Source organism: Arthrobacter caoxuetaonis, assembly GCF_023921125.1.
Lineage (GTDB): Bacteria > Actinomycetota > Actinomycetes > Actinomycetales > Micrococcaceae > Arthrobacter_B > Arthrobacter_B caoxuetaonis.
Window position 1 is genome coordinate 3,478,285 of the sequence record NZ_CP099466.1, and the last position, 57,159, is coordinate 3,535,443.

At 65.9% G+C, this 57,159-nt stretch carries 55 protein-coding genes (1 of these 55 only partly in view); 15 read left to right on the top strand and 40 right to left on the bottom strand.

Annotated elements, in window-relative coordinates; translation table 11 throughout:
• The 6 genes from NF551_RS16140 to NF551_RS16165 all read right to left on the bottom strand — a co-directional run.
• Positions 1-457, bottom strand: partial view of an acyl-CoA synthetase gene (locus tag NF551_RS16140; RefSeq protein ID WP_227896106.1) — the start only. 1,112 nt of this gene lie to the left of the window's left edge; the window shows 457 of its 1,569 coding nt (coding positions 1-457); it begins with the start codon at positions 455-457; the stop codon falls past the left edge of the window.
• Between the two features lie 27 nt (positions 458-484).
• A complete protein-coding gene (locus NF551_RS16145) occupies positions 485-940 on the bottom strand; it encodes a MaoC family dehydratase (protein WP_227893939.1) in 456 nt (151 codons plus the stop codon).
• A gap of 35 nt (positions 941-975) precedes the next feature.
• The gene (locus NF551_RS16150) at positions 976-2,169 is read right to left on the bottom strand and encodes an acyl-CoA dehydrogenase family protein (RefSeq protein WP_227896107.1); all 1,194 of its coding nucleotides are present in this window, start codon (positions 2,167-2,169) and stop codon (positions 976-978) included.
• Positions 2,166-3,059 (bottom strand): amidohydrolase family protein, encoded by an 894-nt coding sequence (locus NF551_RS16155; RefSeq protein ID WP_227896108.1) that lies wholly within the window; start codon positions 3,057-3,059, stop codon positions 2,166-2,168. The genes NF551_RS16150 and NF551_RS16155 overlap by 4 nt, the downstream gene beginning before the upstream one ends.
• A gap of 2 nt (positions 3,060-3,061) precedes the next feature.
• On the bottom strand, positions 3,062-3,988 hold the full coding sequence (locus NF551_RS16160; RefSeq protein WP_252604970.1) for an SDR family NAD(P)-dependent oxidoreductase: 927 nt from the start codon (positions 3,986-3,988) through the stop codon (positions 3,062-3,064).
• Between the two features lie 160 nt (positions 3,989-4,148).
• Positions 4,149-5,627 (bottom strand): SulP family inorganic anion transporter, encoded by a 1,479-nt coding sequence (locus NF551_RS16165; protein WP_227896363.1) that lies wholly within the window; start codon positions 5,625-5,627, stop codon positions 4,149-4,151.
• Between the two features lie 183 nt (positions 5,628-5,810).
• On the opposite strand from NF551_RS16165, the gene NF551_RS16170 reads away from it, so the two are divergent.
• Complete coding sequence (locus NF551_RS16170) at positions 5,811-6,389, top strand: GNAT family N-acetyltransferase (protein WP_227896364.1); 579 nt, start codon at positions 5,811-5,813, stop codon at positions 6,387-6,389.
• Between the two features lie 146 nt (positions 6,390-6,535).
• On the top strand, positions 6,536-7,426 hold the full coding sequence (locus NF551_RS16175; protein WP_227896365.1) for a dihydrodipicolinate synthase family protein: 891 nt from the start codon (positions 6,536-6,538) through the stop codon (positions 7,424-7,426).
• A gap of 169 nt (positions 7,427-7,595) precedes the next feature.
• Here NF551_RS16175 and NF551_RS16180 read toward each other — a convergent pair whose 3' ends face one another.
• Positions 7,596-8,075 carry a CinA family protein gene (locus NF551_RS16180; RefSeq protein ID WP_227896366.1) on the bottom strand — a complete coding sequence of 160 codons (480 nt, stop codon included), beginning with the start codon at positions 8,073-8,075 and terminating at the stop codon, positions 7,596-7,598.
• A 170-nt stretch (positions 8,076-8,245) separates the two neighbouring features.
• Here NF551_RS16180 and NF551_RS16185 point away from each other — a divergent pair, with 170 nt between their 5' ends.
• The 4 genes from NF551_RS16185 to NF551_RS16200 are packed head-to-tail and all read left to right on the top strand — an operon-like array spanning position 8,246 to position 12,250.
• Complete coding sequence (locus NF551_RS16185; protein WP_252604971.1) at positions 8,246-9,310, top strand: glycosyltransferase family protein; 1,065 nt, start codon at positions 8,246-8,248, stop codon at positions 9,308-9,310.
• The gene (locus NF551_RS16190) at positions 9,307-10,374 is read left to right on the top strand and encodes a glycosyltransferase (RefSeq protein WP_227896368.1); all 1,068 of its coding nucleotides are present in this window, start codon (positions 9,307-9,309) and stop codon (positions 10,372-10,374) included. The genes NF551_RS16185 and NF551_RS16190 overlap by 4 nt, the downstream gene beginning before the upstream one ends.
• On the top strand, positions 10,371-11,405 hold the full coding sequence (locus NF551_RS16195; RefSeq protein WP_227896369.1) for a glycosyltransferase: 1,035 nt from the start codon (positions 10,371-10,373) through the stop codon (positions 11,403-11,405). The genes NF551_RS16190 and NF551_RS16195 overlap by 4 nt, the downstream gene beginning before the upstream one ends.
• Positions 11,402-12,250, top strand: coding sequence for a glycosyltransferase family 2 protein (locus tag NF551_RS16200; protein WP_227896370.1), 849 nt, complete (start codon positions 11,402-11,404; stop codon positions 12,248-12,250). The genes NF551_RS16195 and NF551_RS16200 overlap by 4 nt, the downstream gene beginning before the upstream one ends.
• Here NF551_RS16200 and NF551_RS16205 read toward each other — a convergent pair.
• Entirely contained in the window at positions 12,222-13,286 is a 1,065-nt protein-coding gene (locus NF551_RS16205) for a glycosyltransferase family 2 protein (protein ID WP_227896371.1), read from the bottom strand. The genes NF551_RS16200 and NF551_RS16205 overlap by 29 nt on opposite strands.
• 160 nt (positions 13,287-13,446) lie before the next feature.
• Here NF551_RS16205 and NF551_RS16210 point away from each other — a divergent pair, with 160 nt between their 5' ends.
• On the top strand, positions 13,447-14,328 hold the full coding sequence (locus NF551_RS16210; protein WP_227896372.1) for a manganese catalase: 882 nt from the start codon (positions 13,447-13,449) through the stop codon (positions 14,326-14,328).
• 213 nt (positions 14,329-14,541) lie between these two features.
• On the opposite strand, the gene NF551_RS16215 is transcribed toward NF551_RS16210, so the two are convergent.
• Positions 14,542-15,225, bottom strand: a complete 684-nt coding sequence (locus NF551_RS16215; protein WP_341482275.1) for a ScbR family autoregulator-binding transcription factor — start codon at positions 15,223-15,225, stop codon at positions 14,542-14,544.
• Positions 15,226-15,368: 143 nt separating this feature from the next.
• Between NF551_RS16215 and NF551_RS16220 the strand changes: the two genes are divergently transcribed.
• A complete protein-coding gene (locus tag NF551_RS16220) occupies positions 15,369-16,919 on the top strand; it encodes a long-chain-fatty-acid--CoA ligase (protein WP_227896373.1) in 1,551 nt (516 codons plus the stop codon).
• 33 nt (positions 16,920-16,952) lie between these two features.
• Here NF551_RS16220 and NF551_RS16225 read toward each other — a convergent pair whose 3' ends face one another.
• Both NF551_RS16225 and NF551_RS16230 read right to left on the bottom strand, forming a co-directional pair.
• Positions 16,953-17,879, bottom strand: coding sequence for a cytochrome b/b6 domain-containing protein (locus NF551_RS16225; RefSeq protein WP_227896374.1), 927 nt, complete (start codon positions 17,877-17,879; stop codon positions 16,953-16,955).
• A 155-nt stretch (positions 17,880-18,034) separates the two neighbouring features.
• Positions 18,035-19,051: an EamA family transporter gene (locus NF551_RS16230; RefSeq protein ID WP_227896375.1), complete on the bottom strand. Its 1,017-nt coding sequence runs from the start codon at positions 19,049-19,051 to the stop codon at positions 18,035-18,037.
• A 102-nt stretch (positions 19,052-19,153) separates the two neighbouring features.
• Between NF551_RS16230 and NF551_RS16235 the strand changes: the two genes are divergently transcribed.
• Both NF551_RS16235 and NF551_RS16240 read left to right on the top strand, forming a co-directional pair.
• Positions 19,154-19,729, top strand: a complete 576-nt coding sequence (locus NF551_RS16235) for a CGNR zinc finger domain-containing protein (RefSeq protein ID WP_227896446.1) — start codon at positions 19,154-19,156, stop codon at positions 19,727-19,729.
• A gap of 182 nt (positions 19,730-19,911) precedes the next feature.
• Positions 19,912-20,343, top strand: coding sequence for a hypothetical protein (locus NF551_RS16240; protein WP_227896376.1), 432 nt, complete (start codon positions 19,912-19,914; stop codon positions 20,341-20,343).
• Here NF551_RS16240 and NF551_RS16245 read toward each other — a convergent pair.
• From NF551_RS16245 to NF551_RS16265, 5 genes are all read right to left on the bottom strand, one after another.
• Positions 20,340-20,726, bottom strand: coding sequence for a hypothetical protein (locus NF551_RS16245; protein ID WP_227896377.1), 387 nt, complete (start codon positions 20,724-20,726; stop codon positions 20,340-20,342). The genes NF551_RS16240 and NF551_RS16245 overlap by 4 nt on opposite strands.
• 62 nt (positions 20,727-20,788) lie before the next feature.
• Entirely contained in the window at positions 20,789-21,379 is a 591-nt protein-coding gene (locus tag NF551_RS16250) for a DUF308 domain-containing protein (protein ID WP_227896378.1), read from the bottom strand.
• 52 nt (positions 21,380-21,431) lie between these two features.
• Positions 21,432-22,790 carry an MATE family efflux transporter gene (locus tag NF551_RS16255; RefSeq protein ID WP_227896379.1) on the bottom strand — a complete coding sequence of 453 codons (1,359 nt, stop codon included), beginning with the start codon at positions 22,788-22,790 and terminating at the stop codon, positions 21,432-21,434.
• A complete protein-coding gene (locus NF551_RS16260; RefSeq protein WP_227896380.1) occupies positions 22,787-24,040 on the bottom strand; it encodes an MFS transporter in 1,254 nt (417 codons plus the stop codon). Before NF551_RS16260 ends, NF551_RS16255 begins: the two co-directional genes overlap by 4 nt.
• Complete coding sequence (locus NF551_RS16265) at positions 24,033-24,962, bottom strand: DUF4031 domain-containing protein (protein ID WP_227896381.1); 930 nt, start codon at positions 24,960-24,962, stop codon at positions 24,033-24,035. The genes NF551_RS16260 and NF551_RS16265 overlap by 8 nt, the downstream gene beginning before the upstream one ends.
• Before the next feature lie 148 nt (positions 24,963-25,110).
• On the opposite strand from NF551_RS16265, the gene NF551_RS16270 reads away from it, so the two are divergent.
• Together NF551_RS16270 and NF551_RS16275 are read left to right on the top strand one after the other, a co-directional pair.
• A complete protein-coding gene (locus tag NF551_RS16270; protein WP_231704534.1) occupies positions 25,111-26,208 on the top strand; it encodes a WD40/YVTN/BNR-like repeat-containing protein in 1,098 nt (365 codons plus the stop codon).
• Positions 26,208-26,501: a MoaD/ThiS family protein gene (locus tag NF551_RS16275; protein ID WP_227896382.1), complete on the top strand. Its 294-nt coding sequence runs from the start codon at positions 26,208-26,210 to the stop codon at positions 26,499-26,501. The genes NF551_RS16270 and NF551_RS16275 overlap by 1 nt, the downstream gene beginning before the upstream one ends.
• A 71-nt stretch (positions 26,502-26,572) precedes the next feature.
• Here NF551_RS16275 and NF551_RS16280 read toward each other — a convergent pair whose 3' ends face one another.
• Complete coding sequence (locus tag NF551_RS16280; protein WP_227896383.1) at positions 26,573-27,289, bottom strand: LysM peptidoglycan-binding domain-containing protein; 717 nt, start codon at positions 27,287-27,289, stop codon at positions 26,573-26,575.
• A 417-nt stretch (positions 27,290-27,706) separates the two neighbouring features.
• On the opposite strand from NF551_RS16280, the gene NF551_RS16285 reads away from it, so the two are divergent.
• On the top strand, positions 27,707-29,698 hold the full coding sequence (locus tag NF551_RS16285; RefSeq protein WP_227896384.1) for an APC family permease: 1,992 nt from the start codon (positions 27,707-27,709) through the stop codon (positions 29,696-29,698).
• Here the strand turns inward: NF551_RS16285 and NF551_RS16290 are convergent.
• The 15 genes from NF551_RS16290 to NF551_RS16360 form a co-directional block, all read right to left on the bottom strand.
• Positions 29,695-30,315 (bottom strand): hypothetical protein, encoded by a 621-nt coding sequence (locus NF551_RS16290; protein ID WP_227896385.1) that lies wholly within the window; start codon positions 30,313-30,315, stop codon positions 29,695-29,697. The two genes, NF551_RS16285 and NF551_RS16290, sit on opposite strands and share 4 nt — an antisense overlap.
• A 41-nt stretch (positions 30,316-30,356) precedes the next feature.
• Positions 30,357-31,739, bottom strand: coding sequence for a replicative DNA helicase (gene dnaB / locus NF551_RS16295; RefSeq protein ID WP_227896386.1), 1,383 nt, complete (start codon positions 31,737-31,739; stop codon positions 30,357-30,359).
• Positions 31,740-32,291: 552 nt separating this feature from the next.
• A complete protein-coding gene (gene rplI / locus NF551_RS16300) occupies positions 32,292-32,741 on the bottom strand; it encodes a 50S ribosomal protein L9 (RefSeq protein ID WP_055242872.1) in 450 nt (149 codons plus the stop codon).
• Positions 32,742-32,759: 18 nt separating this feature from the next.
• Positions 32,760-32,999 (bottom strand): 30S ribosomal protein S18, encoded by a 240-nt coding sequence (gene rpsR / locus NF551_RS16305; RefSeq protein WP_007269381.1) that lies wholly within the window; start codon positions 32,997-32,999, stop codon positions 32,760-32,762.
• Positions 33,000-33,102: 103 nt separating this feature from the next.
• Entirely contained in the window at positions 33,103-33,660 is a 558-nt protein-coding gene (locus NF551_RS16310; RefSeq protein ID WP_227896387.1) for a single-stranded DNA-binding protein, read from the bottom strand.
• A gap of 67 nt (positions 33,661-33,727) precedes the next feature.
• On the bottom strand, positions 33,728-34,033 hold the full coding sequence (gene rpsF, locus NF551_RS16315) for a 30S ribosomal protein S6 (protein WP_066300367.1): 306 nt from the start codon (positions 34,031-34,033) through the stop codon (positions 33,728-33,730).
• A gap of 213 nt (positions 34,034-34,246) precedes the next feature.
• The gene (locus tag NF551_RS16320; RefSeq protein WP_252604972.1) at positions 34,247-35,524 is read right to left on the bottom strand and encodes a M18 family aminopeptidase; all 1,278 of its coding nucleotides are present in this window, start codon (positions 35,522-35,524) and stop codon (positions 34,247-34,249) included.
• Between the two features lie 141 nt (positions 35,525-35,665).
• Complete coding sequence (locus NF551_RS16325; protein ID WP_227896389.1) at positions 35,666-36,541, bottom strand: ABC transporter permease; 876 nt, start codon at positions 36,539-36,541, stop codon at positions 35,666-35,668.
• A complete protein-coding gene (locus NF551_RS16330) occupies positions 36,538-37,497 on the bottom strand; it encodes an ABC transporter ATP-binding protein (protein ID WP_227896390.1) in 960 nt (319 codons plus the stop codon). The genes NF551_RS16325 and NF551_RS16330 overlap by 4 nt, the downstream gene beginning before the upstream one ends.
• Positions 37,498-37,655: 158 nt before the next feature.
• Complete coding sequence (locus NF551_RS16335) at positions 37,656-38,510, bottom strand: ABC transporter permease subunit (RefSeq protein WP_227896391.1); 855 nt, start codon at positions 38,508-38,510, stop codon at positions 37,656-37,658.
• On the bottom strand, positions 38,507-39,454 hold the full coding sequence (locus tag NF551_RS16340) for an ABC transporter ATP-binding protein (protein ID WP_227896392.1): 948 nt from the start codon (positions 39,452-39,454) through the stop codon (positions 38,507-38,509). The genes NF551_RS16335 and NF551_RS16340 overlap by 4 nt, the downstream gene beginning before the upstream one ends.
• Positions 39,455-39,484: 30 nt before the next feature.
• Entirely contained in the window at positions 39,485-40,327 is an 843-nt protein-coding gene (locus NF551_RS16345) for an ABC transporter permease (RefSeq protein WP_227896393.1), read from the bottom strand.
• Positions 40,324-41,370, bottom strand: a complete 1,047-nt coding sequence (locus NF551_RS16350; RefSeq protein WP_227896394.1) for an ATP-binding cassette domain-containing protein — start codon at positions 41,368-41,370, stop codon at positions 40,324-40,326. Before NF551_RS16350 ends, NF551_RS16345 begins: the two co-directional genes overlap by 4 nt.
• A gap of 99 nt (positions 41,371-41,469) precedes the next feature.
• Positions 41,470-42,675, bottom strand: a complete 1,206-nt coding sequence (locus NF551_RS16355) for an MFS transporter (RefSeq protein ID WP_227896395.1) — start codon at positions 42,673-42,675, stop codon at positions 41,470-41,472.
• Between the two features lie 54 nt (positions 42,676-42,729).
• Positions 42,730-44,412: an ABC-F family ATP-binding cassette domain-containing protein gene (locus tag NF551_RS16360; RefSeq protein ID WP_227896396.1), complete on the bottom strand. Its 1,683-nt coding sequence runs from the start codon at positions 44,410-44,412 to the stop codon at positions 42,730-42,732.
• Between the two features lie 103 nt (positions 44,413-44,515).
• Between NF551_RS16360 and NF551_RS16365 the strand changes: the two genes are divergently transcribed.
• Positions 44,516-44,836, top strand: a complete 321-nt coding sequence (locus NF551_RS16365; RefSeq protein ID WP_227896397.1) for a putative quinol monooxygenase — start codon at positions 44,516-44,518, stop codon at positions 44,834-44,836.
• 17 nt (positions 44,837-44,853) lie between these two features.
• On the opposite strand, the gene NF551_RS16370 is transcribed toward NF551_RS16365, so the two are convergent.
• From NF551_RS16370 to NF551_RS16395, 6 genes are all read right to left on the bottom strand, one after another.
• A complete protein-coding gene (locus tag NF551_RS16370) occupies positions 44,854-45,129 on the bottom strand; it encodes a hypothetical protein (RefSeq protein WP_227896398.1) in 276 nt (91 codons plus the stop codon).
• Positions 45,130-45,197: 68 nt separating this feature from the next.
• On the bottom strand, positions 45,198-46,319 hold the full coding sequence (locus NF551_RS16375; protein ID WP_227896399.1) for a hypothetical protein: 1,122 nt from the start codon (positions 46,317-46,319) through the stop codon (positions 45,198-45,200).
• 115 nt (positions 46,320-46,434) lie between these two features.
• Positions 46,435-47,886, bottom strand: a complete 1,452-nt coding sequence (locus NF551_RS16380; protein WP_227896400.1) for a phytoene desaturase family protein — start codon at positions 47,884-47,886, stop codon at positions 46,435-46,437.
• The gene (locus tag NF551_RS16385) at positions 47,879-48,958 is read right to left on the bottom strand and encodes a lipid II:glycine glycyltransferase FemX (RefSeq protein WP_227896401.1); all 1,080 of its coding nucleotides are present in this window, start codon (positions 48,956-48,958) and stop codon (positions 47,879-47,881) included. The genes NF551_RS16380 and NF551_RS16385 overlap by 8 nt, the downstream gene beginning before the upstream one ends.
• On the bottom strand, positions 48,955-50,397 hold the full coding sequence (locus NF551_RS16390; RefSeq protein ID WP_227896402.1) for a glycosyltransferase family 87 protein: 1,443 nt from the start codon (positions 50,395-50,397) through the stop codon (positions 48,955-48,957). Before NF551_RS16390 ends, NF551_RS16385 begins: the two co-directional genes overlap by 4 nt.
• Before the next feature lie 104 nt (positions 50,398-50,501).
• Positions 50,502-51,800 carry a hypothetical protein gene (locus NF551_RS16395; RefSeq protein WP_227896403.1) on the bottom strand — a complete coding sequence of 433 codons (1,299 nt, stop codon included), beginning with the start codon at positions 51,798-51,800 and terminating at the stop codon, positions 50,502-50,504.
• A gap of 339 nt (positions 51,801-52,139) precedes the next feature.
• On the opposite strand from NF551_RS16395, the gene NF551_RS16400 reads away from it, so the two are divergent.
• Positions 52,140-53,225 carry an inositol-3-phosphate synthase gene (locus tag NF551_RS16400; RefSeq protein WP_227896404.1) on the top strand — a complete coding sequence of 362 codons (1,086 nt, stop codon included), beginning with the start codon at positions 52,140-52,142 and terminating at the stop codon, positions 53,223-53,225.
• 93 nt (positions 53,226-53,318) lie between these two features.
• On the opposite strand, the gene NF551_RS16405 is transcribed toward NF551_RS16400, so the two are convergent.
• Positions 53,319-54,986 carry a formate--tetrahydrofolate ligase gene (locus tag NF551_RS16405; protein WP_227896405.1) on the bottom strand — a complete coding sequence of 556 codons (1,668 nt, stop codon included), beginning with the start codon at positions 54,984-54,986 and terminating at the stop codon, positions 53,319-53,321.
• Between the two features lie 62 nt (positions 54,987-55,048).
• Positions 55,049-56,302 (bottom strand): D-inositol-3-phosphate glycosyltransferase, encoded by a 1,254-nt coding sequence (gene mshA, locus NF551_RS16410; protein WP_227896406.1) that lies wholly within the window; start codon positions 56,300-56,302, stop codon positions 55,049-55,051.
• Positions 56,303-57,159: the final 857 nt, after the last annotated feature.

Below are 57,159 nucleotides of genomic sequence, written 5' to 3' on the forward strand. Positions count from 1 at the left end.
CTGCCGCAGGAGCGCCGGACACTGTTTCCGTCCCGGCCGGGGACGCCGCCGGGCCCTCCTCCGGGGCCACCATCAGCCGGTGCGTTACCGGAGAATCCGTGCAGCCAAGGACCGCAAGTGAATCAAGTTCCGCCGCATGGATCAGCACGGTGCTCCCGGAATCCTGGAGCGCGAACCGAACTTCCGGCGGGGCCAGCCGGGTGTTCAGGGGCACGAACACCGCGCCCAGGGAGCCCGCCGCAAAGAGCGACTCAAGGAACGCCGGGTGGTTGTTGCCCAGGTAGGCGACCCGACTGCCCGGCGAAACGCCGCGGGCTGCCAGTGCGCTGGCCAGCCGTTCGATCCGCTCGGCCAGCTGGTCGTACGTCAGCTCAATTCCGGCCCCGGTCACGGCCGTGACACCGGCGGACTTCACCCGGCGGCGGTGGATCCAGGATCCCAGTCCCTCGTTTCGCATCTGCTCGCTCCCTTTCCGGGCGTCTGGCTAGGCGTAGAAACGGGCCAGGAATTCAGCGACGACGGCGGGACGCTCCTCGCCTTCGATCTCGATGGTGTTGGACGTCTTGATCTGCACGCCGCCCTTCACCTCGGTGACCTCTGCGATCACCGAGTGCAGCCGGACCTTGGAGCCCACCTTCACCGGGTTCGTGAACCGGACCCGGTCCAGGCCGTAGTTGACCTTGGTCTTCACGCCGTCCACGTCGAACAGGGCACTCCACAGCGGAATGATCAGGGACAGGGTCAGGAACCCGTGGGCGATGGGGGCTCCGAAGGGCCCGTCCTTGGCCTTTTCCGGATCGGTGTGGATCCACTGGTGGTCATCGGTCGCGTCGGCAAAGGTGTTGATCTGGTCCTGGGTGATCTCGATGTAATCGGTGTAGCCCAGGTCCTTGCCGACCAGTGAGGGAAGTTCTTCGAGGGTGACAACGGTAGCGCTCATGTTCTTTTTCCTTCGGTTTGCAGGGAATGAATGGGTTAGCGGAAGGCGCCGGTGCCGGCGATCGAGCGCCCGACAATCAGGGCGTTGATGTCGTGGGTGCCTTCGTAGGAATAGACAGCCTCAGCATCGGCATGGAAACGGGCGACGCCGGTGTCCAGGGTGATCCCGTTGCCTCCGACCACTTCGCGCGCCAGGGCGACGGTCTCCCGGAGCGAGGTGCAGGTGAACATCTTCGCCAGTGCGGAATCCTCGTCCCGGAAGATGCCTTCTTCCTGGCGCTGGGTCAGCCGGACGACCATGCCCAGTGACGCCGTCAGGTTGGCCAGCATGGTGGCGAGCTTCTGCTGCGTGAGCTGGAAAGAGGCCAGCGGGCGGCCGAACTGTTCCCGTTCCAAGGTGTAGCGCACGGCCGCCTCATATGCGCCCGCCTGCATGCCGGCGGCGATCCAGGCGACGTCGGAGCGCAGCCGGCGCATCAGCGCGGCCACGTCCTTGAACGAGTTGATGTTCGCCAGCCGCGCCGAGTCCGGAACCCGGACGGAGCGCAGTTCAATGTCGGCATTCTGCATCATTCGCAGGGAGGTCTTGCGCAGGATCTTGGTCAGGGTCACACCCGGCGCTTCGCGCGGCACGAGGAAGGCCTTGACCTGTCCGTCTGCCTCGTCCCGGGCGAAGACGGCAAGCACGTCCGCCGTAGCGGCGCCGCCGATCCAGCGCTTGGCGCCGTCGATGATCCACTCATCGCCTTCGCGCCGGGCCGAAGTTGCCAGTCCGCCGGCAATGTCCGAGCCGTGCTCCGGTTCGGTCAGCGCGAAGACGCCAGTGAGCTCGAAGGACCGGATTTTCGGGTCCAGTTCCGCGGCCTGCTCGGCGCTGCCGCCGTGCAGCACGGTGGAGCGGAACAGTCCGGACTGCGCGTTGTAGAACGTAGCCACGGAAGCATCCGTGCGGGCCAGCTCAAAGTTGCGGAAGCCGCCGTACAGGCCGGACGTGCGCCCCTGGCTGTCGGCGACGCCGTCGGGCGCCATCAGGTTCAGGTCCACGAGCGGCTGGCGAATTTGGTACGGGAACTCACCGGCTTCCCAGTAGTCCGCCAGCAGCGGGGCCACCTGGGAGTCCAGGACAGCGCGCAGCTTTCCCAGCACTTCCTGCTCGGCACCGCTGAGCAGGTCGGAGTAGCCGTACCGGTCCGCGGCGTACAGGGGTTCTGTAGTTCCTGCGGTGCTCATGAGCCCAGGCCCAGCAGCCGGACGGCGTTTTCCTTCAGGATCTTGGGCCGCACCTCGTCCTTCAACGGCAGGTCCTCGAAGGCACGCATCCACTTCTGCGGAGTGATCAGCGGGTAGTCGGTGCCGAAGAGCACCTTGTCCTGCAGGACGGAGTTGGAGAGCTTCACCAGCGACTCCGGGAAGTACTTGGGCGACCAGCCGGACAGGTCGATGAAGACGTTCGACTTGTGGGTGGCGATCGAGTTGGCTTCGTCCTGCCACGGCACCGACGGGTGCGCCATGATGATCTGGAACCCGGGGAAATCCGCGGCGACATCATCCAGCAGCAGCGGGTTCGAGTAGCCCAGCTTGATTCCGGACCCGCCGGGGGTGCCGGCGCCCATGCCGTTCTGCCCGGTATGGAAGACCGCAGGCAGGCCGAGCTGCTCCAGGGCTTCCCACAGCGGGTAATAGCGTTCGTCCGACGGATTGAAGCCCTGCAGGCTGGGGTGGAACTTGAACCCGCGGACCCCGTAGTCCTCGGCCAGCAGTTTCGCCCGGTCGATGGCTTCCGCACCGGTGAGCGGATCCACCGATCCAAACGGGATCAGCACGTCGTTGTTCCGGGCCGCGCCCTCGGCGATGTCTTCGATGCTGTTCGGCTCGTGCTTCAACCGCGTCCGGGCGTCCACCGTGAAGACTACTGCGGCCATGTTCAGCTCGCGGTAGGTCGCCGCGATGTCATCGAGCGACGGCGTCCGTTCCTCGGTCTTGAAGTACTTGCTGGAGGCGTCCATCAGGTCCTGCGGCAGCGAGACGTGTCCGTGCCCGTCAATTTCGATATGCACATGCATGTCGATCGCGGTGAGCGAGTCAACGTCCAGGCCCAGCTCGTAGCGGGTGGGTGCCATGGCTACTTCGCCGCCGCTTCGGGCTGGAGCTCGGCGGGCAGCGGCGGGAACTTCTCCCCCACACTCTGCTGCTGCCCGGCGAACGGGAACGCCGACGCGAGATCCGCATAGGACCAGCCGCCGTCACGGTACTCAGTGGCCACAGCCTCAGGATGGGACCACAGCTGCAAACGGTCCCCGCCCACACCAATCGCCTGACCCGTGATCCCGGCAGCTTCCTCCGACGCCAGGAACGCCACCAGCCCGGCAACATCCTCCGCCGTACCAAAACCCAGGTCCTTGCGGAAGAAATCAGGCATCGCCTCACCGCGCTCGTCCGCTTCCACGGCGGCAGCGAAATACGGGACCGTCTTCGTCATCGCCGTCGCAGCCACCGGAATCACCGCATTGGCAGTCACACCGGCCTTCTTCATCTCCATCGCCCAGGTCCGCACCATGCCCACGATCCCGGCCTTCGCCGCAGCGTAGTTGGTCTGTCCGAAGTTTCCGCGCTGCCCGGTCGGGGAACCGATCGTGATGATCCGGCCGGCCACGTTGTGTTCCTTGAAGTAGGCATAGGCCTCCCGCACACAGGTGAACGTCCCGCGCAGGTGCACGTTGATCACCAGGTCAAAGTCCTCATCGGTCATCTTCAGCAGCGACTTATCGCGCAGTACCCCGGCATTGGTCACCAGGATGTCCAGGCCGCCGAAGTTCTCCACCGCAGCATCCACCAGGGCCTTCGCCGTCTCGGTGGACCCCACCGGGGCAACAACAGCCACGGCACGCCCGCCGTCGGCCGTGATCACCGCGACTGCCTCCTCAGCCACAGAAGCATCGACGTCGTTCACCACCACAGCCGCACCCTGCCGGGCCAGCTCCCGGGCGTAAGCGAGGCCCAGCCCCCGCCCGCTGCCGGTAACAATCGCGACTTTGCCGTCCAGGGACATGATGACTCCTTCTTCCCGGCAGCACCGGGCTCCGTTGACCTGCTCTTTTGTTCCATCCTGACGGGAATGATTGAGAAAGTCAACGGTTGATTAAGGCACTCATTATGTCGCCGGCGCAGCGGGCTGGCTGCTGCCTTCGGGTGGGCTGGCTAAGCCAGAATTACGGCAGTTCGCCCGAAAGCCGGTCCTGCATGGAGAGCGAGGAGTCGTTCAGCCCGATGATCCGGACAGCTTTGCCCCGGCTGCGGTACTTCTCGGTGATCGCATCCAGCGCGGCGACAGTGGAGGCATCCCAGACGTGCGAAGCGCCCAGGTCGATCACAACGTCAGCCGGATCAAGGGCGTACTCGAACTGGGTGTAGAGGTCGTTGGAGGAGGCGAAGAACAGCTCACCGTGAACCACGTAAGTGACCTTGGCGCCGTCGCCGTCCACCATGCGCTGCACGGTGACGAAGTGCGCCACGCGGCGGGCGAAAAGCACCATCGCAGCCAACACGCCTGCTCCGACGCCGATGGCGAGGTTATGCGTGAGCACCGTGGCCAGGACGGTGATGAGCATGACGGCGGTCTCCGACTTGGGCATCCGGCGCAGGGTGGACGGGCGGATGCTGTGCCAGTCGAAGGCCGCATAAGCGACGAAGATCATCACGGCGACGAGCGCAGCCATCGGAATCAGGGCCACGATGTCGCCGAGGACCACCACCAGGATAAGCAGGAAAACGCCGGCCAGGAACGTCGAGATCCGGGTGCGGGCGCCCGAGGCCTTGACGTTCATCATGGTCTGGCCGACGACGGCGCAGCCGCCCATGCCGCCGAAGAATCCGGTAACGATGTTGGCGATGCCCTGCCCGGCGGCCTCCCGCGGCTTAGAGGACCGGGTGTCTGTGATGTCATCCACCAGCTTGGCGGTCAGCAGGGATTCGAGCAGTCCCACAAAGGCCATGGCCACGGCATAGGGAAGAATCCGTTCGAGGGTTTCCAGGCTCAGCGGAACGTCCGGGAACAGCAGCGCGGGCAGCGAATCGGGAAGTTCACCCTTGTCCCCCACAGTCGGGATGTTCCAGCCGGCTGCCACCGCAGCAATTGTGAGGACCACAATCGCGACCAGCGGCGCGGGCACCGCCGTCGTCAGCCGCGGCAGGCCAAAGACGATCACCAGTCCGGCGGCGACAACCGGGTAGACCAGCCACGGCACCCCGGTCAGCTCCGGCAGCTGGGAGGAAAACACCAGGATGGCGAGGGCGTTGACGAATCCCACCATGACGGAGCGCGGGATGAAGCGCATCAGCTTCGCAACGCCTGCGAGGGCCAGCAGGATCTGCAGGACACCGGCCAGGATTACCGTGGGCACGAGGTACTCGACGCCGTAGTTGGCCACCACGGGCGCGATCACGAGGGCGACGGCCCCGGTGGCAGCGGAGATCATCGCCGGCCTGCCGCCTACGAACGCAATGGTTACGGCCATGGTGAAGGAAGCGAACAGGCCCATGCGCGGGTCGACGCCAGCGATCACCGAGAACGCAATGGCTTCCGGAATGAGCGCCAGTGCGACGACGAGTCCGGCCAGCACTTCGGTCTTCAGCAGGCGCGGCGAGCGCAGCGTGGTGAGGACCGTCTGCCGGGGTGCGGGAGCAGGCATTGGGGCTGGTGCCGGCGTTGGTATCGGAGCAGGAAAAGACAAGGCGGTTCCGTTCAGGTGCGGGGAAGTCCGGCGGCCGGGGCGGATTGCCGGGGCCGTACATCGGATCCGGTTCCAGATTACCGCCGCGTGTTCTGAGTCCCTCTTCAGGCCCCGGCGGGCGGTCCGGCCAATAATGGGTCCATGCCCGATCCACTGCCGCCCTGGCCTCCCACCACCCCCGCCTTCGGCCGTGTTTTACTGCGCCAGGTGACTGGCGCAGATGCCGGCATGGCCCGGGCGCTGGCTTCGGATCCCTATGTGACCGCCACCGGCACTCTTCCGCTGCACGCCAGTGAGCAGGAAGCGCTGGCCTGGGTAAAGCGCCAGCGGGGACGTCACCGCGAAGGCAGAGGGTTCTCCTTCACCATTGAAGAGCAGGCATCCGGCCTTCCGGTTGGACATTGCGGCCTGTGGCTGCAGCATCTCACGGACGGATACGCGAGCGCGGGCTACGCCGTCGCCCCTGAATTCCGTGGCAGAGGTTTCGCCGCCGAGGCCCTGGCCGCGCTGACTGCCTTCGGCTGGTCCCTGGCCGGTCTCGAGCGGATCGAGCTGTTTATTGAGCCCTGGAATACCGCGTCGGTCCGAACCGCCGAGCGTGCCGGGTATGCCCCGGCGGGTGTGCGCCGGAATTATCCGCTGACCGGCGGCGAGCGGCGGGACATGCGGGTTTATGCCGCGCTGCGCCCTATGGGTCCAGCCGCCGATAAGGCACGGTAAGACCGTCAAAAGGCCCTGGCCACCCAGGTGCGGCCGCGTCACAAAGATTGCGGTCCACGACCGGAACGCCAAGGTCTGGGAACATAGCCGAATACTCATGCGCAGCGGAAAAGCGTGTTCCCTGCGGGCACCGGAAGGAACGTGGTTTGTTTACCGGACTCAGTGCTTTTCCCCTGACACCGATGCAGGACGACGCCGTGGACGAGGCAGCGTTTGCCTGCCTGGTGGAACGGCTGGCTGCCTCGGACGTGGATTCGATCGCGGTGCTGGGCAGCACCGGATCCTACGCCTATCTGAGCCCCGGTGAACGCCGGCGCGTTGTGCAGCTGGCCGCTGCGAACACCGGCTCGAAGCCGCTGATCGTGGGTGTCGGCGCCCTCCGCACCTCCGAGGTGCTGGCAAATGTGCGGGCCGCCGAAGATTCCGGGGCCGCAGGGATCCTGCTTGCCCCGGTGAGTTACCAGGCCCTTACGGACGGCGACGTTTATGGCCTGTTCCGCGACGTCACCGACGCCACGGACCTGCCGGTCATCATTTACGACAACCCCGGCACGACGCATTTCACCTTCAGCACTGAGCTGTACGGACAGATCGCGGCACTGCCCGGCATCGCCTCGATCAAGATCCCCCCGGTTACCGCCGCGGCCGCAGCAGGGCGGGTCAGCGCCGTCCGTGCGGTTATCCCGGACCACGTCACCATCGGAATCTCAGGCGATGCGGCTGCTGCGGATGGGCTGAACGCCGGCTGCGACGCCTGGTACTCCGCCGTGGCCGGCACCCTCCCCGAACCGGCGCTGGCGATCCTGCGCGCCGCCCGCGAGGGCAGGCCGCACGACGCCGCCGCTGAGTCTGCCCGGCTGGCGCCGCTTTGGGAGCTCTTTGCCGAACACGGCAGCCTGCGGGTCATCGCCGCCGTAGCTGAGCATCTGGGCTTCGCCCCGCGGAACTGCCTGCCCCGCCCGCTGCGCGGACTGGACGCTGAGGACCGCAGGCGGGTGGCCGGCGTCGTCGATGCCCTGGGCTTCACCGCCGGGTAGGCAGGGTAGGCAGGGCCAACGGTGGACTGCAGCGGGCACAGCCGATGCGGCACGGGAACGAATTAGTCAGCTGCGGGGCGAAGAGGCGCATCAGAGGGCTGCAAGACGCTTTCGGTGGACCGAACTGTAACCCTTACGGGCCCTGCCCCGTGCCCACCCGGGTGGCCGGTTATGCCCGGCGTGCCAGGTCGTACAGCTGCCGCAGGGCCGCAGCCTCGGTCTGCTCCAACACCTTGGCCGGATCGCCCTCGAAGGAATGCCGGGCATGGCCGGTTTCTCCCCGGAGGCTCCAGCCAATGTAGACGGTTCCCGCCGGCTGGCCCTCGAGCGGACCGGGACCGCCCGCACCGGTGGTGGAAATGGTCAGGTCGGCATCGAAGAGCTTTGCTGCACCAGCTGCCATCTCTTCGGCGCACCGGGCGCTCACGACCGGACCAGCACTGACGCCAAGCACTGCGTGTTTAATTTCCGTCATGTAGGCGACGATCCCCCCGCTCAACCACGAACCCGTGTCCCCGCCTTTTCCAAGCACGCCAGTGAGGTTTCCGCAGGTCAGGGACTCTGCGAGCGCGACCGTCAAACCTGCGCGGGTGACCTCTTCTGCGACGAGGTCCGGGAGTTGATTCAGAGGCTCAGTTCCGGCATCCATAAAGGCCTTTTGCCACCTTTCTGCGTTCTTATGCTATTGATTACTAACGGTACTTACTATTTCATCACGCGCGGCTCCGGTGCTTTGACGGCCCGCCGCCACAACACGAACGGGGGTCCGATGTGAGGGCGCGAGAATCCATCCGGGTCGCCAGTGTTCCTTCCGGTCACGTGTATATCCGCCACCTGGCTCCGCTTCCCGGTGCGGCCGGGGAACTTCCCGCCGTCGTCCGCCTCCCGGACCCGGACCCCGACTCTCCGGACCGCGCAGCCACGGAGAAGTGGTGGCCGCCGGTGATGCTCCATGCCGGCTGGATCGAGGAAAATGCCTCATCGTTCGACGTTTTCCACATCCACTTTGGGTTCGACGCCCAGGATCCGCGGGACCTCCAGGAAGCGGTCAGCGCCCTGAAGCGCCACGGCAAGCCGCTGGTGTACACGGTGCATGACCTGCGCAATCCCCACCACGAGTCGCCCGCAGCCCATGATGCCCACCTTGATGTCCTGATCCCTGCCGCTGACGAGCTCATCACCCTCACCGCGGGCGCAGCCGCGGAAATCGAACGCCGCTGGGGCCGGTTGGCCCGGGTTCTCCCGCATCCGCACGTCGTCGAACTTGAGACCATGGCCGGTTTTGCCCGTCCCCACAAAGCCAACGGGCCTTTCCGGGTAGGTGTACACGTTAAGAGCCTGCGGGCGAGTATGGAACCGCTGCCGGTCATCCGTGCCCTGCTGGAAGCCGCACGCGAGGACGGCTCCATGGTGGTGCAGGTCAACGGGCACTGCGATGTGCTGCAGCCCGACGGCGCCCGGTACAACGCCGAGCTGGCGCAGTTCCTGCGGGACCATTCGGGATCCGGCGAGCTGGAGGTGAAGATCCACGACTTCCTGCCCGACGACGAGCTGTGGGAATATCTCGCCGGCCTGGACCTGTCAGTACTGCCGTACCGCTTCGGCACGCACTCCGGCTGGCTTGAAGCCTGCCGGGACCTGGGCACAGCCGTTGCCGCTCCGGACTGCGGTTTCTACGCGGACCAGGGGCCGGTCTTCAGCTATTCCCACAATGAGGCCGGGCTGGACGCTGCGTCTCTGAAGGCCGCCGTCCTGGCAGCCCGCGGCGCCGGGCCTCCGAACCCGCTTACCGCAGCTGACCGCGCCCGGCAGCGGGACACAATCGCGCGGGCCCACGCAGAGCTGTACGCGTCACTGCTGGACCGCATCGGGGTGCTGCAGTGAGACTGTGCATCGTCGGGCCGTCCCGCTTTCCGATCAGTGAACCGTTTGCCGGCGGTCTCGAGGCACACACCCATGCGCTGGTCTCGGCGCTGCGCTCCCGGGGGCACGACATCACGCTCTTTGCGGCCGCCGGATCTGACCCGGACCTGCAGGTGGAGTTCCTTGAGGTGCCCGCGTTCGAAATGAGTGCAGCCGCCCGGAACGACGTCGGAGCACTGCCGGAACAGTGGATGGCAGAGCACCACGCCTACCTCTCGCTCATGCTCGACCTCGCCGAGCACGGACACCACAGGTACGACGCCGTCCTGAACACGAGCATCCATCACCTGCCCGTTGCGATGTCACGGATGCTGCACGTTCCGCTGGTGACTATCCTGCACACCCCTCCCGTGGGCTGGATCGAGTCGGCCATCCGGGTGCGCGGTGACCTGACCCGTTTCATCGCTGTCAGCAACCACACCCGCAACGCGTGGGCGCCGCTGGTCGAATCCACGGCCATCCTCAATGGCGTGGATACCCGCAAGTGGGAGCAGGGGCCAGGCGGCGGAGCGCCGATCTGGTTTGGACGCATCGTTCCCGAAAAGGGCACGGCCCTTGCCATACGCGCCGCGAAACTGGCGGGGATGCCGCTGGATCTCGCCGGACCGGTCTTCGACCGCGCCTACTTTGAATCCGAGATAGAGCCGCACCTGGACGGCAGCATCCGGTATCTGGGCCACCTCGACCACGTCCAGCTCCGCCGCGCCGTCCGGAACGCCTGCGCAGCACTGGTGACACCGCGCTGGGATGAGCCCTACGGATTGGTGGCCGCAGAAGCGCTGGCCGCCGGCACGCCGGTTGCCGCTTTCGAACGCGGAGCACTCCCGGAGATCCTGACGGAGGACTGCGGGCGCCTGGCCCCGCCGGACGACGTCGACGCCCTGGCTTCCGGCCTCCGCGAGGCAGCCGGACTGGACCGCGGGGCTGCCCGCCGCCGGGCCGAGGCGTTCTGCTCCCACGACCGGATGGTGGATGAATACGAGTCCCTGCTCCTGGCCGCGGGGAGCCAAACGGTGGCCGCATGATCGGGTATTACATCCACCACCAGGGCATGGGCCACCTGCGCAGGGCGCAGGCAATCGCTGCCGAACTTCCACCCGGGAGTGTCACCGGACTGTCCTCGCTGCCGTGCCCCGCGGACTGGGACGGACCCTGGATCCGGCTGGAGCGCGATGACCTCAGTCCCGGCCCGCAGGCGGTTGATGCGAACGGCCAGCTGCACTGGGTCCCGGTCCACGACGCCGGCCTTCGGGAGCGCATGGGCCAGCTCTCTGCCTGGATCCGCCGTGCAGAGCCGTCCGTGCTGGTTGCGGACGTCTCCGTGGAAGTGGCCGTGCTCGCCCGCCTGCACGGCGTGCCCGTTGTCTCCGTTGCACTGCCCGGAGTCCGCGAAGACCCCGCGCATACGCTCGGCTTCGGTGTCTCCGACGCCCTGATCGCCGCCTGGCCGCGCCAGGCCACGGGCATGCTGTACACCGGGGATCCCGAACTGGCTGCCCGGGTAACACCGGTCGGCGCGATTTCCGGCCACCCCGTGACGGAGGGCCGTCCGCCCGGACCGGTCACCCGTGTGGTTGTGCTCGGCGGCGCCGGCGGCGGAGGAATGAGCGACGCCGACATCCAGTCCGCGCGGGCGCAGACACCCGGCGTGGAATGGGACGCGGTAGGAACCAACCCCGGCAACCGGACCGCCGATCCCCTGCCCCGGCTTCGCGCCGCTTCCCTGGTGGTAACGCACGCCGGCCAGGGCGCCGTCGCCGATGTGGCGGCCGCAGGCATTCCTGCCGTGATTGTTCCGCAGGAACGGCCGCACGAGGAACAATTCACCACCGCGCGGGTCCTTGGCTCAATGGCGGGAATTCCGGCCATCGTGACCTCTGCCTTCGCCCGGCAGGACTGGGCAAAAGTGCTCGCAGAAGCCGCTGCCTTGGATGGCCGGAACTGGTTCCTGTGGAATGACGGACGCGGCGCAGCACGGGCTGCTGCCATCATCTCCGCCGTCGCGGAAGGCATGGAGGCGGACCATGTGACCCTGCCGGCAGGGACCCGCACGTGAAAACCAGCGTCATCACCCTGGCCCACGGACGGCATGCCCACCTGGCTGCCCAGCAGCAGGCACTGCTCAGGTCCACCCGGCTCCCAGACGACTACATCGTTGTGGCGATGGCGGACCCGGAGATTCCCGGCCGCTTCCCCGATCCGCTGCTCTCGGGAACGGTCATCGAGGTCCCCGCTTCCGGCTCTGCCCTTCCGCTCGCAGCTGCCCGGAACGCAGGAGCCCGGGCGGCTTTGGACCGGGGCGCCGGGCTCCTGGTCTTTTTGGACGTGGACTGCCTGCCCGCCCCGGAACTTCTTGCAGGCTACGCATCGGCTGCGAGGGACGAAGCCGCAGCCGGCCGGCTGCTCTGCGGACCGGTGACCTACCTGGATCCGCCGGGGCAGGCCGGCTACGACCTGGACGTGCTTGGCACTCTGGACGCGCCCCATCCGGCCCGGCCGGCACCAGGTCCCGGGGAGATCGTTCCCGACGAGAACCCGGACTTGTTCTGGTCGCTCTCTTTTGCGCTCACAGCCGCTGATTGGCACCGGATCGGCGGATTCTGCGAGGACTACACCGGCTACGGCGGAGAAGACACCGACTTTGCCCGGGTGGCACAGCGCCGAGGCATCGGGCTGGCCTGGATCGGGGCGGCGCGGGCCTATCACCAGTGGCATCCAACCCAGGATCCCCCCGTGCAGCATCTGGCCGACATTTTGCGAAACGCAAACCTCTTCCATGACCGCTGGGGCACCTGGCCCATGGGTGGCTGGCTGGAGGGATTCCGCAAGCTGGGCCTGATGCGGGGTGGGACGGACGAGGTTCCCTGCACGCTCACGCAGCCGGCGCCGCACCCAGCCTGACCGGGGCAGCGGGGTCCCCAGCGCCAGTACGGCCGGACCGGACAGCCTGCCGGCCGGCAAACCGTCGCCGCAGGACACGCCTGCTGTGTGCCGCCGTCGTAATCCGTGCCCCTGCATAGGGGATACCTCCGGCGAGCCGGAAGACCAGCGCCGCCCAGATGCTCACCGACCTCTCCAGCAGCCAGGCCGGAGCCCAGAGGGCGGACGACGGCGGGAACACCCGGGTGCCGCCGGCACGCCTCCTGCCCGCCTCGGCAATTCCGGCAGCCGTGGCTGCCGCGGCCAGCGGCAGCAACGGCCAGCGCCGGCGTCCGAGCAGCACTCCCGGCAGCAGGGATAGCTCCAGGGCCAGGCGTGCGGGCTGGGCGAAGTCGTCGTAAGCCTGGCGGACCCGCTGCCGAAGGAAGTGCCCGGCCGCGCAGGGTTTGCGGGGAATGAACAGCGACCGCGCCACGACTTCCCGGCCCCCCGCGGAGCGGACGGTCCGGATCAGCTCCAGATTCTCGAACAGGACGTCGCCGTCGTAGCCGTGCGTGGCCAGCAGCGCCGAACGCCGCACCCCCAGCGTTCCAGGATAGTCTGCGCCCAGCGCCCGGTTCAGCAGGCTTCGCGCGGTATCCCAGCGGGCGTGCCAGGGCAGGTCGGAGAAGTAGTTTTGCGGCCGCACCACGTCTGCGGACTGCAGGAGGTCCGCGACCCGGCGGAAGGAATCCGCGGTGTACCGCACGTCGTCGTCGGCAATCACCAGAGTCTTGGTGCGGGCGTGCCGAATTCCGGTCAGCACTCCGGAAACCTTGCCGTTCAGGCAGGCGTATTCCGGGCGCAGGTGCACAACGCCGGCGGGAAGGAGCCGCGAATGTTCTGCGAACACCTCCGGCGGCGACCCGTCAACTACCAGCACGGCGGACCAGGACAGCACCCGCTGAAGATACCCGGGCAGGTCGCCAAGTCCTCCGGCACGGCCACGTTTCAGCGGCAGGATGTATGTCGCTGACGGAGTTTCTGCGCTCCGTTCCAGACCCAGCTGCTCAGTCATGCAGGGATTATAAACATGAATAAATAAGCCTGCTTAGCACTTCACATCCCGGCTCAAACTGGTTAGGTTCTTGGGCATGGGTCCGTCGCTGCCGGTCCGAACCGAGCGGCCGGAGCGCCAATGGCGGTGGATCTTCCCCCAGTGTTTGGAGAGTGGAACCGTGTTTTTTCACAAACAGGAACTGCAGTTCAAAGCAACCCCGGACAACCCCGACGCCGTCTATGCCAGGAAGCTGCAGGAAGTGCTGGGCGGGCAGTACGGTGAGATCACAGTGGCCCTGCAGTACAGCTTCCAGGCGTGGAACACCCACATTCCGGGAAAGTACCGGGACCTGCTCTTTGGCATCGGCGCGGAAGAGTTCGGCCACGTCGAGATGCTCGCCACCATGATCGCCCAGCTCCTGGAAAAGGCCCCGCTGGGAATCACCGATGATGCCGTGCAGTCCGATCCGGCCATCGCCGCCGTCATCGGCGGCACCGACATGCAGCAGGCAATCGTTGCGGGTGCCGGAGCACGGCCTGTGGACAGCAACGGCAACCCCTGGCAGGGCAGCTACGTAACCGCCAGCGGCAACCTGCTCGCCGATTTCACGGCGAACGCCAACGCTGAAATGCAGGGACGCGTCCAGGTCGCCCGGCTCTACCATATGACCGATGACTCCGGTGTCCGTGACTTGCTTTCCTTCCTGCTGGCAAGGGACACCATGCACCAGAACCAGTGGCTCGCCGCTGCGCGCGAACTGCAGGAGGAGGGCGCGGAGTCACTGCCGGTGCCAAGCAACTTCCCGATCAACAAGGAAGAGCGCTCGGTCTCCTACCAGTACCTGAACTTCTCCGACGGGGCTGCCGCAGCAGAGGGCTCCTGGGCTTCCGGGCCGACGCCGGACGGCAAGGGAGAGTTCACCTACCACGACGGTCCCACCACCTCGGCACCGATGCCGCCGCCCACCCACCCGGATTCGCGGTTCTACGGCACCACGGAACTGCCGAACACGGTGGAAAAGGTTGCCGGTGCCGTCCAGGACAAGCTGCGCCGCGAGTAGGCACCTGAAAGAGATAAAGGGCGGGTGCCGGCCGAAGCCGGCACCCGCCCTCCCCTACTGCAAAAGCCGGCAGACGATCCTGCCGTGATTTTGCAGCGCATCAGCGCAGCAACGTCAGCGTTGCAGGATGCGGACTACCGGCTTCCTCACAGTACCCCCCACAGCCCAGAGCTTAAGGGGTGGAACGGTTTAAAACAAGGCGGATGACCGGTTTTATCCGCCGGTGGTTTTTCGGATCAGCTCACCGGAAGTGTCCCGCGCATCATCGGAGAGGACACCGGGCAGGACCATGGCCCACATCTCGTCCACCCGGCGCGAGAGGTCAGCCCGTTCCGTGAGAACGGCCGAGACGATGTGCACCCCGGTGAGGGAGGATACGACGAACCGCGCAAGGGAGTCCGGATCCAGGTCGCCGCGAAGCTCTCCGCGCTGCTGGGCCTCGCGGGCCAGCCGGCCCATGAGGGCAATCCAGTCCTCGTAGGGCTGGCGGACGTCCTCGTCAAAGGAGGATGCCTCCAGCGTCAGGCGCGATCCAGCACGGACCATGGGCTCGGTGAGGAGGTTCGCTGCGAAACGCCGGCACATCAGGATCATCGATTCCAGCGGCGGAAATCCCTGCTTGAGCAACTCTTCATTTTGCGCGGAGACGAATGAATGCTGTTCGGTTATGACCGCCCTGGCAAGGTCTTCCTTGGACGGGAAATGGAAGTAGAGGGCACCTTTGGTGACTTTGGCCCGGTCGGCCACCTGGCTCAAGGAGGCGCGGCCGTAGCCGTACTCCTCAAAAACCGATGCTGCCCCCGCGAGAATGGCATCGCGCGTGGCCTTGGCCCTGTCCTGCAGATCTCTGATGGCGGTTCCTTCGCTATGGACTTCCCCCCAGGTTCCAAGGTAGATGCAAAGTGATAGATATCGAAAAGGGTTACGGCAGAACGAAGGCTGGGAACAGGAATTCCGTGATCTTCCATTCCGGAGACCGGCGCCGGTTGGTAGCCTCGGGGCACTGTGGCCGCATTGCGCCCGATCAAAGGAGATCGTCCATGCCCAACCTCGCCGGCATTCTTCCCGACACCGCCGCCCGGCTTCCGGACCACACGGCCCTGAAGATCAACGACACGGTGATCAGCTACTCCATGCTGAACGCCATGAGTTCCAAGGTCGCCGGGCTCCTGCGGGCCCGCGGCGTGCAGCGCGGGGACAGGGTGGCGCTGATGATGCCCAACATTCCTCCGATGGCTTCGGTCTACTACGGCGTCCTGCGCTACGGTGCCGTCGTCGTCCCCATGAATCCCCTGCTCAAGGGACGGGAGGTCGCCTACACTCTCCGGGACTCGGGCGCGGGGCTGCTCTTCGCCTTCGAACTGATGCTGCCTGAGGCCAATGCCGGAGCCGAAGAAGCCGGCGGAGTGGACGTCATTCCAGTCAACACCGGCAGTTTCCGGCAGCTGCTGGCCGACTCGGAATCGGATGAGGCAGTAGCCGACGTCGACGGCAGTGACACCGCCGTCATCCTCTACACCTCCGGAACCACCGGACGGCCGAAAGGGGCAGCGCTGAGCCATGACAACCTCCTGAGCAACGCGGAAGTGGCCTCCAATCTCCTGGACACGGGAGAAAACGATGTAATCTTCGGCGGGCTGCCCTTCTTCCACGTCTTCGGCCAGACGTCAGCCCTGAATGCCGGGGTAATGACCGGAGCCAGCATCAGCCTGCTGCCCCGGTTCGACGCCGGTGCCGCACTGGAGATCATCGAACGGGACAAGGTCACCATCTTCCAGGGTGTACCGGCCATGTATATCGGCATGCTGCGGCACCCGAACGTTGCCACCACGGACAAGTCCTCAGTCCGCGGAGCCATCACCGGCGGATCAGCCATGCCGCTGGAAGTCCTGCGGGAGTTCGAGGAAGTATTCGGCACGGATCTGCTGGAGGGGTACGGCCTCTCAGAGACCTCACCGATCGTTTCCTTCAACCTGCCGGGGGACAACCGGAGGCCCGGCTCGATCGGCAAACCGGTCTACGGCATGGAGGTACGGGTGCTCGACGGCGAAGGCCACGACGTACCCATCGGCGGGATCGGGGAAATTGCCGTGCGCGGCCTCGGCGTCATGAAGGGGTATTGGAACAATCCCGAAGCCACCGCGGAAGCGATTCCGGACGACTGGTTCCGCACCGGGGACCTCGGCCGGTTCGACGACGACGGAAACATCTACATCGTGGACCGCAAAAAGGACATGATCCTGCGGGGCGGCTACAACGTGTACCCGCGCGAGGTGGAAGAAGTCCTCTACGAACACCCGGCGGTGGCGGAAGCTGCCGTCGTCGGCATGCCGGACGAGCTCAACGGTGAAGAGGTGGCAGCGGTGATCGGCCTCAAGGCGGAAGCCGTGCCGGCCACCGATGAAGCCCGCCAGGCCCTGGCCGACGAGATCCAGGCCTTCGCCAAGGACCGGCTGGCCGCTTATAAGTATCCGCGGCGGGTGGTGTTCACCGATGAACTCCCGAAGGGTCCCACCGGCAAAATCCTCAAGCGTGAAATCCGCGTGGAACCAGCCGGCTCAACGATGCCGGCGGAAAGCCTCGAAACCTAGGCCGGACCGTCCGGAACGGGAATGGATCCGCGCTTACCGGCCGACTTTGCCGGTAAGCGCGGCCACCGGCCGCAGGAAGATCGGCCGTGCCGCAACCCAGGCCGCCACCATGATGACCACTGAAGCAGCGAAGAACCAGAAGCCGGTCCATCCGGTGCCGTCGGACGCCGCGTACATATGGTTCAGGTTCCTCAGGGCGCCCGTCGCCAGCACCAGCGTGACGTGCACGATGATGAAGAGCACGAAGTAGATCATGACGGGGAAGTGCAGCGCCCGGGCCGCTTGGATCGGGAAAGCCCGGTTCAGCCGCGGTGCCTTGGCGGGCCACGACGGCGACATCCGCAGGCCAGTGAGGATGGCCAGCGGCGCGGCGATGAAGACAATGGAGAAGTAGGAGAGCAGCTGGAGGGCGTTGTAGCTGACCCAGCCGCTCTCGGTCGGCCAGTCCAGCGAGGCGTACTGCAGGGCTGTTGACGCTGCATTCGGGAAGATGTCCCAGCTGGTGGGGACCAGGCGCATCCACTGTCCGGTCGCGAACAGCAGGACATAGAAAACCAGGCCGTTCAGCACCCAGAGGACGTCAAGGCTGAGGTGGAACCACAGGTCAAGGCTCATGCGCTTGGGCTGGTTCTTCGTGCGGATCAGGCCTTTGTTGTTCCTGGTCCAGGATCCGATGGACCGCTGCCGCGTCCGGATCATCCATCCGGACCGTATGATCAGCAGGAGCAGCAGGGAGTTTAGGAAGTGCTGCCAGCCCACCCAGGCCGGGATTCCAACGGGCGCACCATCGGGCAGCGCCGAGTGGCCCGGATAGGCCGCCAGGAAATCCTGGGCTCCGGGCGTTTCCCTCAGCCAGCGTGCAGCGAGCACCACGGCTGCCAGCAGCAGCAGGGCCGCGGGGATCATCCAGGCCAGCTTGAGCCAGCGGGAACGGGCCGCCGTGGCAGCGGTGCGGCTCATGCGGCACCCGCCGCGCCAGTCCGGCCACGTGATCCTGCTCCGGGGCACAGCGCCGTGCCCACCGGAGTGGATAGGTAAATCTTCACGGTTCCCCCGTATTGTCGTGCCGCTTTTTCTGTTTTGTCCTGCCGGGCGAGCCTACCCGAAATGGTGCCCTACAGGCGCCGGCTTCCACCCGTTTGAGGTGGTGCTTCCAGGGGAACTGCCTCGCCGCCAAGCGCCGGAACATCCGTGTGCTTGTCAGTCCTGACCAGGATCAGGCCCGTCACGATCAAAGCTCCTCCGACCATCTGGACAGCTCCCGGCAGTTCGGACAGCAGGAGCCAGGCCCACAGCACGGCAAAGAGCACTTCTGTCAGCGACACGAAGGAAGCAACCCTGGGCCCGAGGGCGCGGGCGGCGATGATCCCCGTGACGTAGGCGAGCACGGTGGAGAGCAGCACCAGACCGGCCAGCGGGACCCACCAGCGGGTCACCCAACCGGCCAGTTCCACGTCCTGGGTGGTGAATCCGGTGGGCAGCACCCCTGTGAGTCCCAGGAGCACCATGGACGCCGCCCCGACCAGCAGGCCGCCGGCAGTGAGCACCAGCGGCGGAAGGGTCTCGTTCTGCTTCGCCGTGATGAAAAAGTACATCGCCAGGCACACGGCAGCTGCCAGCCCCCAGATGACCCCAATGGGGTCGACCCGAACATCTCCGGCCAGGTCCAGTACCAGGACCAGGCCGACGACGGCGGCCGCCGCTCCCAGCATCGTCGCCGTCCCGGGACGGCGGCGGGTTCGGAACCACATCCACAGCACGATCAGCACCGGTGCAAGGAACTCCAGCAGCAGCGCCACGCCCACTGAGAGCCGTTCGACGGCATTGAAATAGAAGAACTGGCAGCCGGCGACGCCCACCAGGCCGAACAGGACGATGGTCTTCCAGTTCTGCCTGACCTGGTACCAGCGGCCGTGGAGGGCAATCAGGGCCGGAACCAGAAGCACGGCGGCGGCCCCGCCCATCCGGAAAGCGACGGCCGTGGCCGGGGTCCACCCCGCTTCCATCAGGGATTTCGCAAAGGAGCCCGAAAGACCGAAAACCGCGGAAGAAAGGAGGGCGATGAGGATGCCGGAAGCTCCGGCAGCGGCAGCCGGTGGCATTGCTCCCGGACCGGATGTGGACTGAGCCATGGTGGACCTTTCGAGGTGGCAGGCCCGCTCCCCCATGGATCATGTCACGAGCTAAAAGGGCCTATGCTTGTGACACTAAGGCGGGCAATGTCAGGAGTCAAGATGGTTTTCGCTTATGACACAGAGGTAGCGCTGGCGAGCGCCGCCGCACTGGTGAACACCGCCTTCCTCGACCCCGATCCGCTGGCCGACGACCCCGGCCTCACCCTGTTCCTGGAACAGGAGCGTTTCTCGGGATCGCGGACGCATACCGCAGCCGAACGGCAGGCGGTGCAACGGCTGCGCACCGACCTGCTGCAGTTGTGGGACAGCAGCGAGGAAACGCTTGCCCAGGGGATCAACCGCCTGCTGGCCAGCTCCCAGGCACTTCCCCAGCTGGTCCGGCACGACGGCTGGGGCTGGCACCTGCACTGCACGCCCCCCGATGCGGACCTGGCTGACCGGATGGCGACGGAGGCCGCCATGGCACTTGCCGACGTCGTCCGGGCCGGTGAACTGGAACGCCTCCGGATCTGCGCCGCACCGGACTGCAGCGGCGTCCTGATCGACCTGTCCCGCAACCGGTCCCGCCGCTACTGCGGGACGGGCAACTGCGGCAACCGCGAAAATGTGCGCGCCTACCGGCGTCGGCTGGCGTCGAACCTGCTGGAAAACCAGCAGCCCTACGGGTTGCCGTAGCAAGCTTCGCCCGCCACTCTGACGGTCCGGTTAGCGGCGGTGCAGGTCGCGGCGGCCGGCACCGCAAGCGGAAGGCAGCCGCCGAAAGCACCAGCCTGCCTATGATCCGGCACCGGCGGCGTCCTAGACTTGTCGGGTCGAGCAGTACGGCGCCTGTTCACACCTGCCTCCAGGAGCGCCTCATGGAGCACAAACTGCGGTCTGCCGTTCCTCCCCGTACCGCCTGGATCCTGATCGGAGCGAGTGTCCTTTTTTGGGTCCTGTCTGCGCTGGGGCTGCTGCAAATGCCCGCCTCAGTGCCGCCGATGCTGATGTTTTTGTGGCTGTACCTGAATGCCTTCGCAATGCTGGCCAGCACTGTTGCCGTTGCCGCAGCCGTGGCAGCACTGGTATTGCACCGCCGCAGCGCCGGGCCGGCAGATGCCAGGGAAGCTCCGGCCGTGACGTCCCTCGATGCAGCCGAAGAAACCGGCCTGGATCAGCTGCTGGGAGACACCCCGCCGGCTGTGCAGCCCGCCGTCGCTCCTGCAGGAAAAGGCGGACGCCGGCAAACCGGACGTCCATCGCGCCGCAAACGGAAGAAGCGCCAGGGCTCCGGACCTAAGCCGGACTAAGCGTCGGTGCCCGGTTTCCCGGGAACATCGGCGGCGTCAGGATCCCCCGGCGTTTCGCCGGCCGGGTTCTTCTTTTCCGGGGCACCAACACTTCCGGCACCGCCCGGAATCTTTGCCGAGGCACGGTGGACACCGGAGCCTTCACTCAGGTGTTCCGGGTTCGGCTTTTCCGTCATCAGCAGAAGGGAGGAAATCAGCAAAGAGGCGATGAAGGCGATCCCGGCGGCCGTCAGGCCGAGGTCCACCCGAAGCTCCTTGGTGGCGCCGCCGGTGGCAAAGATCATGGTGGTGATACCGGCGATCACGGCCAGGACTGCGGAGAAAACCAGCGGGGCCTTCACGGAATTCCGTTTCTGGGTCCCACCGGGCTGGCTCTTGGCCACTATTTGTCCTCCTGCGTTGTCGACTGGCGGTCTTCTACCCCAAGTAGAAGCCGCGGATAGTCCTAGTTTACGGCCTGTGAGTGTTCCGTTGATTCCGGCGTCAGGCTTGCGTCATGACGCAGCCCCAGACCCGAAATCGCCAGGACCACGGCAATGATCACGGCGGAACCGCCGCTGACGCCCAGGAGTGCCCGGACGTGGGTGCCCTCAGCCAATGCCAGGAAGAGCGGCATCAGCACGGCGGCACCGACCGCTGCGGCACCGGTAATGAGCCAGTCACGGGCCGGTGTGAACGTCTTGCGGACGCGGAACCAGAACACGAGTTCAATGAGGCCGCCCATCAGCAGGGCAGCACCGGCCACGTAGGCGAACACAGTGGTGGACTGCACTGCGGCCACCACGATGCCTGCCGCCGCGTAGACGACAGCTGACACCAGCAGAGCCCCCGGGACCCGCGCGATGTCGCAGGAGCGGGCCAGGGAAGACATGCGCCAGAGGCTGACACCGGTCAGCAGGAGGTAGGCGGCACCTGCGGCGGCCAAGACAGCCAAAGTGGGGTCCTGCCAGAAGATCGTGATCCCGCCGTACACAGCAGCAATGGCGGAACGGAGAAGGATCGGGCCCCAAGGTGCCTTGGAGTGGGGTGCGCCCACGGTAAGCCTCCGCTTTCAGGTTGGTGGTCGGCCGGTCCGGCCGATCATTAGCTTAGTCCTTTGTCCTGGCCGGTGCCGCACCGGTAACCATCCAGGCTTCGCCCCGGGCGCGCAGGGTGAGGGTCACCGCCCGCGCGGCCATATAGCCAAGTCCGAAAGCAGCCCACAGCCACGCAATGCCGGAGCCGCCCTCCAGGCCGGACGAGTGGACCCACCACAGCAGGGGCAGATAGGCGAGCAGGTTTACCACGCCCGTGAGTGCCAGGTACTTCGCGTCACCCGCACCAATGAGGACGCCGTCCAGGACGAACACCAGCCCGCAGATGGGCTGGGCCGCAGCCAAGACCCACAGCCCTGCGGTAAGTGCCTGCTGCACGCCGGTATCCGGGGTGAAGATCCAGCCCACGAACGGGGCGGACACCGCGAGAAGCAGCCCGGTGAGTACGCCAAACCCGATCCCCCACACCGACATTTTGCGGGTCAGGGCACGGGTCAGCTCTCGGTTCCCGGCACCAAGCTCCTTGCCGATCATTGCCTGGGCCGCAATGGCCAGCGCATCCAGCGCGAAGGCCAGGAACGTGAAGAAAGTCATAACCAGCTGGTGGGCTGCCAGGGACACCGGCCCCTGCGCCGTGGCGACCAGGACGGCCGCCAGGACAGCGATCCGCAGGCTGAGCGTGCGCAGCATCAGCCAGGAGCCGACGTGCATGCTCGCAGCGATTCCGGCACGGGACGGCCACAGCGGCACGGATTCCCGTTTCGCCATGCGTCCCACCATCACCAGATAGACCGCGGCCATTCCGCACTGGCTGATGCTCGTGCCCATCGCAGCGCCCGCGACGGAAAGATCGAGCCCGTACACCAGCAGGAAGTTCAGTGCGATATTCACGCTGAAGCCCGCAACCGCTACGACCAGGGGAGTCCTGGTGTCCTGCAGTCCGCGCAGCACCCCGGTAGCTGCCAGCACCACCAGCATCGCCGTCAGTCCCGGCATGGACCAGCGGAGGTACTCCACCGCATAGCGGTGCACCTCGCCGTCAGCGCCCATAGCTCCGGCCAGCCAGGGAGCAAGGAGGATCCCGGCCAGCGAAAGCACTGCGCCAAGGATGACCGCCAGCGCAATTCCGTCACGGCCTGCGGCTACAGCTTCACGCTGCCGGTTTCCGCCGAGGTACCGGGCCACCGTACCGGTGGTCGAATAGGCAAGGAAAACCATCAGGCCGACGGCGGTCTGCAGCACCGTGGAGGCCAGGCCAACACCGGCGAGCTGGTTCACTCCCAGGTGCCCGACGATCGCCGCATCGGTCAGCAGGAACAGCGGCTCCGCGATCAGTGCGCCAAGCGCCGGAAGCGCCAGGGCCAGGATTCGCCGGCCGAGTCCGCTGGTGGTTGCCGGGGTCCGCGTTGTCACGTTTCCAGCCTACGGCTGGCCGGCTTAGGCCGCAGTTCGTGCTCCCGCTTGCCGGGGAGGGTCGCTGCCAGGACGGCTGCGAGGAGCATCAGGAGCCCTACGAACCCAGCCAGGGCGGGCCAGCCCGCTGATTGGAAGAACAGTCCGCCGGCCCATCCGATCAGGCTGGAGCCGCCGTAATACGCCAGGTTGTACAGCGATGAGGCCTGGGCTTTTCCTTCGGAAGCGAGCACCGGTACCCAGCCGGAGGCAATGGCGTGCGCTCCGAAGAAGCCGGCGGTAAAAATAATGAGCCCCGTGATGACGGCAGCCAGGGACTCGAACAACGTGACCGCCAGGCCCGCTGCCATGACCGCCGTACTGGCAAGGAGGACGTTTCGGCGCCCGCCGGCCAGCATTCCCGCAGCCTTCCCTGCTGCCCGTGAGGACCACGTCCCGGCCAAGTACGCCAGGAACAGGGAGCTGGCCAGGGCCTGCGGGAGGTTGAACGGCGGAAGGCCCAGCCGGAAACCGAGATAGTTGTACACAGCCACGAAGCCGCCCATTAAAAGGAACGCCTGCGCGTAGAGCACCAGTTGCCGGCGTGATCGCAGGTTTACCCCAAGGCGGGCCGCGAGTCCGGGGCCGCCTTTCTGCTTGGGGCTCGGGCTCCAGCCGCGTTGCCGGGGCGCAGAGAGCATAAAAACAACGGCGGAGACCGCTGCCAGCAGGCTCACCGCCGCAACACCGATACGCCAGTTGGAATATTCACTCACCGGAGCTGCCACGATGCGGCCTGCGAGACCGCCGATGGTCGTTCCGGACACATACGTCCCCGCGGCGACGGCGGCGTGAACCGGGCTGACTTCCTCACTGAGGTAAGCCAGCGCGACGGCGGGGATTCCGCCGAGCGCCGCGCCCTCGACAAAGCGCAGCAGCAGCAGGACGGAGAAGTCTGTGGCGAGAGGTACCAACAGTCCCAGGACCACAGCGGCAATGATCGCGGTCCGCATGACGGGCAGCCGTCCGAATCGGTCTGCGGCAGCGGACCAGGGGATGACGGCGGCAGCCAAACCCAAGGTTGCCGCCGAGACGCTCAGGGCCGCGGTGGCTGCGCTGATCCCAAAGTCCTCGGACAATTGCGGCAGCAGCCCCTGAACGGAGTAGAGCTGGGCGAAAGTGGCCAGTCCAGCGGCAGCCAGGCCGACCAGGACGCCGCGGTAACCAGCACTGCCCTTCGGATGTCCGGTGAAGCCTGACGGATTAGCCACGCGAGGCACTTCCGCCCTCGGTGCTGCTCTCCGGTACGGACAGGCCTGCGGCGGCGGGAGCCAGGACGGCCAGTTCGCGCGCCAGGTTGGATCGCGCTGCCTCTCCCCAGAGTGCCTCGGCACGGCCGGTACGGAACACGGTGCCATTTCCGAGGAGCGCCTGGAGCACGGTGCGGCGACCGGCACGGAATGCATCCTCCTCGACGTGTCCGTATTCCCGCCGGATGTCGGCGGCATAGCGGTCATACGCTTCGGCGGTTTGTCCCAGCACGGACAGGTCCGCGTCACAAAGAAGCGCCCCGTGCCGATCGTCCGGTTCCGGATCGTGGCCGGCTGTGAGCCGGACGAGTCGGGCTGCTTCCTCCACCTCGCCAGCGCTGATGCCCGCTTCGGGCAGCAGCGTCTCGGCCAGTACGGCCGAGGACTCCTCGTCCCTTCCGGGAACGCCGTCGTACACAGCGTCGTGGAACCAGGCCGCCAGCAGCACCGGACGGTCGGTTGCCCCCAGGGTGTGCAGTGCTTCGAGGACCTGGAGCAGGTGCCGGCGGTCGTGGTAGCGGCGGTGCGGCTCTCCCCACCGGTTGAGCAGCTCCGCACCCACCTCTTCGGCTCCGGGAACCAGCGAGTCCCAGCGCCGGCGCAGCGGATGTACCAGGGAGGCGGCCCGTTCCCGTGCGGGGATGCGGAGCCCTCCGGCGATCAGCGCACGGACCAGTGTCCGCCCGTCGACCGCCCGCGCTCCGGCTCGGACCAACTCGTCGTAGCGGTGCTCCGGAACGTCGTAGTGGTCCTGGTCAAAGGCACGGCGCGGGATACGGGCCGCTGCGGCAAACTCGTGCAGCTCTTCCAGCGAGGTGTCTGAGACCAGGTGGGAAAAGCACGTGTTGTGAGCAGGCCAGAGCGGCGGATCGATGTAGATCAAGCCGGTTCACTCAGGTGGATAACAGGGACCATTCCTCCATGCTTAGTCCACAGCGTGCGTATTTTCCATCTGGGAAGGTTCCCGCGTCAGATAATCCGCATTTGGCATCCCCTTGTCCGGCCGCCGGCTGGATGGTCCAATATCAGCCATGAGCCCAAGCCAAGACACGGTGGCCATCGGCACCCGCAAGGGGCTGTGGCTTGCCCGGAGCGCAGACCGGAACACGTGGGCGCTCAGCGGCCCGCACTTTCTAATGCAAGAGGTGGCCAGTGTGGGAATCGACACGCGCACTTCACCTCCGCGCATCCTGGCGGGCCTGTTGTCGCCGCACTGGGGTCCCACGGTGGTGATCTCCGATGACCTGGGTGAAACGTGGTCAGAGCCCGAGGCGGGCGCCATCACGTTTCCCGAAGGGACCGGCGAGTCGCTGGGACGCATCTGGCAGCTTCAGCCCGATTCAGAGTCGCGGCCGGGCGTCGTGTGGGCGGGCTGCGAACCCATCTCTGTATGGAAATCCACCGACGGCGGCAACAGCTTTGAACTCAACCGTCCGTTGTGGGACCACCCGCATCGGCCGGACTGGGGCGAGGGTTACGGCGGAGCCGCAGCCCACACTGTGCTGCCCAGTCCGGCAGATGACACAGTGCACGTGGCGATCAGTTCGGGCGGGGTGTACCGCTCGAATGACTCCGGTGGAAGCTGGCAGGCCCGCAACCAGGGAATCTCTGCGTATTTCCTTCCCGACCCGGATCCGGAGTTCGGCCAGTGCGTACATAAGATAGCGCGGGATGCCGAGGACCCCTCACGGCTCTATGCGCAGAACCACCACGGCGTGTACCGGTCCGATGACTCCGGGGACACCTGGGTATCCATCGCCGACGGGTTGCCGGCTGACTTCGGATTTGTCATGCTGGCCCATCCGCGGCGGGGAGGGACCATCTGGACCGTCCCGCTGGTGGCCGACGGTGAACGCATACCGCCGCAGGGACAGCTGGCGGTCTACCGCAGTACTGACGCCGGCACGTCCTGGACCCGGCTGGACTCAGGGCTGCCTGCGGCGGAATACAACGCCATTCTTCGCGACGCCGCCGGGCTGGACAGTGCGGAACCGGTCGGAGTGTATTTCGGCACCAGGGCAGGAGACGTGTACGCCAGCTCCGATGAAGGAGAGACCTTCACCCTGGTGGCCACCAATCTGCCGGACGTGCTGTGCGTCCGCGCAGCACCCACGGGAATGGCTGGCTGATGCCATCAGGGGAGATCCGGGTCCTGCTTCCTGCCGTGCTCGCTCCGAGCGCCGGAGGCAAGTCCGAACTGAGTGTGCCCGCCGGCGACGGGCTGACTGTCGGGACGCTGCTTGACGGACTTGGAGACCGCTTTCCCGTTCTGGGACGGCGGATCCGCGACGAAACCGGATTGGTCCGGAAGTTCGTGAATATATACGTCAACGGCGAGGACATCCGCTCGCTTGACCGGCTGCACAGTCCCGTGGCCCCGGGCTCTGAAGTGCTGGTCCTTCAGTCCATCGCGGGCGGCTGATCCGCAGCTGGGCACTTAACGGCAGAAGGGCAGGACACCCGCAGGTGTCCTGCCCTTCCAGAGCTGCTCTATTAGGCAGGCAGCTGGATAACCTGTCCGGTCAGGATCAGGTCAGGATGGATGATGGTATCGGCGTTGGCTGCGTAGAGTGCCGGCCAGCCACCTTCGATACCGAGCTTCTCGGCGATGCCGGACAGGGTGTCACCAGCCTGCACGGTGTAGGTTTCGCCGCTCAGTGCCGGAGCCGGAACCTCAGCCGCAGGGGCCGGGACCGGGGCGGCGACGGGAGCCTCTACCGGAGCGGGAGCCTCTGCCGGAGCCGGAGCCGGAGCGGGCTCGGTGTAGGTCTCGACCGGAACGGAGTAGGTCTGGACCTCGGGCTCGGCGACGGGAGCCTGCTCAACCGGAGCGGCCTGAGCAGCCTGGGGGTTCGCGGTAGCACCAGTCATGCCCAGCTTCGCGGTGCAGGCAGGCCACGCGCCGGGGCCCTGTGCTGCCAGAACGCGCTCGGCTACGGCAATCTGCTCCTCACGGCTGGCGTCGGCCGGGTTGCCGGTGCCACCGAAGGCTGCCCAGGTGCTGGGCAGGAACTGCAGGCCACCGGAGAAGCCGTTACCGGTGTTGATGCTCCAGTTTCCACCGCTCTCGCACTGTGCCAGGGCGTCCCAGTCCATCGATGCAGCGTTGGCCGGAGCGGCCATTCCGGTAAGGCCGGCAGCGCTGGCACCAGTGATAACGGCGGCGGCAAGTCCACGACGAACGTAACGGGTGATCTTCGAGTTCTTCATTAGCTGTGTCTGCTCCTCAGGGCCCACCTGCGCTCCATCCGTCCCCGGACTTCATTACGACGTCGCCGACCCTCGACTGTTAGAGGTCTGGTTTCAGGTATTCCCGCCGCGGCGACATAGAGGTGGCGCGGGATACCGTGCATGGTTCGGGGCGTCAACATCAGAACGATGTCCGCCAGCCGGATCAAATCAGCTCTTGAGGACCCGGCGGTCCGCCCGTCATTCGGGCTATATCCAAGCTAGGAAAGACTCGAATCGATATCAAACCGAGACCTTGCAAACAGAACCGTAACCATGCTTCACTCCCGCGTGTTCATGCGGATCGAGGGGCCTAATGTGTACTTCGCCACGTGGGCTCCCAGACCGGCTCTCCGGGCGTCTGGACTTGGATCTCCAAGCGGTCTATGGTTTGACCTCGTGCTCACATTCTTCAATGCGCTGAAGCGCATTCTGGTGGGGCGTCCGTACGGCAATGAACAGCTCTCGCACACTCTCCTGCGCAAGCGGGTGGCATTGCCGGTCTATGCGTCGGACGCACTCTCGTCCGCGGCCTACGCGCCCGATGAAATCCTCCTGACCCTCGCGCTGGCGGGGGTCGCCGCGGTGACATTGTCCCCGTGGGTGGGCCTGGCCGTCATCATCGTGCTGCTCACCGTAGTGGCCTCCTACCGGCAGAACGTCCATGCGTACCCCTCCGGCGGCGGCGATTATGAGATCGCCAGCGAGAACCTCGGGCGGCGGGCCGGTCTCACCGTGGGATCCGCACTCCTGGTGGACTACGTGCTGACCGTTGCCGTTTCCATGTCCTCAGCCGCGCAGTACCTGGTAACGGCTGTTCCTGTGCTGCACGGCCGGCAGGGCCTGCTGGCCGCAGCGGGGGTACTCATCCTCATGCTGGTGAACCTGCGCGGAATCCGGGAAGCCGGAAAGGTCTTCGCGTTACCCACCTACCTCTTCCTGGCCTCCGTGCTGGGAATGTGCGCCGTGGGTCTCATCCAATCCGCCACCGGGTCGCTGGCCCAGGCCCCGTCTGCCGAATTCGAACTCCTTCCGGAAGCCGGCATGGACGCCGGACTGACGGGATTGGCCGGCGCCTTCCTGCTCCTGCGCGCCTTCTCCTCCGGAGCCGCCGCACTGACCGGCGTCGAAGCGATCAGCAACGGCGTTCCCACCTTCCGCAAGCCCAAAAGCACCAACGCCGCCACCACGCTGCTCCTGCTGGGCGGTCTGGCAGCGCTCATGCTGGCTGGAATCCTGGCCCTGGCCAGCCTGGCCAAGGTCCACTTCGTGCAGGACCCGGCCACCCAGCTCCTGCTGAACGGGGAGCCGGTGCAGGGGTACATCCAGCACCCGGTGATCAGCCAGCTGGCAGAAACGGTTTTTGGTGACGGGTCCCTCCTGTTCTACATAGTGATTGGCGCCACCGGGCTGATCCTCGTCTTTGCCTCCAACACGGCCTTCAACGGCTTCCCCATCCTCGCCTCCGTCCTCGCGAAGGACGGGTACCTCCCGCGGCAGATGCGCACCCGCGGCGACCGCCTGGCCTTCAGCAACGGCATCATCGTCCTTGGGCTGGCGGCCCTGCTGCTGGTCCTGGTGTTCAACGCGGACGTGACGCGGATGATCCAGCTCTACATCGTCGGGGTATTTGTCTCCTTCACCGCCAGCCAGCTGGGAATGATCAGGCACTGGACCGCCAAGCTGCGCACGGAGCGGACAAAGGAAGTACGGGCGCGGATGAAGCGCTCACGCGTCATCAACGCCTGCGGGTTCGGCATGACGGCGCTGGTCCTGGTCATCGTGATCGTCACGAAGTTCGAACACGGTGCCTGGATTGCGCTGCTGGCAATGGCTTTCCTGTACGTGGTCATGAACGGCATCCGCACTCACTACCAGTCCGTTGCCGAGGAACTTCGTGTGGAGGAAGACCCCGAACTCCTGGCCCTGCCCAGCCGGGTCAACGCCGTGATCCTGGTATCCAAGGTGCACAAACCCGTGCTGCGGGCCCTCGCGTACGCCCGGGCCTCCCGGCCCTCCAGCCTGAACGCGATCATCGTGGACCTGGATCCGGAGGAAACGCAAAAGGTGATCGATGACTGGGAGCGGCTGAGGATCCCCGTGCCGCTGACGGTACTCTCATCTCCGTACCGTGAAACTGTGTCCCCGGTCCTGGCCTACCTGCGTGAGGCACGCCGCAGTTCGCCGCGCGAACTCTTCGTCGTCTACATCCCTGAGTACGTCGTCGGCCGCTGGTGGGAGCAGCTTGTCCACAACCAGACTGCCCTGCGAATCAAGGCGCGCCTGCACTTTGAGCCCGGCATCATGGTTGCCAGCGTCCCGTGGCAGCTGGCCTCCAGCCGGGATGCCGCTGCCAACCCTGCTGCAGGCGGCGGAGAGCCCCGTCTCTAGGCCCGCGGCAGCCCGCGCCCCGCGAGGACAGACTGGTAGGCGTATTCGGTAAGGCGCCCATCCTGCGCTGCCTGGACGACGGCGTCGAAGGACCCATCGCCCTCCTCGCTGTAAGGGAAGTGGATCAGCTCTGCGATGAGTTCCCATTCTTCGGCGATGCTGTCAATCAGCTCGCCGGGGGTCTCCTCCGGGCCGGGGCCTCCCCCAAGAACGGTCCACGCCTGCTTGGGTACGCGGTAGGACTCAAGCCGGCCCAGGTCCGCTTCCAGCTCGTCCAGGGACGCGTACCTTGTCTCCGCCCCGGGAGGCACCGAGCCGTCCGGGGTGGCGAGCTGGCTGACGAATCCCGAGCTGACCGGATACACCGACGTCGGGACCGGCTCGCCTTCCTCCAGGTATGCCGGGAGCTGCGAGGGCATCCAGTACCAGCAGTCACCCTGGTCCAGTCCTCCGGGCTGGTTACGCTCACTGATCCAGCCGCGGGCGGTCAGCAGGGCGTCACCTTCGTCGCTCACGAAGGACTCGGCGTCACCGAAAATCCGGTTCGATTCATGCTGGCTCCGGCGCGCCTGGCTCTTTTTGGCGGCGGCCTTCTTGCGGGGTTTGGACTTTGGCACGGTATTGCTCCTGTGGGGCTTCGGCTGGACGCGCGGTCCGGCTAGAAGCCGGAGCCGCCTTCGACGGCCATGTTGGAGAAGCGTGAATAGTGGCCCTGGAAGCCCACGACGATCGTCTTGGTCGGACCGTTACGGTGCTTGGCCACGATCACGTCTGCTTCACCGGCGCGCGGGGATTCCTTGTCGTAAATGTCTTCACGGTGCAGCAGGATCACCATGTCGGCGTCCTGCTCGATCGATCCCGATTCACGGAGGTCGGAGACCATCGGCTTCTTGTCGGTGCGCTGTTCGGAACCACGGTTCAGCTGGGACAGCGCGATCACGGGGACGTCGAGCTCCTTGGCGAGCAGCTTGAGGGCACGCGAGAACTCGGAGACTTCCTGCTGGCGGGACTCCACCTTCTTGCCGGACGACATCAGCTGCAGGTAGTCCAGGACCACCAGTTTGAGGTCGTGCCGCTGCTTCAGCCGGCGGCATTTTGCCCGGATCTCCATCAGGGACATGTTCGGGCTGTCATCAATGAACAGCGGGGCGTCGTTCATCCGGCCCATGGTGGTGGCAATCTTGCCCCACTGCTCATCCTTGATGGTGCCCTTGCGCAGGTCCTGCAGGCCGATTGTTGCCTCGGCAGAGAGCAGGCGCATGGCGATCTCATTGCGGCCCATTTCCAGGGAGAAGAACACGGTGGTCATGTTGTTCTTGATCGCCGCGGAGCGGGCAAAGTCGAGTGCGAAGGTCGACTTACCCACGGCCGGTCGGGCCGCGATAACGATCATCTGGCCGCCGTGCAGGCCCTGGGTGAGTTCATCGAGCTCGTAGAACCCGGTGGGGACGCCGATCATGCCTTCGCCGCGGTGGCCGGCGGACTCGATCTCATCGACGGTGCCTTCGATGATGTCCTTCAGCGGAACATAGTCTTCGGCTGTCCGGCGTTCTGCCACGGCATAGACCTCGGCCTGCGCCGCGTTGACGATGTCGTCAACCTCCATGCCGTCGCTGGAGTAGCCCAGCTGGACGATCTTGGTTCCCGCGTCCACCAGCCGGCGCAGGACTGCGCGTTCCCGGACGATCTCCGCGTAGAAACCGGCATTTGCGGCGGTCGGCACGGACTGGATCAGCGTGTGCAGATAAGCGGGACCGCCAATCCGGCCGATTTCACCGCGTTTGGTCAGCTCATCCGAGATTGTCACCGCATCCGCTGGTTCGCCGCGGCCGTAGAGGTCGATGATGGCCTCGTAGATGGACTCATGGGCGGGGCGGTAGAAGTCCACCCCCCGCAGCACCTCGACGCAGTCGGCGATCGCGTCCTTGGAGAGCATCATGCCGCCGAGGACAGACTGCTCGGCTACCAGGTCCTGCGGCGGAGTGCGGCCAAAATCGGAGTTGCGGGTCGATTCAGCGGCATCCGCCTGTGCAAGCGACACTATGGCCACCCTTTCCAAAAACGTTAGATCCATGGACCCGTCCGGCGGGCGCCCGTGTTGGCAGGACTGACTCAGTCCTAGCAGGCGGCACTGACAGCACCTCGCGCGCGGCACCGCCCTCGCCGCAACCATTTCCGGGTGCACCAATGAGGGAGTCCACCGCAACCGTAGCCCCGTATGGCTGCCTCAACAAACGAGTTGTCCACAGGCCGTGTGGATACCGTGTGCATAACTGGGCGTGTCTTGTGCACAGGATGGGTATAAGGCTGTGGATAACAAAATAGTTTTGCCCAAAACAAGGCTGTGACTAGGCGTTATGTTCGTCCACACCTGTGTATGACCACCTTTTTTGGTCAACATTCACCCTCAACCTTCAGGTTGACACCGGCAGGAAACGGGCATATGGGGCCCTTTATCCACAGTCGATATCCACATACTTGTGGAATTACTGGCGCTACTTAGGAAAGGAAGCCTGCGAAGCATTCCCCAAGCACGCAAAAACGCCCCCCGCCACAGGCGGAGGGCGTTTTTCATCACGCTGTGCGCAACGTACTAGCTGGCAACGACCTCGAGGTCGATGACGGCTGCGACGTCGTCGTGCAGGCGGACGTTGGCCTGGAAGGAACCAACCGACTTGATGTGCGTCGGCAGTTCAACCTTGCGCTTGTCGATGCTGCCGAGGCCGGCGGCCTCAACAGCAGCGGCAACGTCAGCGGGCTTGACCGTACCGAAGAGGCGTCCGGACTCGCCGGCCTTGACGGTCAGCTTGACCGGCTTGGCGGAGAGAGCAGCGGCCTGCTTCTGGGCATCTTCCAGCGAAGCGTGCTCGCGCGCGGCGCGGGCAGCCTTGATGGACTCAACCTGCTTTTCGCCGCCCTTGGTCCAGGTCAGGGCGAAACCGCGGGGCACCAGGTAGTTACGTGCGTAACCATCCTTTACCTCGACGACGTCACCTGCAGCACCGAGACCGGTTACTTCGTGGGTCAGAATGAGCTTTGCCATGAGTTAGGTTCCTTTCCTTTAGCCGCGGCCAGCGCCGGAGTAAGGCAGGAGTGCAACTTCACGGGCGTTCTTGATTGCCTGTGCGATCTTGCGCTGTTCCTGCACGGATACGCCAGTTACGCGACGAGCGCGGATCTTTCCGCGGTCGGAAATGAACTTGCGCAGCAATGCTACGTCCTTGTAGTCGATGACAGTGATGTCAGCGGCCTTCAAGGGATTGGACTTTGGTTTGGGCTTGCGAAGTTCAGCCTTAGCCATCGTGGAGCTCCTTATGTCTAGTGGAGCCCGTGGATTCATTCCACGGGATGGGCTCGACGGCGGTTGCCGTCAGAGGTTGGCGCCTTGCGGCACCAGGTACTGCTTAGAAGGGCGGATCGTTGGAATCCGGGCCGGCTCCCCAGCCGCCTGAGTTGCCGCCCGCAGGGGCGCCCCAGGGATCGTCCGCAGGTGCGGACTGCTGCTGCTGCTGGCCGCCCCAACCGGAGTTGGAGTTGCCGCCGAAGCCGCCGGAATTTCCAGCATTTCCACCGAAGCCACCGCTACCGCCGCCGGAGCGCTGGGTGCGGGTGACCTTTGCAGAGGCGTACCGGAGCGAGGGGCCGATTTCATCGACCTCGAGCTCCATGACGGTGCGCTTCTCGCCTTCTTTGGTCTCGTATGAACGGGACTTCAGGCGGCCCTGGCAGACGACGCGGGTTCCCTTGGTCAGGGATTCGGCGACGTTTTCCGCAGCTTCACGCCAGACCGACGCGCGGAGGAACAGCGTTTCGCCGTCCTTCCATTCGTTGGACTGCCGATCGAAGGTGCGCGGCGTCGAGGCAATGGTGAAGTTCGCCACTGCCGAACCGGACGGGGTGAACCGGAGTTCCGGATCATTCGTCAGGTTTCCGACCACGGTGATCGTTGTCTCGCCTGCCATGTATGCCTCCTGGTGTCTCGGCCCGGGTGAGCGGGCCTTTCATTGACGAATAAAGGGTGGGCCGAAACTACTCGGCGACAACCTTCTGGTCTTCGGGGCGGATGATCTTGGTGCGCAGGATGGTCTCGTTGAGGCCAAGCTGGCGGTCAAGTTCAGCAGCTGCTGCAGGGCTGGCGGTGAAGTTAACCACCGCGTAGATGCCTTCAGCCTTCTTCTTGATTTCGTAGGCCAGGCGGCGACGGCCCCAGATGTCGACCTTGTCGACGGTTCCACCGTCGTTGCGGACAACATTGAGGAACTTGTCGAGCGAAGGCTCCACGGTACGCTCTTCGACCTCGGGGTCGATGATTACCATCAGTTCATAAGCACGCATTTGTGAACCCACCTCCTTTGGGCTATACGGTCACGGTATTTCCGTAACAGGAGGTTCTTTAGCGTTGTCTTTGCTCCCTGCGCCGGCGGATTACCCGCAGCACGCACAGAACCTGCCAGCCATAGCCGACAGCACAGACTCCCCTATCCTATCGGATTTTCACCGGGGCAAAGTTCACCTGTGGACGGGTATCCGCCCCCTGCGCTCCTCCGGCTAGCGGGTGAAGAATAGCTCCCCGGCCTGGGAAAGCCGGTACGGATCGCTGACACCGGCCATCTCGCGGGCCGAATGCATCGAGAGCAGGGGAATCCCGACGTCGATGGTCCGGATCCCCAGCCGTGTCGCCGTCAGCGGCCCGATGGTGGAGCCGCAGGGAATCGAGTTGTTCGAGACGAACTCCTGGTAGGGCACCCCGGCTTCCCGGCACAGCCCGGCCCAGTACGCAGCGCCCGGTGCGTCGGTGGTGTACCGCTGGTTGGCATTGATCTTCAGCAGCGGGCCGCCGTTCAGGACCGGCCGGTTGGCGGGGTCATGGCGTTCGGCGTAGTTGGGGTGCACGGCGTGGCCTGCGTCGGCGGAGATGCAGAACGACGCCGCGAACGCGCGCTGCGCTTCGACGGCACCGGCGCCCAGCCCGGAGCTGATCCGCGCCAGGACGTCCTCGAGGAACGGTCCCGCAGCGCCTGACCGGCTGCCGGAGCCGACTTCCTCATGGTCGAAGGCGGCCAGGACGGCAATCGACCCGCCGGCCTTGGCGGCGGCAGCTGCCTCCAGCGCCTGCAGGCCGGCATGCACCGAAGAGAGATTGTCCAGCCGGCCGGAGGCGAAGAACTCCGCATTGGCGCCAAAGACCTGGGCCGGCTGGGTGTCGGCGGCAACGACGTCGTACCCGCCGATCTCCTCCCGGTCCAGGCCGGCCTTGGCTGCAAGGAGTCCCAGCAGGTCCGCTGACGAAGGATCGCCCAGGCCCCAGACAGGATTCATGTGCTGCTGCTTATCCAGCAGCAGGCCCTCATTCACTGCGCGGTCCAGGTGGATGGCAAGCTGCGGGAAGCGCAGCAGCGGACCGGTCGCAACCAGGTGCTCGACGCCGTCGAGCGTCACCAGCCGTCCGGCCAGCTCCAGCTCCCGGTCCAGCCAGGAGTTCAGCAGCGGCCCGCCGTAGACCTCCACGCCCGCCTGCAGCCAGCCGAGCTTTCCGGTGGTGGAGGAAGGCTTGAGCTTGAACGTGGGCGAGTCGGTGTGGGTGCCGAAGATGTTAAAGCCGGTGGTCGGCGTGGCGTCCTCCGGAACGATCCAGGCAATGAAGGCGCCGTCGCGCACCACTGCATAACGGCCGGGTGCGGCCGGCCAGTTCGAGTCTTCGCGCAGCTCCGTGAAACCGACGGCCGCGAGCCGGTCCGCTGCGGTCCGCGCGGCGTGGAAGCTCGACGGCGAGGCGGCGACGTATTCGGCCAGGTCGGTGACGTGTTCGTGCGGCGTTGGATTCATAGTCCGATTCAACCAGAAACCGGGACCGGGAACGGGAAGCGGCGGACATAACAGTGGAGGGGAGCGCGGCCGTTCATCCGCGTTCCCCTCCACCGGGTTTATGCAGCCCGGCCTTTGGCAGCCGGGCGGGCCCGTCAGGTCCTAGACGTCCCGGACCTTGTTCACAACCAGCGATGCGATCAGCAGCAGGAGGGCCCATCCACCCAGGACGAGCCCGCCCTCGAGCTGGTTCAGGGCACCGTCGGAAATGCTGGTGGCTACCAGCTGGGTTCCGGCACTGCTGGGAAGGAAGCGGGCGGCGTCGGGAATCCAGTCCGCCAGCCCGGAGATCAGCTGAACGATCACCGGCAGGACGAAGAGCACGCCGATGATGGTGACGACGCCGCCGGCCGTGCTGCGCAGCAGGGACCCGGTAGCAACACCCATCACCGCGATTGCGGCCAGGAGCGTTCCGGTGTTGATGATGCTGGGCAGTACCCAAGGGGCGTCCAGGCCGAAGTCAAGGTTCTCCGGTGCCAGCAGGGGCTGGCTGATCAGGAAGCTGGCAAAAGCCCCAACGACCCCGATGACGAAGGCAATAACCGCAGTGATAATTGCCTTCGCGAGCAGCGCCGGCGTGCGGGTGGGAACTGCCACCATCGTGGAGCGGATCATTCCGGTGCTGTACTCGGAGGCAACAAGGACCACAGCGAGGGCCGCAATCAGGAGCTGGCCGAACAGCACGCCCGAGGCTGGTGTGTCATAGACCATGGCCTGCAGGTCCATGCCGGATCCAACGCCCATGGCCGGACCCATCGCGGGATCGTCCGAGAGCATCTGGGCGGTCGTCGCCCAGCTCCAGGCAACAAGTGCCGCGATCCCCACCATGACCACCAGCGTGGTGGCCAGCAGGATCACAGTGGAAGGGACCGTGGTCACCTTGATCCACTCAGAGCGCAGGATCCGGGCGAAGTTCACGCCGCTGCCGTCGGGACGGGCTGCTCTGCGCGTGGGCGCGGGCGCGGTTGCGGTGCTCATGCTCGGGTTCCTTCCACAACAGGCTCGGCTGCTGCAGCCGGTTCCTGGCTAAATCCGTGGGACTTGTATTCAACGTCGTCCCGGGTGAGTTCCATGTAGGCGTCTTCGAGCGAGACCTGGATCGGAGTCAGTTCCGTGAGCAGGATCCGGCGGTCCAGCGCAATTTCCGCGATGGAGCGTGAATCGGCGCCGCTGATTTCGAAGAGCCCGTCCTCAATGCGTTTGATCTCCGCGCCCTGCCCTTCAAGGACCGGCAAGAGATCGGCAGCGTTGTCGGTGCGTACCCGGGTGCGCTGGCGGCCGCCGCCGTCAATGATTTCCTGGATCGGGGCGTCGGCGATGATCCGGCCGCGGCCAATGACGATCAGGTGGTCCGCCGTGACGGCCATTTCGCTCATCAGGTGGGAGGAGAGGAAGACCGTGCGGCCCTCGGCTGCCAGGCCGCGGGCCAGGTTGCGGACCCAGAGCACGCCTTCAGGATCGAGACCGTTGACGGGTTCGTCCAGGATCAGGGTGCTGGGATCCCCCAGCATTGCGACGGCGATGCCGAGCCGCTGGCCCATGCCCAGGGAGAAGCCGCCAACCCGCCGCTTCGCCACGGACCCCAGCCCGGTCAGCTCAATGACCTCGTTGACGCGCTTGTTGGAGATGCCGTGGGTCGCGGCCATGGCGCGCAGGTGGTTGTATGCCGAGCGGCGGGTGTGGACTGCCTTGGCGTCCAGCAGCGCACCCACTTCATGCAGCGGTGCCTTGTGCCGGGCGTACGGTGCACCGTTGACGGTGACCGTGCCGGCGCTGGGCCGGTCCAGTCCCACGATCATGCGCATCGTGGTGGACTTGCCGGCACCGTTCGGGCCCAGGAAGCCGGTGACTTTGCCCGGCTGGACAGTGAAAGAAACGTTGTCGACTGCCGTTTTGGCGCCGTAGCGTTTCGAGAGGCCGTGTGCCTCGATCATTGGAATCCTCATGTTGGAACGGACAGGTTCGTGGGGGCTGCCCCCAGCCTATGCGAGTGCAGCGGCCACCGGACCGTTCCAAGGGATGATTCAGGACTTTTCAGGGCTCACCCTTAGGGATGACTGCGGGTCCGCCCTGAGTCCGGTCAGGGCGGAGCCTAAACGTCCCGCTTCTTCAGGACGACGGCGGCGGCGGCCAGCAGGATCACGGCCCAGCCGGCGAGGATCAGGCCGCCCTCCGCCTGGTTGAACTGACCCGGCTGGATGTTCGTAGCCACAAGCTGGGCCGCAGCGCTGCTGGGCAGGAACCGGGCCGCGTCTTCGACCCAGTCCGCCAGCCCGGTCAGGAGGCCGGCAATAATCGGCAGTACGAACAGGGCGCCAACCAGGGTCACCACTCCCCCGGCGGTGTTGCGCAGGAGGGCGCCGATCCCCACACCCATGATGGCTATAAGGGCCAGGACCGTACCGGTGTTGATGATGGAAGGCAGCACCCAAGGGGCGTCCAGTCCAAAGTCCAGGTCTGAGCCGGCGAGTATCGGCTGGGCCAGCAGATAGGTCGTGAAGGCGGCCACGACGCCGAGCACAAAGGAAATGACGGCGATCACCAGGGTCTTGGCCAGCAGGGCGGGGGTGCGGGTGGGCACCGCCACCATGGTGCTGCGGATCATGCCGGTGGTGTATTCGGAGCCGATCACCACCACCGCCAGGGCGGCGATCAGGAGCTGGCCGAACGGCAGGCCTGCGGCCGGAACATCGTACGCGGCACTCTGAAGCGACTGCCCAATCCCCTGCGGCGGGCCGGACTCCGGATCGCTGGCGAGCTGGACAATGCCCCATGCGACCAGGGTTCCAAGTCCAACCATGACCGCGAAGCTCACCGCCAGCAGAATGACCGTTGACGGCACGGTATTCGTCTTGATCCACTCCGAGCGGAGCACCCGCCCAAACGTCACCGGTCCGCCGGACCAGGCGCGGGGCGTCCGGGATGCGGGAGCTGCGGCCGTGCTCATTTGCCCTGCCCTTCGGCTGCCGGGAGCGCCTGCTCGCTGACCGGCCCGGAACGGTACTCGACCTCGCCGCCGGTCAACTCCATATAGGCATCTTCAAGGGTTTCCTGCTGTGGGATCAGTCCGGTGATGAGGATTCCCCGGGTGAAGGCGGTTTCGGCGATGCTGCGGGCCGGCAGGCCCAGGATCTCCAGCTCGTCCGCCGCCGTCCTGCGTACCTCCACGCCCGGCGACCCTACGGCGGCTGCCAGGGCATCGGCGTCGTCCGCGCGCACCAGGACCCGCTCCTTTTGGCCGCTGGTGAGGACTTCGTCGATCGGAGCGTCGGCCAGGATCCTTCCGCGGCCGATCACGATGAGGTGGTCTGCGGTGACAGCCATCTCGCTCATCAGATGGGAGGAGATGAAAACCGTGCGGCCTTCCGCGGCGAGGCCCTTGACCAGGAAGCGGACCCACTTCACGCCTTCGGGATCCAGGCCGTTCACCGGTTCATCCAGGATCAGCGTCTGCGGGTCCCCCAGCAGGGCGGCGGCGATACCCAGGCGCTGGCCCATGCCCAGCGAGAACCCGCCGACCCGTTTCCTGGCTGCCGGCCCCAGCCCGGTGAGCTCAATGACCTCCTTGACCCGCGAAGCCGGGATGCCTTCGGTCGCGGCCATGGCCCGCAGGTGGTTGTAAGCGCTGCGCTTGGGATGAGCGGCCTTGGCCTCGAGCAGCGCGCCCACCTCGTGCAGCGGCATCCGGTGCCGGTCATAGGGCTTGCCGTTGACGATCACCTTCCCGGCGGTGGGATGGTCCAGTCCGACGATCAGCCTCATGGTGGTCGATTTCCCGGCTCCGTTGGGGCCAAGGAACCCGGTCACCTTTCCGGGCTGGACGGAGAAAGTGATGCTGTCGACGGCGGTCTTGCTGCCAAAGCGCTTGGTGAGTCCTGCTGCCTCGATCATGGGGGTGTCCTTCCGTTCGCGGGTCGGGTCCTAGCGGGAACTCACCGCCTCGAACTTGCGTACTGCTAGGGGTACAAAAACCACCAGCATGAGCGCGGAGCCGACCAGCACCGTGGTGATCGGGTTCTGCATGGGCCAGGTGTCCGGAACCGGCGTCGAACCCAGGTTGCCGAAGAGCTGGCGGACGGCCTGGACCAGGGCGGAGACCGGATTCCAGTCGGCGATGGTCCGCAGCGGTTCCGGCAGCGTGGAACTCTGCACAAAAGCATTGGAGATGAAGGTGATCGGGAACAGGATGATGAAGGAGGCATTGTTGATCGCCTCCGGGGAACGCACCGACATGCCCAGCAGCGCCATGACCCAGCTGAAGGCGTAGGAGAAGAGCAGCAGCAGGCCCACCCCGCCCAGGAATTCCCAGAAGGACGTATTGACCCGCCACCCCACCAGCAGCCCGGTGCACATCATGATGATCACCGAGATTCCGTTCAGCACCAGGTCCGAGTTTGTCCGTCCGATCAGCACCGCCGAAGGGCTCATGGGCAGGGTACGGAAGCGGTCAATGATCCCTTCCTTCAGGTCCTGGGCCATGGCTGATCCGGAGAACGTGGAGCCGAACACCACCGTCTGCGCGAAGATGCCTGCCATCAGGTACTGCGTGTAATTGGTGCCGGCCACCTGAATGGATCCGCCGTAGACCTGGCTGAACAGCAGCACGAACATGATCGGCTGCAGTACCGCGAACACGACCATGTCCGGCGTGCGGCGGATCTTGATCAGGTTCCGCTTGGTGACGGTCCACCCGTCGGATACCCAGCTGCCGGCCGTGGTTCCGGAACCGTCCTGGAACCGGGCAGTGGCTGTTGCGGCGCTCATCGTGCTGCCCTCGCTTTTTTGGCATCTTCCTTTTCTTCCTCGGTGGTGTGTCCGGTGAGCTTCAGGAACACGTCATCGAGGGTCGGGCGCCGGATACCGGCGTCGTGCAGTTCGATTCCTTCAGCGGCCAGGTCCCGCAGCACCTGCTCCAGTGCCGGCGGGCCTTCGGTGACCGCGACTTCGAGGGCCCGGCCGTCGGTTGCGGTGTGGACTTCCCCGCTGCCGTAGCGCGCCAGGATGTTCCGGGCCGTATCGGAGTCGAATCCCTCCACCAGTGCAACGGCTACCCGGTGCCCGCCGATCCGCGCCTTGAGCTGGTCCGAGGTGCCTTCGGCAATCACCTTGCCGCCGTCGATCACGGCAACAGTGTCCGCCAGCTGGTCCGCCTCCTCCAGGTACTGGGTAGTCAGCAGCAGGGTGGTTCCGGCAGCTACCAGGGATTTGATGACATCCCAGAGCGCCAGCCGGCTTCGCGGGTCCAGGCCGGTCGTGGGTTCATCCAGGAACAGGACCCGGGGATTGTTGACCAGCGAACCGGCCAGGTCGAGCCGGCGTCTCATACCGCCGGAATAGCCCTTAACCGGCCGGTTGCCGGCCTCGGCCAGGTCGAACTGCTCGATCAATTCACCGGCACGCTGCCGGGCCTGCGCCGTGGGCAGGTGGTAGAGCTTGCCGACCATCCGGAGGTTCTCGATGCCGGTCAGGTTCTCATCCACCGCAGAGTACTGTCCGGAGACCCCGATGATCCGGCGGACATCCTTCGGCCGTGCCGCGACGTCGATTCCGTCGATGGAGGCGGTTCCGGCATTGGGCTTGATCAGGGTAGTGAGCACCTTGACCGCCGTCGTTTTCCCGGCACCGTTCGGTCCCAGCAGTGCCGTTACCGTGCCCTGCGGAACACCAATATCAAGGCCGTCAAGGGCAAATACCGGCCCGGATTTGGACTTATAGACCTTAGTCAGGCCGCGTGCCTGAATCAGTGGATCTCGCCGGCCTTCCGAGACCGGGCGCACCTGGTTGTTGGGGTTGAAGGGAAGGGACATGCGAACAGGTTAGGACTGCCCGCACCCGCTGGATAGTGCTTATCCGGACAGTTTCAGTCCGGAAGGCGACAGCGCGGGAACTTTGGCTGGAAATACACCCTAGGAGGCAGGATTTCCTGCATGCAGCTCCTCGGGTTCACGCTCGGCAGCAACCGGGGCAAACACGATGGACATCAGCATTGCTGCGCCGACGACGAGCAGTGCGTTGCGCAGCCCCCAAAGCTCGCCGAGGAAGCCCAGCAGCGGCGGTCCCACGAAGAATGCCGTGTAGCCGAGGGTCGAGACCACCGAGACGCGTCCTGCGGCGTGCACGGGATCGTCACCGGCAGCGGACATTCCCATGGGAAAGCCCAGTGCGGCTCCGATGCCCCACAGGATGACGCCGATGCCGGCGAGCCAGAGGCTGGGAGCGAAGACGAAAAGGATCAGTCCCGCAAGGGAGGCACCCATGCACAGCCGCAGCGCCCGGACCCGGCCCATGCGGTCGATCAGGCGGGCACCAAACCAGCGGGTGGCGGTCATGGCCGCAACGAACAAGCCGAACATCACGGCACCTGCTGTTTCTGAGGCATCCAGCCCGTCCACGGTTGCCTTGGCCACCCAGTCGTTGGCAGCGCCTTCGGTAAGTGCCGCACCCAGGACGACGACGCCGATCAGCAGAGTACGGCCCTCTTTCCAGGCGCCGAAGCTGGAAGGCCTGGCGGTTGCCTCCTCCTGGGGATCATGGATTTCGGGGGAATCCGGCAGGAAGGCCCTGGGCACCAGGATCACCAGTACAACTGCCACCGCCACGATTCCGATCAGGTGCACAGGGAGACTGACGTTCAGGGCAGACAGGCCGGCACCGATCATCGCGCCCAGGAACGCACCGCCGCTGAAGGCCCCGTGGAACTTGGGCATCAGGGTCCTGCGCAGTCCCCGCTCTACCTCCGTGCCTTCCAGGTTCATGGCCACATCCCAGAGACCAATGCCGGAGCCGAAGATCAGCAGTCCGGCGGCAGTCAGGGGGATCGATCCGGCAGAGAGTCCCGCCGCGATGACCAGTGCGGCTGCGGATGCGAGCAGCCCGCCGGTCCGCACTGCGTTGGCGGTCCCCACCCGCTGGGCCAGCGCTCCGGCCAGCGGCAGGGCTCCCACGGAGCCCACTGCGGAGAAGAGCAGCAGCAGTCCCACCCCGGCAGAACCGATGTCCAGGGCCTGGGCCGCGGCGGGAATCCGCGCCGCCCAGCTGGCGAAAATCAGACCGTTGAGGGCGAAAACTGCGAAGACAGCCAGAAGGGCCCGGTCCAGGGTTTTGGTGTTCACACCATCATTCTGGAGTCCAGGGGCCTCCGGAGGGAAATGTGCAGGTGAGCTCCGTTAGCGGACCCGTTCGACCCTTTTCTCGTCCCACACCGGTTCCTCGGACTCATACACGCGGCCGTCGGAACCGAAGACCAGGAACCGGTCGAAGCTGCGCGCGAACCAGCGGTCGTGGGTGACGGCCAGGACGGTACCTTCAAAGGCGTCGATGGCCTTTTCCAGCGCCTCGGCTGAGTGCAGGTCCAGGTTGTCCGTGGGTTCGTCGAGCAGCAGCAGCGTGGCTCCGGAGAGTTCCAGCAGCAGAATCTGCAGCCGCGCCTGCTGGCCGCCGGAGAGGGACTCGTATTTCTGCTCACCTTGCGAGGCAAGGCCGTAACGGTCCAGTGCACCGGCCGCCGCTTCCCGGCCCAGCCCGGACCGGTGCTCGTCGCCGCGGTGCAGGATGTCCAGAAGGGTTTTGCCCAGCAGGTCCTGGCGCAGCATGGTCTGGGCAAAGAACCCGGGCCGGATCCGGGCGCCGAGCTTCACGGAACCTTCGTGCGGAACCGGGGCGATTTCAACCTCCGAGACCGGTTCGTGTTCCTTGTCCGGGTCACTTCCTCCGGCTGCCAGCAGACGCAGGAAGTGGGACTTGCCGGAGCCGTTGGATCCAAGGACCCCCACCCGGTCACCGAACCAGATTTCGGTGCTGAACGGCTTCATCAGTCCGGTGAGCTCCAGTTTTTCCGCGACCACGGCCCGTTTGGCGGTCCGGCCGCCGCGCAGGCGCATCTGGACGTTCTGTTCGATCGGCAGCGCCTCAGGCGGGCCGGCCTCCAGGAACTTGGCCAGCCGGGTCTGGGCTGCGTGGTACCGGTTAGCCATGTCGGAGCGGAACGCAGCTTTGTTCTTGTACATGTTGACGAGTTCCTTGAGCTTCACATGCTCCTCATCCCAGCGCCGCCGCAGCTCCTCGAAGCGGGCGTTCCGATCCTCACGGGCTTGGACGTAGCTCTCGAAGGCACCTCCGTGAATCCAGGCGGAGGCTCCGTTGATGCCCGGTTCCAGCGTGACAATCCGGGTGGCGGCGTTGGCCAGCAGCTCCCGGTCGTGGCTGACGAACAGCACCGACTTCTTCGACTCGGCGAGCTTCGCTTCGAGCCAGCGCTTGCCCGGCACGTCCAGGTAGTTGTCCGGTTCGTCCAGCAGGAGCAGCTGATCGGGCCCGGTGAACAGCGCTTCCAGGACGAGGCGTTTCTGTTCCCCTCCGGAAAGGGTGCTGGCCTTGCGGTACTGGGCCGAATCGAACGGCATCCCCAGGGCGGCCATGGTGACTTCGTCCCAGACGGTCTCCTGCTCGTACCCGCCGGCGTCTCCCCAGTCCGCGATGGCCTGGGCATAGCGCATCTGGGTGGGTTCGTCGTCGTTCTCCATCATGGCCAGCTCAGCCTCATCCACTGCGCGGGCGGCAGCGGCGATGGCCGGGGGCGCGGCGGAAACGAGGAGATCCCGCACGGTGCTGCCGTCCCGGACCTGACCCACGAACTGGCGCATGATGCCCATGTTCCCAGAGCGGGACACCGTGCCCTCGTCGGGTTTGATTTCCTCCGCAATAATGCGCAGCAGCGTGGTCTTGCCGGTGCCGTTCGGTCCGATCAGGGCCGTTTTGTGGCCGTCGCCGACCTTGAAGCTGACCCCGCTGAGCAGCTGCCTGCCGTCGGAGAGGAAGTAGTCAATGTTGGATACGTCGAGATGAGCCACGCTTCCATCCTCCCACTGCGCCGGGAGGCGGAAGCCCGCATGAGTTCCCGGCGGGGCGGGGCATAGGATTGATGTCCCGCCCCCCTACCGAAAGCAGGAGAAGATGATCTTCATCGTCGTCAAGTTCAAGGTCAAGCCCGAGTGGACCGAACGGTGGCCTGAACTGACCGCCGGCTTCACCGCCGCCACCCGTTCCGAGCCGGGGAACCTCTGGTTCGACTGGTCGCGGAGCCTGGAGGATCCCAACGAGTACGTGCTCGTTGAAGCCTTCAAGGACGACGCGGCTGGTGCCCACGTGAACAGCGACCACTTCCAGCAGGCCATGAAGGACATGCTTCCGGCGCTGGTGGAGACGCCGCAGATCATCAACACCCTGATCGACGGCCAGGAGTGGTCACGGATGGGCGAACTCACCGTCGAGTAGCAGTGCTCAGGCGCCCGTTACTCCTGCAGGGAGTAGCCGGCGCGCTCCAGCATCTGTCTCAGGTCCACCACAGTCTGTTCGTCGATATCCTTGCCGTGCGGGGGCGTCAGGTAGTCAGTGTGCCCGGCCAGGGTTACCTCGTACTTCCCGTTGTGCTCCCGCGTGGTGTCCGCCACCTCCTCGAGCAGGGAACGCACCCGTTTCCACTCGATGTTGTGTGAGACCGGGTGGCGCAGGATCTGGTTCAGCGTGTCACGGTGATGGTTGTTCAGGTGTTCGGGTGTGTCCGTCATGGGAACCTCCTGTTTCCAGTTCGCCACGGCACCGGCCGCAGTGCAAGGGCTTTCCCCGCGCTGGGCCGCTACGGCCTGAAGTCGAGCTCCAGGATGTCCCCCGCGACCGACAGTTCGGAGCCAAAGGCAATGCCGACGTCGTCGGTGCGTGTTTGCCAGCGTCCGCCGCTTTCTTCCTGGTAGGTGGCTCGCGCCTTGCCTCCCGCCGCGTAGACGGCGAGTCCGGTTTCCGGGGTGCCGGTAACTCGGTAGACGGGTTCCTTGGTCAGGGTCCACTCGATTCCCCGGTACCGCGCCGGATCCGCACCGGCGTACGCCGCGTTGGGGCAGGCCTCCGGGGCCGTTTCCTGCCTGCTGAGGCAGTCCAGCAGGTATGCCTGTCCCTGCGCCTGGACGTCTTGGGCGAGCGTGGCCGTGGCCGAGGCGTAAAGGCGCACGGGCACGGGAGCCCCGGCCATCCCCGGCTCCACCGCGATGGTGCGGGCAGGTCCGTAGCTGATGTAGCGGCTCTCGGGCCCCTCGAGGAAGTACTCGCCGGGAAGCAGGCGCAGTGTCCGGGCCTGTCCGGAAAGGGGTACGGATACTCCGTTGAGGCGGATGGCGGCCGTCCCGGACGGAACGGTAACCTCCACCTCGCGGGCGGCAGTATGGTCCAGCTGCCACCCCGCGAAAATAGCGGCTTCCCGGCCCGCCCTGGACAGCGCGAAGTCCACCGTTTTCGACTCGCCCCGCTGCTGGAGGACAGTGCGTACCACTGCCTCCCCGCCGCGCATCTCCTGGCCCAGGACCTCATATCCTGTGATCCGGTTCGAAGCAGCGGCGTAGATTTGCGCGTCTTGAACTGCTGCGGCTCCGGTTGGCGGGAGTAGCTCCGCTGCGGCCGCATGATCACCGGAGACGAGCGCTGCCAGGTAGGTTTCCACCTGCGCCGCTGGACCGAGGACATTGTGGCTGACATGGCGGTAACCGAGGATTCCGGCCGCTGCCAGCAAGAGGGCGCCCAGCCCTGCCAGGACGACGGCGGTCCGGGACCACGGGCGCGGAGGCCGGTGCCGGCCGCGGAGGCTGCCGCTGCCGGCGGCCGTATCCGGGGACGCCTGCATAATCCGGGTTGGCCGGGAGCGTACAGCTGGCTGGGGAGGGATCCGCAGCTTGGGGCTGCGTTCACGCTCGCGCGCTGGCACTGTCATGGTTTTCCCCCGGCTGAGCTTACCTGCGGCCCGCCCGCCTGCACCTACAAGATACCGCTTGGGAGGCTGCGTTTACGCCCGGGACGCCCCGGGACGCGCCGGAGCAAGCGGGCTGTCAGGCCGGACCGCCCGGGCCCAGCGCGGGAACCGGGAGGCCGAAGGTCCGCCGCAGTGCCAGCGCGGCTGCATGGTAGCCGCCCATCCCGTGCACGCCCGGACCCGGCGGCGTGGAGGCGGAGCAGAGGTACACCCCGGGCAGTGGGGTGGCCCACGGATTCGGCGACAGCACCGGGCGGCGGAGCATCTGGCCCACGGTTAGCGCACCTGCCCCAAAGTCTCCGCCGACATAGTTTTCGTTGTACGCAGCCAGGCCCTGCGCCGTCGTCGCAGTGGAGTCCTGTATGAGGTCCCGGAAACCGGGGGCGAAGCGCTCGATTTGTGCGGTGACCTCTTCGGTCATGTCTTTGCCGGATCCGGCCGGAACGTGGCAGTACGCCCACAGGACGTGCTGCCCGTCCGGAGTGCGGGACGGGTCGAAGCTGCTCGGCTGGGAGAGCAGGACGTAGGGCCGTTCCGGGTGGCGTCCGGCCGCGACCTCCGCTTCTGCCGCGGCAGTTTCCTCCCGTGTCCCTCCGACGTGGACGGTTCCCGCGGCTGCCACGTCGGTGTTGGCCCAGGGGACCGGGCCAGAAAGGATGTAATCAACCTTGCAGGCAGCGTTGCCGTAGCGGAAGTTCTCTAGGCGCTGCGCGTACCGGGCGGGCAGCCGGTCCCCCGCAAGCCTCAGCAGCCCGGCCGGCGCGGTGTCCAGGAGAACGGCGCGGGACCCGGAGAGCTCCGACAGTGAATCCACGGTATGCCCGGTTTCAAGTTCCCCTCCGTGCCGGACCAGATCGTCCACCAGCGCATCCGCAATGGCCTGTGATCCGCCAATCGGAACAGGCCAGCCCACGGTGTGGGCCAGCATTGCCAGGAGCAGGCCGCCCCCGGCCGAGGGCAGCGAGGGCAAGCGGCCCACAGGGTGGGCCATGACGCCGGTGAGCAGCGCTGGAGCGGCGTCGCCGGCAAACCGGCGGTTCCAGGCTCCGCTTCCCTGCTCCAGCACCGCCACGGCGAACCGCAGCGCGGCCAGCGGTTCGCGGGGAAGCCGCAGCAGGGGGTTCATCAGCATGCGGGTGATGGCTTCGCTGTGTTCGACCAGCGGGCGCAGCAGTGCGCCGAAAGCCTGTCCGTCCACGCCAAGCCCCTGGACCGTGCGTTCCAGGTCGCGGTACGCGACGGCAGCGCGCCCCTGATCGAGGGGCTGGGCGTAGGAGGCAACGGGCACGGCGAACGGGATCCGCTCCGCCAGCCCAAAGTCACGGAAGAACGGTGCCGCCAGCGCCATGGGATGGACAGCGGAGCAGATGTCGTGCCGGTATCCGGGCTGCATCAGCTCCCGGGTGCGGGATCCCCCGCCCGCGGTGGGCGCCGCCTCCAGGACCCGGACCGAGAGTCCGGCACGGGCCATGGTGACGGCTGCGGCCAGGCCGTTGGGCCCGGCTCCCACCACGGTCACATCAGTCACGGCGTGCCTTCGCTGACGTCGGGAGGTTCTTTACTCGGCCGGCTATCGCCCGGAGCTTCGCCGGGGCCTCACGGCGGAGCCGCAGGACGGCGGCCAGGGCCTTGTAGCGGGCCGGGGCCAGCGGAATGTCATACGTGGTCGGAACCGTGACGACCGTCTTGGAGAAGTTCCGCTTGAACGTGGTGACGTTGGCAAGCGAAGGGTAGTTCTCGCTTTCGATGCCGGTCAGCCCGCAGGCGGTGTTTCCCGCGTCCTTGAGTACCTTGAACGCTTCCCAGAGCAGCAGGTAGGGAGCGTTGGTCTTCCGTGCGTCCCGGGAGCTGGCGGCGAAGTAGTAGACCGAGTAGCCGCGGTACTCGGTGGTGATGAGCCAGGAGACGGGCTTGTCCTCCACATACGCGACCATCAGGCGCAGATGGTCGCCCAGTTCCTCCAGGAGGGTCTCGTAGAAGGAGGAGTCGAAGCTGGAAAAGCCGTCGCGGGCGGCGGTCTCCTGCATGATCGGGAAGAGCTCCGTGCGGAACACCTTGGCCCAGGCGTCCCGTTCCACGGTGCGGACCTGGACGCCAAGCTTCTCCGCCTTGCGGATCAGGTTCCGTGCGTTGGACCGGAAGGAGGCGAAGATCTTTTCGGTGTCAGGCGTCAGGTCGACGACGATTTCGCGTTCGTACCAGCCGTGTTCCAGCGGGCCGGTGACCGGGTCCCGGCGGTGCTCCACCTGCATGCGCACGTAGAGCGGCTTCACCCCCGGGTCGGCACGGAACTGTGCCTGGACGGTCTGCACCAGCCTGGCTTCAGCGTCAGGGGTCCGCTCTGCGAACCAGGTCGGTCCGTTGACGGCGACCAGGGACGGCCGGAACCGGCGCCGGGAGCGGAGGAAACTTGCCGTGGCAACGAGCTTGTCGCCGTCGTAATAGGCCCAGATGCCGTAGGGGTCCCGGCCCAGCCGCGTTTCGAAATCCGCCCAGTACGGGGTCTGTTCGAGCGGGATAACGACGTCGGCATGGCGGTCTGCCAGCGCCTCGAAGTCCTCGCGGGACAGCTGCTGGAATCGGTAGGGAGCGGGAGTCACAATGCTTCTTTCGCCGGGGCTGCGTCCGTTTCCAAGGGTACCTGCTGGCGGCGGAGCCTCAGCCGCCACCGGTCAGGGGCGTGGTCGAAGGGCCCGCCCTGCGGATCGTCAATGGACATCCGGCGCACCGGATCCGTGCGGGGATCCAGGATGTCCATGACCACACGCCCCATCAGGTACATCGTGGCCAGCATGTGCCCCAGGACGGACAGCACGAACCATCCTCCGTCAAGGTTGTTCTCCGCGGGCCCGCCGCCGATCACGGCTGCCAGGTAGAGCCAGATGGCCCACCAGTGCATGACCTCGAAGAACTGCCAGACCAGGAAGTCCCGCCAGCGCGGCCGTGCCAGCGCCAGCAGCGGTACCAGCCACAGGACGAACTGCGGGGAGTACACCTTGTTGGTGAGGATGAAGGCCGCGACGATCAGGAAGGCCAGCTGGGCCAGCCGCGGCCGCCGCGGGGCGGCAAGGCCCAGGACGGCGATTCCGGCACAGGCCGCAGCAAAGAGGAACAGCGCCCAGAAACTGATGAATTCAGCGTCTACAGCCTGCTCCGGGAACGTGATGTCCCAGGCCTGCCAGACACTGGAGTTGCCGGACCCGCGCTCGGCGGAGAAGTCGTAGAAGTACTTCCAGCCCGCGTAGTCGCGGACCATGAACGGAATGTTCACCACCAGCCAGGTTCCGGCCGTGGCGCCGAAGGTCAGCAGCGCGGGCCGCAGCTTCAAGGTCCGCAGCGCGAGCACGAGGATGGCTCCGAGGATGAGGACGGGATAGAGCTTCAGCGCAGTTCCCAGGCCAAAGAAGATCCCGGCGGCCACGGGACGGTTCCGGGCGAAGGCGAGCATGCCCAGCGCCGCCAGCATCACCGCCCACATATCCCAGTTGATGTAGACGGACAGGATCAGCGCAGGTGCCACGGCCACCATGGCCGCGTCCCAGGGCCGGCGGTTGGCCATGCGCATGGTTGCCACGACCGTAACGATCCAGGCTGCCGTAGCGAGTACCGCATTGAGGTCGAAGTAGACCAGGCCGCGGGACTCGGCCCCCGCGGGCACCAGCCAGGCTACGAACCCTGCCAGCAGCCCCAGCAGCACCGGGTATTCGAACTCCGAACCGGAGCTGATGAACGGGTAGATGCCGTCGCCAAGTCCGCGGGCACTGAACAGCGCGGGCCAGTCCGAATAGCAGGCCTGGTAGAACTGGTCGGACCAGCCGTTGAGCCGGCAGGGGGTCTTGGCCAGCAAGGCCAGGAGAGCCGCCCCCGTGGTCATGAAGATGAGCACGCGCTCCACGGTGAAGAATCCCGGGGAGACGATCCCGGGGGCGGTGAAGCGGCCCAGGGGTCCGCCGATGACTTCCGTGAAACGCCTCAGCAACCGGTCGTTGCGGCTGGGGACCACAATGCGCATCGGCCGGCGGCGGGGCGAAGAATCCATGCCTTCCAGTATGCAGGCGCTCCCGCGTGGACTTGGTGTCCTCTGCGACGAACTCCATGGCCTCATAGATCCGCTGTTCGCCTGAGACTGCCCGCTCGGGAGCCTCACGAGGGCTGGAGGGTGCCGCCTCCGGACAGCTGATAGTCCTGGCCGCCCAGGTACGAGTTGCCCTCTGCAGCCGGGTCGTACGTGAGCGTGTGGCCATTGCCCGTGATGTTGGTGATCTCGCTGCCCGTTACCAGGGCGCCCTGGACCGACGTGGCGGAGGAGTCCGCCGTGAGTTCCACCGTGCTGGTGTTATCCAGTTCCAGCCCAACGTTGCCCAGCGTCCCGGTGACCCGGCTGTTGGCAGCCAGGGACACCGACAGCGCGCTCCCGGCGTCGGCGGTCAGCTGTCCTTCCAGCACCGTTTCCTGCAGCGACGCCGAAGCACTGCCGTTGTTGGAAACGCTGATCAGTGCGCCGGCTCCCGGGTCCAGTTTGGCTGCATTGCTGAGGTTGACGGCGGCACTGACGCCGTCAACGAAAACGGCGTTGCCGTCCTTGGCCGTCAGTGTTCCGCCGGACATGCTGAAGGTTCCTCCGCCGGTGTTTCCCGGCGTGCTTGAGTACAGATAGGCGCCGTGGGTGCCGCCGGTCAGGTCGGAACTTGTTGCGCTCACCGAGTTGGCGCCCTCGACGACGGCGGCCTCGGCCAGTGCCGATGATCCGGTCAGTCCGCATACGGCAATGGTCCCGGTGGAATAAATGACGGCGGACAGTTCGCCGCCGGCAGTCGCGTTCCCGCCGCTGACTTGGACCTCTCCCCCGCCGCGGTCCGTGGCGATAACGCTGGAATGGTCACTGGCGGTGGAGAGCTGCGGGCTGACGGCAGTGATGCTGCCGCCCTCGGTGACCTCCAGGGCATGGGAAAAGCTGCCCTCGGTCTTCACGCTCACATCCTGCAGTGACGCCGAGGATCCGGTGCCGGTGGCAAACACCCCGTTGGCCCCGGCTCCCGTGGTTTCCACCGTGGTCCCGTTCATGGCCAGGGAGCCGCCTCCGGATACCAGCACGGCAGCGTTCAGTCCGGTAAAGCTGGAGGAATGAGTGCTGGAGCTGTCTCCCGACTTGCTGATGGTGGAGCTGCCAACGGCTTTCTGCGCACCACTGCCCACTTCCAGCGCGGAACTGTCCGCATCCGTTGCGGAGAAGTCGCTGTTCTCCGGGCTGGGGGTGGCGGAAGGTTCCGGCAGCTCACACTCGTCGGCCAGCTGCGGGGATGTGGAGGACTCCGCCGTCGGGCTCTGCGGGGATTCGTCGCTGCTCGTGGTGCAGGCGGTGAGCCCGCCTCCGGCCAGAAGTCCGGCGGCTGCCAGTACGACGGCGGCGCGGGCACGGAAGGCAGCTGGCATGTGACTCATGGTTCACTCCTAGTGGAGGGCTCCGGCGCTGTTCATCCAGCGTAGGCGACCCGGTTGGCCCTGCCACCGGCCGTTGTCCAAAAGCGGTCAGCGGAGGGCGAGCCGGGTCTGGGTCTGCAGGGCGCCGGATTCAGTTTTGAGCCGGTGAAGCAGCCCGCCCAGGGCAGACATGCCCGGCACCGGGTGAGGTGCTGATGCCCGGCGAAACGGCCCGGATTGGCGGCCCCGGGGAGTCACTGCCGGACGAAGTAGACTATGTCAGTTGCCTGCGCCGCCTGCTGCGGCAGATCCGCGCGTCAGCGGCGGGCGGCGGCACAGGAAAGCCTTCAAAGGAGAACAGTGGCAAATAACCCGATCCGGGTAGCAATCGTTGGTGTTGGAAACTGTGCTGCATCGCTGGTGCAGGGCGTCCATTACTACCGTGATGCCGACCCGACAGCAACCGTCCCCGGCCTGATGCACGTCCAGTTTGGCGACTACCACGTCAGCGACGTTCAGTTCGCCGCAGCTTTCGACGTCGATGCCAAGAAGGTCGGACTCGACCTGGCCCAGGCCATTGGTGCCAGTGAGAACAACACCATCAAGATCGCCGACGTCCCCGAGACCGGCGTCAAGGTCCAGCGCGGCCATACGCTCGACGGACTGGGCAAGTACTACCGCGAGACCATCTCCGAATCCGACGAGGATCCGGTAGACATCGTCGCCGAGCTCAAGGCCGCAAACGTTGATGTCATGGTCTGCTACCTGCCGGTCGGCTCCGAGCAGGCGGCGAAGTTCTACGCCCAGTGCGCCATCGACGCCGGCGTGGCATTCGTCAACGCCCTGCCCGTCTTCATTGCCGGCACTAAGGAATGGGCGGATAAGTTCACCGCCGCCGGCGTGCCGATCGTCGGCGACGATATCAAGAGCCAGATCGGCGCCACCATCACTCACCGCGTCATGGCAAAGCTGTTCGAAGACCGCGGCGTCACGCTGGACCGCACCTACCAGCTGAACGTGGGCGGCAACATGGACTTCAAGAACATGCTCGAGCGTGAGCGCCTGGAGTCCAAGAAGATCTCCAAGACGCAGGCCGTCACCTCCAATGTCGCCGCCGAACTGGCTGCCAAGGATGTCCACATCGGCCCGTCCGACTTCGTTGCGTGGCTGGATGACCGCAAGTGGGCCTTCGTCCGCCTGGAAGGACGGAACTTCGGCGACGCTCCGGTGTCCTTGGAGTACAAGCTGGAAGTGTGGGACTCCCCCAACTCCGCGGGCGTCATCATCGACGCCGTCCGTGCGGCGAAGATCGCGCTGGACCGCGGTGTCGGCGGACCCATCCTCTCGGCGTCGAGCTACTTCATGAAGTCCCCGCCCGAGCAGTACAACGATGACCTGGCCCGCGAAAAGGTCGAGCAGTTCATCCGGGGCGAAGTGGAGCGCTAAGCTCCCCTCCCCCCAAAAAATTCGAGATAGAAGAAAGTGCACGTCCCGGCGCCGGGACGTGCACTTTCTGCTATCTCGATGATGAGGAGGGCGTTAGAAGAGACCGGACGGCGTTCCGTCCGGCGCCACGCCCATCCGGAGGGCAGCCGGGGATTTGGGCAGCCCGGGCATGGTCATCACGGCCCCGGTCAGGGCGACGATGAACCCCGCTCCGGTCTTGGGCACCAGATCCCGCACGTGCACCGTGAAACCAATCGGGGCACCCAGCTTCGTGGCATCGTCCGAGAACGAGTACTGTGTCTTGGCCATGCACACCGGGAAGTGCTCCCAGCCATTGGCCTTGATTTCCTCCAGCCGGCGGAGCGCAGGGACGGAAAACTCGACGTCGTCCGCTCCGTAAATGTCCTGCACGACCGTGCGGATTTTCTCTTCGATGCTCATCTGCAGGGGGTACAGCGGCGCGAACGCAGAAGGCTTGCGGAGGGCCTCCAGCACCTTTGCTGCGAGGTCGTCACCGCCGGGTCCGCCGCCGCCCTCTGCCCAGACATCAGCCACCGCAGCCTCGACGCCCTCTTCCGAGCACCAGCTAAGGAGCCAGTCCAGTTCTTCCGGCGTGTCCGTGGTGAAGCGGTTAACTGCCACCACGGGCGTCAGGCCGAACCGGGCAATGTTCCGCACGTGCCTGCGCAGGTTCGCCGTCCCGGCTTCCAGGCCGGCAGGGTTTGGTTCGTCCAGACGGTCCCTGGGGACTCCGCCGTGCATCTTCAACGCCCGGACGGTGGCCACCACCACAACGGCGTCCGGGGCCACATCTGCCACCCGGGAGGTGATATCCATGTACTTCTCGGCACCCAGGTCGGCACCAAATCCGGCCTCGGTCACGACGACGTCGGCCAGTTCGCGGGCCAGTCCCGTCGCAATCACCGAGTTGCATCCGTGGGCGATGTTGGCGAACGGTCCGCCGTGGACCAGCGCGGGCGTACCGGCGATCGTCTGCACGAGATTGGGTTTGAGGGCATCCTTGAGCAGCAGCGCCAGGGCACCCTGGACCCCGAGGTCCGCCACCGTCACGGGTTTGCGGTCATAGGTATAACCCACCGTGATCTGGGCCAGGCGGGAGGTGAGGTCTTCGATGCCGGTCGCCAGGCAGAAGATTGCCATGACCTCGCTCGCAACGGTGATGTCAAAGCCGTCCTCCCGCGGCGTTCCCTGGGTGGGCCCGCCGAGGCCGATGACGATGTTGCGCAGCGCGCGGTCATTCATGTCCAGGACCCGCTTGAAAGTGATCCGCCGCGGGTCGATGTGCAATGCGTTGCCCTGGAAAATGTGGTTGTCCACCAGGGCAGCGAGGGCGTTGTTGGCGCTGGTGATGGCATGGAAGTCCCCGGTGAAGTGGAGGTTGATTTCCTCCATCGGCACTACCTGGGAATAGCCGCCTCCCGTCGCACCGCCTTTCATGCCCAGGACCGGGCCCAGGGAAGGCTCGCGCAGGGCAATCACTGTTTTCCGGCCGGCGCGCGCCAGTGCGTCCCCGAGCCCGACGGTCACGGTGGACTTCCCCTCCCCTGCCGGAGTGGGGCTCATGGCCGTCACGAGGACGACTTTGCCCAGCTCCTCACGGGACGGGACAAGCGCCGGGTCCACTTTCGCCTTGTAGCGGCCGTAGAGTTCCAAGGCGTTGTCCGGGATTCCGGCGGCTTGGGCGACGGCGGCGATGGGCTGCATCTTTGCGGCACGGGAGATGTCGAGATCGTTGGGCATGGTTCCACGCTCGCATCAGCCCCGGCCACCGTCAATGGGTCCGTTCCGGCAGGGCAGCGCGGCTAGTTGTGCACGGCGTGGGCGGAGAACTCGTCCGCGGCCTGCGCGTATCCCTGCACTGTCAGCATTGCTGTGCGCTGCCAGCCGAAGGAACGCGCGTGGACTGCGGCGGAGCGCCCCAGGTCGGATCGCCAGGAGGCGTGGTCGTACAGCGCCTCGAGTTCGGCAGCCCAGCGGGCCGGATCGTGTCCCTGGACCAGCACGCCCGTACGGCCCGAGCTGACCGCCTTCGGCAATCCGCCGACGTCGGCCGCAATGACCGGCGTTCCGCAGGCTTGGGCTTCCAAGGCCACCAGCCCGAAGGACTCGCTGTAGGAGGGCACCGCCACGAGGTCGGCGGAGCGGAACCAGCCGGCCAGCCCGCCGGCGGCTACGGGGGGATGAAGGTGGACAATTCCCTGCAGGCCGGCAGAACGCACCGCTTCCTCCAGGTCCAGGACTTCGGAACCGCTTGGCGCGCCCAGGATGCTGACGCGCAGCGGAATATCCGGCCGCGAGGCCCGCAGCCGGGCGGCGGCCTCGACCAGGACCTGGGGTCCCTTCATCCGCTGGATACGGCCGGCAAAGACAACATGGAACTCGTCGCGGCGGACACCGTGCAGCGGCTTAGCCAGGGCACGTCCCGCGGGGGAGAAAACGTCCAGGTCGACACCGGGTGCCACGACGTCGATGGCGGACTGGCGTGCGCCGTACCAGCTCACCAGCTCCAGTGCTTCGGTGGTGGTATTGGCTATCAGCCGTGCAGCGGAGTCGACTATGTCCTGTTCGCCCTGGATCCGCACGTCCGGTTCGGGCCGGTCCCCCGGCTGGAGCTGGAGGTTCTTGACCCGTGCCATGGTGTGCATGGTGTGGACCAGCGGTGTCTCGAGCTCCCGGGAAAGGGTGAGTCCCGCAACGCCCGAAACCCAGTAGTGCGAGTGCAGGACGTCGTACCTGCCGCGGTGCGGCAGCCTGCGGGCCGCATCCCTGATGCCTTCACTGAGTTCCTCGATGAAGCCGGGAAGCAGTTCCTTGGCCACCTGCCGGCGTGGTCCGGCGGGGATGTGCCGGACGACGGCTCCGGGGGTGATCTCCACGGCTGGAGGCTGGTCCGGCGAGCTGGCTCGCGTGAAGATATCTACTTCAACGCCCATTTTCGCCATTTGAAGGGCAACCGAACGAACGTAGACGTTCATGCCGCCGGCGTCGCCGGAGCCAGGCTGTTCGAGTGGCGAGGTATGCAGCGAGAGCATGGCCACCCGGTTGACCTGGGGCACAGCACTCCCTTCGTCACTGGCCTGTGTTTCCTACCTATCGACCATACAACGCCGGGAGGTCCCGCTTTGATTCCTTACCCCCGGGATCCCCGCGCAACCACGCGGATCCCGGGGCAAGGGTGTGCAGGCTCTCACGGGCCCGGCCGCCCCCTGGTGCGGCTTGAGGACGTGTACAGGTTCAGCAGGTCAAGCTGCCGCTCCTCAGCCGCCTCAAGTGCGCGTGTACTCCGGACGAGGCTGCCGCGAAGGGCGCGGACCAGCCGCCCCAGCCCCGGCAGCCTGAACATGCGGGACCGGCTTCTCCGCGGATGACTGGAGGATCCTGCGCCGGCCGCAGTGCCCTCAAGGCGGCGGGGTTTCGCGGGTAATGGACGTAAAGATTGAGGGTATTCATCCTCGTGCAGCCCTAAAAAGGGCAGGTTTGAATTAGGCATGGTAATTTCTCCGAAAAAAGGCGCATTGAAGGCGCAGAAATTAAACGCTAAAGAAGCGTGATTAAGGATCCGGAGTCATTGATGTATTCCTGTCGGAAATATTCCGCGTGCTGATGTATGGCCGCATCGGGTGCGGACAGGCAGCGGAGATGCCGGGAGCCAGGAGTTGTGCGAATGACGCCGATAGGGCCGGGCGGGGAACCGGTGTGCCGTGCGGACCGGACTGCCGGTCCGAGCGCGTGGCAGGGTTACGGAGTAGTCCGCGTCCCGTACAGCCGGCCGGGCTCAAAGCCCGCCGTCGGTGCGGCTCCACACCGCCCAGTACGGATGCTCAGGCCCGGGGTGCCCGTGGCGAACAGTGTCCGCCAGGCAATGCCTGCGAAGTCGTTATCCATAGTCCACCCCTTTTTCCGTGCCTGTCCG

Bases quoted from the DNA above. Each gene is read 5' to 3' on its own strand.
- NF551_RS16145 (WP_227893939.1), bottom strand. From the start codon at position 940: ATGAGCGCTACCGTTGTCACCCTCGAAGAACTTCCCTCACTGGTCGGC.
- NF551_RS16150 (WP_227896107.1), bottom strand. From the start codon at position 2,169: ATGAGCACCGCAGGAACTACAGAACCCCTGTACGCCGCGGACCGGTAC.
- NF551_RS16155 (WP_227896108.1), bottom strand. From the start codon at position 3,059: ATGGCACCCACCCGCTACGAGCTGGGCCTGGACGTTGACTCGCTCACC.
- NF551_RS16160 (WP_252604970.1), bottom strand. From the start codon at position 3,988: ATGTCCCTGGACGGCAAAGTCGCGATTGTTACCGGCAGCGGGCGGGGG.
- NF551_RS16165 (WP_227896363.1), bottom strand. From the start codon at position 5,627: ATGCCTGCTCCCGCACCCCGGCAGACGGTCCTCACCACGCTGCGCTCG.
- NF551_RS16170 (WP_227896364.1), top strand. From the start codon at position 5,811: ATGCCCGATCCACTGCCGCCCTGGCCTCCCACCACCCCCGCCTTCGGC.
- NF551_RS16180 (WP_227896366.1), bottom strand. From the start codon at position 8,075: ATGGATGCCGGAACTGAGCCTCTGAATCAACTCCCGGACCTCGTCGCA.
- NF551_RS16195 (WP_227896369.1), top strand. From the start codon at position 10,371: ATGATCGGGTATTACATCCACCACCAGGGCATGGGCCACCTGCGCAGG.
- NF551_RS16205 (WP_227896371.1), bottom strand. From the start codon at position 13,286: ATGACTGAGCAGCTGGGTCTGGAACGGAGCGCAGAAACTCCGTCAGCG.
- NF551_RS16220 (WP_227896373.1), top strand. From the start codon at position 15,369: ATGCCCAACCTCGCCGGCATTCTTCCCGACACCGCCGCCCGGCTTCCG.
- NF551_RS16225 (WP_227896374.1), bottom strand. From the start codon at position 17,879: ATGAGCCGCACCGCTGCCACGGCGGCCCGTTCCCGCTGGCTCAAGCTG.
- NF551_RS16230 (WP_227896375.1), bottom strand. From the start codon at position 19,051: ATGGCTCAGTCCACATCCGGTCCGGGAGCAATGCCACCGGCTGCCGCT.
- NF551_RS16235 (WP_227896446.1), top strand. From the start codon at position 19,154: ATGGTTTTCGCTTATGACACAGAGGTAGCGCTGGCGAGCGCCGCCGCA.
- NF551_RS16240 (WP_227896376.1), top strand. From the start codon at position 19,912: ATGGAGCACAAACTGCGGTCTGCCGTTCCTCCCCGTACCGCCTGGATC.
- NF551_RS16270 (WP_231704534.1), top strand. From the start codon at position 25,111: ATGAGCCCAAGCCAAGACACGGTGGCCATCGGCACCCGCAAGGGGCTG.
- NF551_RS16275 (WP_227896382.1), top strand. From the start codon at position 26,208: ATGCCATCAGGGGAGATCCGGGTCCTGCTTCCTGCCGTGCTCGCTCCG.
- NF551_RS16280 (WP_227896383.1), bottom strand. From the start codon at position 27,289: ATGAAGAACTCGAAGATCACCCGTTACGTTCGTCGTGGACTTGCCGCC.
- rplI (WP_055242872.1), bottom strand. From the start codon at position 32,741: ATGGCAAAGCTCATTCTGACCCACGAAGTAACCGGTCTCGGTGCTGCA.
- rpsR (WP_007269381.1), bottom strand. From the start codon at position 32,999: ATGGCTAAGGCTGAACTTCGCAAGCCCAAACCAAAGTCCAATCCCTTG.
- NF551_RS16310 (WP_227896387.1), bottom strand. From the start codon at position 33,660: ATGGCAGGCGAGACAACGATCACCGTGGTCGGAAACCTGACGAATGAT.
- rpsF (WP_066300367.1), bottom strand. From the start codon at position 34,033: ATGCGTGCTTATGAACTGATGGTAATCATCGACCCCGAGGTCGAAGAG.
- NF551_RS16320 (WP_252604972.1), bottom strand. From the start codon at position 35,524: ATGAATCCAACGCCGCACGAACACGTCACCGACCTGGCCGAATACGTC.
- NF551_RS16325 (WP_227896389.1), bottom strand. From the start codon at position 36,541: ATGAGCACCGCAACCGCGCCCGCGCCCACGCGCAGAGCAGCCCGTCCC.
- NF551_RS16330 (WP_227896390.1), bottom strand. From the start codon at position 37,497: ATGATCGAGGCACACGGCCTCTCGAAACGCTACGGCGCCAAAACGGCA.
- NF551_RS16335 (WP_227896391.1), bottom strand. From the start codon at position 38,510: ATGAGCACGGCCGCAGCTCCCGCATCCCGGACGCCCCGCGCCTGGTCC.
- NF551_RS16340 (WP_227896392.1), bottom strand. From the start codon at position 39,454: ATGATCGAGGCAGCAGGACTCACCAAGCGCTTTGGCAGCAAGACCGCC.
- NF551_RS16345 (WP_227896393.1), bottom strand. From the start codon at position 40,327: ATGAGCGCCGCAACAGCCACTGCCCGGTTCCAGGACGGTTCCGGAACC.
- NF551_RS16350 (WP_227896394.1), bottom strand. From the start codon at position 41,370: ATGTCCCTTCCCTTCAACCCCAACAACCAGGTGCGCCCGGTCTCGGAA.
- NF551_RS16365 (WP_227896397.1), top strand. From the start codon at position 44,516: ATGATCTTCATCGTCGTCAAGTTCAAGGTCAAGCCCGAGTGGACCGAA.
- NF551_RS16370 (WP_227896398.1), bottom strand. From the start codon at position 45,129: ATGACGGACACACCCGAACACCTGAACAACCATCACCGTGACACGCTG.
- NF551_RS16375 (WP_227896399.1), bottom strand. From the start codon at position 46,319: ATGACAGTGCCAGCGCGCGAGCGTGAACGCAGCCCCAAGCTGCGGATC.
- NF551_RS16390 (WP_227896402.1), bottom strand. From the start codon at position 50,397: ATGGATTCTTCGCCCCGCCGCCGGCCGATGCGCATTGTGGTCCCCAGC.
- NF551_RS16395 (WP_227896403.1), bottom strand. From the start codon at position 51,800: ATGAGTCACATGCCAGCTGCCTTCCGTGCCCGCGCCGCCGTCGTACTG.
- NF551_RS16405 (WP_227896405.1), bottom strand. From the start codon at position 54,986: ATGCCCAACGATCTCGACATCTCCCGTGCCGCAAAGATGCAGCCCATC.